Annotated in this window: 55 protein-coding genes, 1 tRNA gene and 5 pseudogenes (1 of these 61 only partly in view); 29 read left to right on the forward strand and 32 right to left on the reverse strand. The window is 71.6% G+C overall.

The window, feature by feature from the left end:
• Positions 1-112: 112 nt before the first annotated feature.
• From ABT154_RS31015 to ABT154_RS31030, 4 genes are all read right to left on the reverse strand, one after another.
• Complete coding sequence (locus tag ABT154_RS31015) at positions 113-478, reverse strand: integrase core domain-containing protein (protein ID WP_351861293.1); 366 nt, start codon at positions 476-478, stop codon at positions 113-115.
• A 45-nt stretch (positions 479-523) separates the two neighbouring features.
• Positions 524-790, reverse strand: coding sequence for a DDE-type integrase/transposase/recombinase (locus ABT154_RS31020; RefSeq protein WP_351861295.1), 267 nt, complete (start codon positions 788-790; stop codon positions 524-526).
• Between the two features lie 235 nt (positions 791-1,025).
• Positions 1,026-1,178, reverse strand: a complete 153-nt coding sequence (locus ABT154_RS31025; RefSeq protein ID WP_351861297.1) for a hypothetical protein — start codon at positions 1,176-1,178, stop codon at positions 1,026-1,028.
• Between the two features lie 171 nt (positions 1,179-1,349).
• Entirely contained in the window at positions 1,350-2,342 is a 993-nt protein-coding gene (locus ABT154_RS31030; protein ID WP_351861299.1) for a LysR family transcriptional regulator, read from the reverse strand.
• 260 nt (positions 2,343-2,602) lie between these two features.
• On the opposite strand from ABT154_RS31030, the gene ABT154_RS31035 reads away from it, so the two are divergent.
• Both ABT154_RS31035 and ABT154_RS31040 read left to right on the forward strand, forming a co-directional pair.
• On the forward strand, positions 2,603-3,103 hold the full coding sequence (locus tag ABT154_RS31035; RefSeq protein ID WP_351861301.1) for an ATP-binding protein: 501 nt from the start codon (positions 2,603-2,605) through the stop codon (positions 3,101-3,103).
• Between the two features lie 110 nt (positions 3,104-3,213).
• Positions 3,214-4,695, forward strand: a complete 1,482-nt coding sequence (locus tag ABT154_RS31040) for an ISL3 family transposase (RefSeq protein ID WP_351861401.1) — start codon at positions 3,214-3,216, stop codon at positions 4,693-4,695.
• A gap of 67 nt (positions 4,696-4,762) precedes the next feature.
• Here ABT154_RS31040 and ABT154_RS31045 read toward each other — a convergent pair.
• Positions 4,763-5,542: pseudogene (locus ABT154_RS31045) on the reverse strand (transposase family protein).
• Between the two features lie 455 nt (positions 5,543-5,997).
• On the opposite strand from ABT154_RS31045, the gene ABT154_RS31050 reads away from it, so the two are divergent.
• Together ABT154_RS31050 and ABT154_RS31055 are read left to right on the forward strand one after the other, a co-directional pair.
• Positions 5,998-6,822: a hypothetical protein gene (locus ABT154_RS31050; RefSeq protein WP_351861303.1), complete on the forward strand. Its 825-nt coding sequence runs from the start codon at positions 5,998-6,000 to the stop codon at positions 6,820-6,822.
• Positions 6,823-7,079: 257 nt separating this feature from the next.
• On the forward strand, positions 7,080-7,268 hold the full coding sequence (locus ABT154_RS31055) for a hypothetical protein (RefSeq protein WP_351861414.1): 189 nt from the start codon (positions 7,080-7,082) through the stop codon (positions 7,266-7,268).
• Positions 7,269-7,355: 87 nt separating this feature from the next.
• Here ABT154_RS31055 and ABT154_RS31060 read toward each other — a convergent pair whose 3' ends face one another.
• A complete protein-coding gene (locus tag ABT154_RS31060) occupies positions 7,356-8,618 on the reverse strand; it encodes an NF041680 family putative transposase (protein ID WP_351861305.1) in 1,263 nt (420 codons plus the stop codon).
• Between the two features lie 233 nt (positions 8,619-8,851).
• Positions 8,852-9,331, reverse strand: coding sequence for an Hsp20/alpha crystallin family protein (locus ABT154_RS31065; RefSeq protein WP_351861307.1), 480 nt, complete (start codon positions 9,329-9,331; stop codon positions 8,852-8,854).
• Between the two features lie 352 nt (positions 9,332-9,683).
• Between ABT154_RS31065 and ABT154_RS31070 the strand changes: the two genes are divergently transcribed.
• From ABT154_RS31070 to ABT154_RS31090, 5 genes and pseudogenes are all read left to right on the forward strand, one after another.
• Positions 9,684-10,502, forward strand: coding sequence for a sigma 54 modulation/S30EA ribosomal C-terminal domain-containing protein (locus ABT154_RS31070; protein ID WP_351861309.1), 819 nt, complete (start codon positions 9,684-9,686; stop codon positions 10,500-10,502).
• A 62-nt stretch (positions 10,503-10,564) separates the two neighbouring features.
• Positions 10,565-11,371: a CBS domain-containing protein gene (locus tag ABT154_RS31075; protein WP_351861311.1), complete on the forward strand. Its 807-nt coding sequence runs from the start codon at positions 10,565-10,567 to the stop codon at positions 11,369-11,371.
• Between the two features lie 386 nt (positions 11,372-11,757).
• Positions 11,758-13,740, forward strand: a complete 1,983-nt coding sequence (gene ftsH, locus ABT154_RS31080; protein ID WP_351861312.1) for an ATP-dependent zinc metalloprotease FtsH — start codon at positions 11,758-11,760, stop codon at positions 13,738-13,740.
• Positions 13,741-14,095: 355 nt separating this feature from the next.
• Positions 14,096-14,287 (forward strand): annotated as a pseudogene (locus tag ABT154_RS31085) (hypothetical protein); the annotation flags it as partial.
• Positions 14,288-14,351: 64 nt separating this feature from the next.
• Complete coding sequence (locus ABT154_RS31090; RefSeq protein ID WP_351861403.1) at positions 14,352-14,594, forward strand: RNA 3'-terminal phosphate cyclase; 243 nt, start codon at positions 14,352-14,354, stop codon at positions 14,592-14,594.
• On the opposite strand, the gene ABT154_RS31095 is transcribed toward ABT154_RS31090, so the two are convergent.
• The 3 genes from ABT154_RS31095 to ABT154_RS31105 form a co-directional block, all read right to left on the reverse strand.
• Positions 14,588-15,472 carry a universal stress protein gene (locus ABT154_RS31095; protein ID WP_351861314.1) on the reverse strand — a complete coding sequence of 295 codons (885 nt, stop codon included), beginning with the start codon at positions 15,470-15,472 and terminating at the stop codon, positions 14,588-14,590. The genes ABT154_RS31090 and ABT154_RS31095 overlap by 7 nt on opposite strands.
• A gap of 415 nt (positions 15,473-15,887) precedes the next feature.
• On the reverse strand, positions 15,888-16,028 hold the full coding sequence (locus tag ABT154_RS31100) for a hypothetical protein (RefSeq protein ID WP_351861315.1): 141 nt from the start codon (positions 16,026-16,028) through the stop codon (positions 15,888-15,890).
• Positions 16,025-16,519 (reverse strand): amino acid kinase family protein, encoded by a 495-nt coding sequence (locus ABT154_RS31105; RefSeq protein WP_351861405.1) that lies wholly within the window; start codon positions 16,517-16,519, stop codon positions 16,025-16,027. The genes ABT154_RS31100 and ABT154_RS31105 overlap by 4 nt, the downstream gene beginning before the upstream one ends.
• Positions 16,520-17,019: 500 nt before the next feature.
• Between ABT154_RS31105 and ABT154_RS31110 the strand changes: the two genes are divergently transcribed.
• The 3 genes from ABT154_RS31110 to ABT154_RS31120 all read left to right on the forward strand — a co-directional run bounded on the left by ABT154_RS31110 (position 17,020) and on the right by ABT154_RS31120 (position 18,673).
• Positions 17,020-17,454 (forward strand): DUF2267 domain-containing protein, encoded by a 435-nt coding sequence (locus ABT154_RS31110; RefSeq protein WP_351861317.1) that lies wholly within the window; start codon positions 17,020-17,022, stop codon positions 17,452-17,454.
• 182 nt (positions 17,455-17,636) lie between these two features.
• Entirely contained in the window at positions 17,637-18,212 is a 576-nt protein-coding gene (locus ABT154_RS31115) for a CBS domain-containing protein (protein WP_351861319.1), read from the forward strand.
• 32 nt (positions 18,213-18,244) lie between these two features.
• A complete protein-coding gene (locus tag ABT154_RS31120) occupies positions 18,245-18,673 on the forward strand; it encodes an archease (RefSeq protein ID WP_351861321.1) in 429 nt (142 codons plus the stop codon).
• A 29-nt stretch (positions 18,674-18,702) separates the two neighbouring features.
• Here the strand turns inward: ABT154_RS31120 and polX are convergent, their stop codons facing one another.
• Positions 18,703-20,430 (reverse strand): DNA polymerase/3'-5' exonuclease PolX, encoded by a 1,728-nt coding sequence (gene polX / locus ABT154_RS31125; RefSeq protein WP_351861323.1) that lies wholly within the window; start codon positions 20,428-20,430, stop codon positions 18,703-18,705.
• A 102-nt stretch (positions 20,431-20,532) separates the two neighbouring features.
• Here polX and ABT154_RS31130 point away from each other — a divergent pair, with 102 nt between their 5' ends.
• Positions 20,533-21,954, forward strand: coding sequence for an RtcB family protein (locus ABT154_RS31130; RefSeq protein WP_351861325.1), 1,422 nt, complete (start codon positions 20,533-20,535; stop codon positions 21,952-21,954).
• On the opposite strand, the gene ABT154_RS31135 is transcribed toward ABT154_RS31130, so the two are convergent.
• On the reverse strand, positions 21,944-22,432 hold the full coding sequence (locus tag ABT154_RS31135; protein ID WP_351861328.1) for a CBS domain-containing protein: 489 nt from the start codon (positions 22,430-22,432) through the stop codon (positions 21,944-21,946). The genes ABT154_RS31130 and ABT154_RS31135 overlap by 11 nt on opposite strands.
• A 10-nt stretch (positions 22,433-22,442) precedes the next feature.
• Positions 22,443-22,637, reverse strand: coding sequence for a hypothetical protein (locus tag ABT154_RS31140; protein WP_351861330.1), 195 nt, complete (start codon positions 22,635-22,637; stop codon positions 22,443-22,445).
• 72 nt (positions 22,638-22,709) lie between these two features.
• On the opposite strand from ABT154_RS31140, the gene ABT154_RS31145 reads away from it, so the two are divergent.
• Positions 22,710-22,786, forward strand: a tRNA-Met gene (locus ABT154_RS31145).
• Between the two features lie 98 nt (positions 22,787-22,884).
• Here ABT154_RS31145 and ABT154_RS31150 read toward each other — a convergent pair.
• The 7 genes and pseudogenes from ABT154_RS31150 to ABT154_RS31180 form a co-directional block, all read right to left on the reverse strand.
• Positions 22,885-23,712 carry a DUF8636 domain-containing protein gene (locus ABT154_RS31150; RefSeq protein WP_351861332.1) on the reverse strand — a complete coding sequence of 276 codons (828 nt, stop codon included), beginning with the start codon at positions 23,710-23,712 and terminating at the stop codon, positions 22,885-22,887.
• 456 nt (positions 23,713-24,168) lie between these two features.
• Positions 24,169-24,621, reverse strand: a pseudogene (locus ABT154_RS31155) (transposase); the annotation flags it as partial.
• A gap of 4 nt (positions 24,622-24,625) precedes the next feature.
• A pseudogene (locus ABT154_RS34025) lies at positions 24,626-24,700 on the reverse strand (hypothetical protein); the annotation flags it as partial.
• A gap of 255 nt (positions 24,701-24,955) precedes the next feature.
• A complete protein-coding gene (locus ABT154_RS31165) occupies positions 24,956-25,690 on the reverse strand; it encodes a 2'-5' RNA ligase family protein (RefSeq protein ID WP_351861338.1) in 735 nt (244 codons plus the stop codon).
• Between the two features lie 18 nt (positions 25,691-25,708).
• Complete coding sequence (locus tag ABT154_RS31170) at positions 25,709-26,104, reverse strand: hypothetical protein (RefSeq protein WP_351861340.1); 396 nt, start codon at positions 26,102-26,104, stop codon at positions 25,709-25,711.
• 29 nt (positions 26,105-26,133) lie between these two features.
• Positions 26,134-27,054 carry a hypothetical protein gene (locus tag ABT154_RS31175; RefSeq protein WP_351861342.1) on the reverse strand — a complete coding sequence of 307 codons (921 nt, stop codon included), beginning with the start codon at positions 27,052-27,054 and terminating at the stop codon, positions 26,134-26,136.
• 56 nt (positions 27,055-27,110) lie between these two features.
• Positions 27,111-27,407, reverse strand: a complete 297-nt coding sequence (locus ABT154_RS31180; RefSeq protein ID WP_351861344.1) for a PPC domain-containing DNA-binding protein — start codon at positions 27,405-27,407, stop codon at positions 27,111-27,113.
• 19 nt (positions 27,408-27,426) lie between these two features.
• On the opposite strand from ABT154_RS31180, the gene ABT154_RS31185 reads away from it, so the two are divergent.
• The 3 genes from ABT154_RS31185 (at position 27,427) to ABT154_RS31195 (ending at position 30,738) form a co-directional block, all read left to right on the forward strand.
• A complete protein-coding gene (locus ABT154_RS31185) occupies positions 27,427-28,254 on the forward strand; it encodes a hypothetical protein (protein ID WP_351861346.1) in 828 nt (275 codons plus the stop codon).
• A complete protein-coding gene (locus ABT154_RS31190; RefSeq protein WP_351861348.1) occupies positions 28,251-29,285 on the forward strand; it encodes an NUDIX hydrolase in 1,035 nt (344 codons plus the stop codon). The genes ABT154_RS31185 and ABT154_RS31190 overlap by 4 nt, the downstream gene beginning before the upstream one ends.
• Positions 29,286-29,487: 202 nt before the next feature.
• Positions 29,488-30,738 carry an MFS transporter gene (locus tag ABT154_RS31195; protein ID WP_351861350.1) on the forward strand — a complete coding sequence of 417 codons (1,251 nt, stop codon included), beginning with the start codon at positions 29,488-29,490 and terminating at the stop codon, positions 30,736-30,738.
• Positions 30,739-30,790: 52 nt separating this feature from the next.
• Here the strand turns inward: ABT154_RS31195 and ABT154_RS31200 are convergent, their stop codons facing one another.
• Positions 30,791-31,492, reverse strand: a complete 702-nt coding sequence (locus ABT154_RS31200) for an MBL fold metallo-hydrolase (RefSeq protein ID WP_502969629.1) — start codon at positions 31,490-31,492, stop codon at positions 30,791-30,793.
• A gap of 99 nt (positions 31,493-31,591) precedes the next feature.
• The gene (locus ABT154_RS31205; protein ID WP_351861352.1) at positions 31,592-32,956 is read right to left on the reverse strand and encodes a dipeptidase; all 1,365 of its coding nucleotides are present in this window, start codon (positions 32,954-32,956) and stop codon (positions 31,592-31,594) included.
• A 473-nt stretch (positions 32,957-33,429) separates the two neighbouring features.
• Here ABT154_RS31205 and ABT154_RS31210 point away from each other — a divergent pair, with 473 nt between their 5' ends.
• Positions 33,430-34,815, forward strand: a complete 1,386-nt coding sequence (locus tag ABT154_RS31210) for a geranylgeranyl reductase family protein (RefSeq protein WP_351861410.1) — start codon at positions 33,430-33,432, stop codon at positions 34,813-34,815.
• A gap of 52 nt (positions 34,816-34,867) precedes the next feature.
• Here the strand turns inward: ABT154_RS31210 and ABT154_RS31215 are convergent, their stop codons facing one another.
• Positions 34,868-35,377, reverse strand: a complete 510-nt coding sequence (locus ABT154_RS31215; protein ID WP_351861354.1) for a nitroreductase family deazaflavin-dependent oxidoreductase — start codon at positions 35,375-35,377, stop codon at positions 34,868-34,870.
• Between the two features lie 173 nt (positions 35,378-35,550).
• Here ABT154_RS31215 and ABT154_RS31220 point away from each other — a divergent pair, with 173 nt between their 5' ends.
• From ABT154_RS31220 to ABT154_RS31235, 4 genes and pseudogenes are all read left to right on the forward strand, one after another.
• Positions 35,551-36,246 carry a TetR/AcrR family transcriptional regulator gene (locus ABT154_RS31220; protein WP_351861356.1) on the forward strand — a complete coding sequence of 232 codons (696 nt, stop codon included), beginning with the start codon at positions 35,551-35,553 and terminating at the stop codon, positions 36,244-36,246.
• Between the two features lie 111 nt (positions 36,247-36,357).
• Positions 36,358-36,576: pseudogene (locus ABT154_RS31225) on the forward strand (aldo/keto reductase); the annotation flags it as partial.
• Between the two features lie 77 nt (positions 36,577-36,653).
• Positions 36,654-37,970, forward strand: a complete 1,317-nt coding sequence (locus tag ABT154_RS31230; protein WP_502969630.1) for a sensor histidine kinase — start codon at positions 36,654-36,656, stop codon at positions 37,968-37,970.
• Positions 37,967-38,632, forward strand: coding sequence for a response regulator (locus ABT154_RS31235; protein ID WP_351861360.1), 666 nt, complete (start codon positions 37,967-37,969; stop codon positions 38,630-38,632). Before ABT154_RS31230 ends, ABT154_RS31235 begins: the two co-directional genes overlap by 4 nt.
• A gap of 118 nt (positions 38,633-38,750) precedes the next feature.
• Here ABT154_RS31235 and ABT154_RS31240 read toward each other — a convergent pair whose 3' ends face one another.
• Positions 38,751-39,515 (reverse strand): maleylpyruvate isomerase family mycothiol-dependent enzyme, encoded by a 765-nt coding sequence (locus tag ABT154_RS31240; protein ID WP_351861412.1) that lies wholly within the window; start codon positions 39,513-39,515, stop codon positions 38,751-38,753.
• Positions 39,516-39,601: 86 nt separating this feature from the next.
• Positions 39,602-40,840, reverse strand: a complete 1,239-nt coding sequence (locus ABT154_RS31245) for an MFS transporter (protein ID WP_351861362.1) — start codon at positions 40,838-40,840, stop codon at positions 39,602-39,604.
• A 127-nt stretch (positions 40,841-40,967) separates the two neighbouring features.
• Here ABT154_RS31245 and ABT154_RS31250 point away from each other — a divergent pair, with 127 nt between their 5' ends.
• A complete protein-coding gene (locus tag ABT154_RS31250; protein ID WP_351861363.1) occupies positions 40,968-42,194 on the forward strand; it encodes an ROK family protein in 1,227 nt (408 codons plus the stop codon).
• Positions 42,195-42,271: 77 nt separating this feature from the next.
• On the opposite strand, the gene ABT154_RS31255 is transcribed toward ABT154_RS31250, so the two are convergent.
• Entirely contained in the window at positions 42,272-42,742 is a 471-nt protein-coding gene (locus tag ABT154_RS31255; protein ID WP_351861365.1) for an SRPBCC family protein, read from the reverse strand.
• Between the two features lie 101 nt (positions 42,743-42,843).
• Here ABT154_RS31255 and ABT154_RS31260 point away from each other — a divergent pair, with 101 nt between their 5' ends.
• The 4 genes from ABT154_RS31260 (at position 42,844) to ABT154_RS31275 (ending at position 47,639) form a co-directional block, all read left to right on the forward strand.
• Positions 42,844-43,608: an SAM-dependent methyltransferase gene (locus ABT154_RS31260; RefSeq protein ID WP_351861367.1), complete on the forward strand. Its 765-nt coding sequence runs from the start codon at positions 42,844-42,846 to the stop codon at positions 43,606-43,608.
• A gap of 286 nt (positions 43,609-43,894) precedes the next feature.
• Entirely contained in the window at positions 43,895-44,215 is a 321-nt protein-coding gene (locus tag ABT154_RS31265) for an SHOCT domain-containing protein (protein ID WP_351861368.1), read from the forward strand.
• Positions 44,212-45,084: an ABC transporter ATP-binding protein gene (locus ABT154_RS31270; RefSeq protein WP_351861370.1), complete on the forward strand. Its 873-nt coding sequence runs from the start codon at positions 44,212-44,214 to the stop codon at positions 45,082-45,084. The genes ABT154_RS31265 and ABT154_RS31270 overlap by 4 nt, the downstream gene beginning before the upstream one ends.
• Positions 45,081-47,639, forward strand: a complete 2,559-nt coding sequence (locus ABT154_RS31275) for an FtsX-like permease family protein (RefSeq protein WP_351861372.1) — start codon at positions 45,081-45,083, stop codon at positions 47,637-47,639. The genes ABT154_RS31270 and ABT154_RS31275 overlap by 4 nt, the downstream gene beginning before the upstream one ends.
• Before the next feature lie 53 nt (positions 47,640-47,692).
• Here ABT154_RS31275 and ABT154_RS31280 read toward each other — a convergent pair whose 3' ends face one another.
• Together ABT154_RS31280 and ABT154_RS31285 are read right to left on the reverse strand one after the other, a co-directional pair.
• A complete protein-coding gene (locus ABT154_RS31280; RefSeq protein ID WP_351861374.1) occupies positions 47,693-48,319 on the reverse strand; it encodes an ATP-binding protein in 627 nt (208 codons plus the stop codon).
• Positions 48,320-48,523: 204 nt separating this feature from the next.
• Positions 48,524-48,862: a hypothetical protein gene (locus ABT154_RS31285; RefSeq protein WP_351861376.1), complete on the reverse strand. Its 339-nt coding sequence runs from the start codon at positions 48,860-48,862 to the stop codon at positions 48,524-48,526.
• 175 nt (positions 48,863-49,037) lie between these two features.
• On the opposite strand from ABT154_RS31285, the gene cds1 reads away from it, so the two are divergent.
• Positions 49,038-50,180 (forward strand): L-cysteine desulfhydrase Cds1, encoded by a 1,143-nt coding sequence (gene cds1 / locus ABT154_RS31290; protein ID WP_351861378.1) that lies wholly within the window; start codon positions 49,038-49,040, stop codon positions 50,178-50,180.
• On the opposite strand, the gene ABT154_RS31295 is transcribed toward cds1, so the two are convergent.
• The 3 genes from ABT154_RS31295 to ABT154_RS31305 form a co-directional block, all read right to left on the reverse strand.
• Positions 50,140-50,640, reverse strand: a complete 501-nt coding sequence (locus ABT154_RS31295) for an SRPBCC family protein (RefSeq protein ID WP_351861380.1) — start codon at positions 50,638-50,640, stop codon at positions 50,140-50,142. The two genes, cds1 and ABT154_RS31295, sit on opposite strands and share 41 nt — an antisense overlap.
• A 180-nt stretch (positions 50,641-50,820) precedes the next feature.
• On the reverse strand, positions 50,821-51,261 hold the full coding sequence (locus ABT154_RS31300; RefSeq protein ID WP_351861382.1) for an SRPBCC family protein: 441 nt from the start codon (positions 51,259-51,261) through the stop codon (positions 50,821-50,823).
• The gene (locus ABT154_RS31305; RefSeq protein ID WP_351861384.1) at positions 51,258-52,085 is read right to left on the reverse strand and encodes a DeoR/GlpR family DNA-binding transcription regulator; all 828 of its coding nucleotides are present in this window, start codon (positions 52,083-52,085) and stop codon (positions 51,258-51,260) included. Before ABT154_RS31305 ends, ABT154_RS31300 begins: the two co-directional genes overlap by 4 nt.
• A 134-nt stretch (positions 52,086-52,219) precedes the next feature.
• Between ABT154_RS31305 and ABT154_RS31310 the strand changes: the two genes are divergently transcribed.
• The gene (locus tag ABT154_RS31310; protein WP_351861385.1) at positions 52,220-54,676 is read left to right on the forward strand and encodes a hypothetical protein; all 2,457 of its coding nucleotides are present in this window, start codon (positions 52,220-52,222) and stop codon (positions 54,674-54,676) included.
• On the opposite strand, the gene ABT154_RS31315 is transcribed toward ABT154_RS31310, so the two are convergent.
• Positions 54,646-55,998, reverse strand: partial view of a right-handed parallel beta-helix repeat-containing protein gene (locus ABT154_RS31315; RefSeq protein WP_351861387.1) — the 3' portion only. Its footprint extends 1,062 nt past the window's final position; 1,353 of the gene's 2,415 nt are visible here — the last part of the coding sequence; its start codon lies off the right edge, out of view — the gene reads right to left on this strand; it ends in the stop codon at positions 54,646-54,648. The two genes, ABT154_RS31310 and ABT154_RS31315, sit on opposite strands and share 31 nt — an antisense overlap.

Consider the following 55,998-nt stretch of genomic DNA (forward strand, 5'->3'; position numbering starts at 1 on the left):
GCCCCGGGCGACCCCTGCCAGGTCTGCGGCTCCACCGCCCACCCGGCTCCCGCCCGCACCACCGCCGACCATGTGGCCCAGACACCCGCCCCCTGAACGTCGGACCGAGGAGTCACGCTGCTGGCCAGCTGAGCGATCCTTGCACGGGAACGCGTGGATGGGTGGCCCAGGGCCGAGAAGCTTGGCATCCTGGGTCGCTCATCATGCAGAACGCCGACTTTCTAGCGGCCAGCTCCAAGACGGAGCTGGCCCGGTGGTCTTGCTCGTAGTCGATCGGACTCTGATATCCACACACGTTGTGCAGTCGGTGCGTGTTGTAGAAGCCGGTGATCCAGGTCGCGATCCGCAACCGGGCCTCGGTGCGGGTGGCGAACGTGTGCCGGTGGACGTACTCGACCTTGAGCACGCTGTTGAACGCCTCGCTGACGGCGTCGTCGAAACACGACCCGACGCGGCCTATGGACTGGGTTACGCCCAAGCGGTGGCAGGCCCGGCGGAAACGCCGGACCCGTACTCCTCAGGTTCAAGGATGCCGCGACCAACTCGGCGCGCAGCCGAGCAGCCGGCGCGAGAACAGGTCGATGACGGTGGCCAGGTAGAGCTTGCCCTCACCGGTGGTGATCTCGGTCATATCGCCGCACCACACCTGGTCCGGAGCGCCTGTGGTGGAGTCCCGCCGCACGGAGTCCGGAGCCGCCGGCTGTTTGCCGGGCCGAGTGAGCCCGCGCCGTCGGCAGACCTTCCGTCCGGCCAGCCCGAGTTCGGCCATCAGACGGGCGACGGTGTTCACCGAGACCCGCCAGCCCGCGCGGACCAGGGGCGCCAGACCTTCGGGGAACCGTAGGTACCGCCGAAACCCTCGATGATCTGCCGGACCGTGTCGGCCAGCTGTCCGCGCCGGACCTCACGCGCGGTGGTGGGCCTGTCGCGCCACTCGTAGGACCAGGACTCCGACACCCCCAGGACCTGGCAGGCCAGACGGTGCGGGACGCGCTGTTCGGCCCCCTGGTTACCGATGAACGCGGCTAGGGCGGCCGGATCCGTCCCCGGCACTTCACCCAGAGGACCATGCATCGCTTGAGGACATCACGCTCCATCTCCAGCTCGCGCTTCCGCTTGTTCTTCTCCGACGTCTCTCGTCGCAGCCGCTCCAGCTCGGCGCGCTCGGCCTCGCGCATCCGCCCGCCTGGCGCGCACGAAACTCAGGCGTGTACGTCCGTTGCTTGGACCCCATGAACCCCAACTTCCCCTGCAATCAAGGACTCCACGCGACGAGGGGAGGGACAAGAACGACTCGCCCCGGACGGCCGTGTGTATTACCGCAAGCCTCCGCGAAACGCTACTGCTCATCAAACCGGACCAGGAAGCGTCTTTCTGGTTCCCCCTGCAGGGCGAGGATGCGTGTACGTACGAGCTACCCACTTCTGAAAGTGCGGAGCCTGAGCCAGTAGCTGACAGTGAGTGCGAACGGCATGATGATGAACCGCCTCGACAACCGACGCGTCGACCAGATCTCGGCGCCACAAGAGCAAATGCCGCTGCCACAGAGGATCCCCCGCCAGGGGTTTGATCAGCACCCCGCCCGCGGGACACACAGTGGGCTGAACTGCAGCCACTCCGAGACCTTTGGCGATCATCGACTGCAATTGATCGAGCACATGAAACTCGTGCGTGACCGCAGGCATGAAGCCTGCAGCCTGGCAGGCGTCATAGAAGGCGCCAGGCCACCCCACCCCATCGTCAGAAGAAACAAACCAAGTGTCCTCGGAAAGCCCCTCCAAGGGAATTTCAAGGCGGTGCCCAAGCGGGTGGCTGGCAGGGGTGGCTACGAAGACCGGAACAGTTCTGATCGCACGGTGATCCAACTTCGGAGAGTGCTGAATCGGCAGCCCAGGGTAGTCGCATCCCAGGCCGGCATCCAATTCTCCGGCTTCCAGAAGGCCCAGGAGCTCCCCGGTGGCATACACACTGCTGACGGAGACGACGAGATCGGGGAAGGCATCGCGAAGAGAGTCCAGCAGCGCAGGCACCACGGGTGTATTGATAGCACCGAGGCGAAGTCGACGTGTCGTCGCGGGCGCGCGCAAGTGTCGAAGGCGAGTGAGATTGTCTGTGAGCGCCAGAATCTCACGGGCCTGGCCAACGACCTGTGCACCGTAGGGTGTGAGCTCCATGCCTGTGCTGCTGCGAATGAACACTCCCGTGCCCAGCATCCCCTCGATGCGGCGCAATTGCGTGCTCATGGCTGGCTGGGTGTATCCAAGGGCGGCAGCCGCCCGTCCGACCCCCCCCAAATCTGCTATCGCACACAACACGCGCAAGTGGCGCAACTCGAGCTCCATGAGGGCACCTCGCTCCGGGTGAACAGAGTTCCATTCTGCGCCAGCAAGAAGGGATGGGATCCCCATCACAGGCGTGCTCTGCGGGGCATCTCATCTCGAACGACGAGGGTTATGGGTAAGCCCAGTGATCCGATATGACCCAGCCTGTTGTTCAGCAGTGACCGTCATGCAAGTCTCGAATTCACGCATTGATCCGCAGATGCGACTGCGGGACCTGAAGCGCCCTGCCACCGAGGAGCAACATCATGCCTCACACTCGCATGAGCTTCACCGTTGAAGCAACCGAAGCGGCGGTCCACAGCGCCCGCCACCGTGTGTCCGCCGCAGTGAGGTGGTGGGGAGTTCCCGTCGATGAAGAGCTGTGCTTCAATCTGGAACTGGTGACCTCGGAACTACTCACCAACGGTCTGCTGCACACACGCGGACCCATGACCGCCGAGGTGGTACTGGCGTACGACCTCATCGTCATCTCGGTCCTCGACGGCAGTCCGAAGCTGCCTCAGCTCCGATCAGCGCAGACTGACGACGAGTGCGGACGCGGGCTAGCCCTGATCGAAGACCTCTGTCTGACTCAAGGGGCCGAAACAGCTCCAGGCGGCAAGCGCTGCTGGGCGGTTCTTCCCGTGAGGGCGGCAGGCGATCGTGCTGCCGAGGTGGCGCTGGATGAGGCCCAGGACAACGACTCCGCCGCGGATCAGGCACGCTGGTCACTGTCTTCGACAGGAAGAGAGCTGCTGTCGAGCATACTCCCGTCCTCGTAAGGTCTCCGCCACCGTTGGGGTCTGTCAATCGTTCGGCTCTGGCCCGTAGTCGGTGGTGACGTCGAGTAGCTGCCCTTGATCATGATCTCGTGATGGATGTCAACTTCCTTATGGGGAAGGTGGTTTCCGGGCTGTCCGTGCTGGTCGTCAAGGACGTGACGGACGGGGACGGCGGTGACGCGGTCGTGGTCACGGCTCGCACTCGGGATGTGGCGGTGCCGTGTCCGGTCTGCGGGATGCCGACGGCGAAGGTGCATGGCTATCACTGCCGGTCATTGGCCGACGTGCCGGTCGACGGCCGCCCGGTCGTCGACCGCCTGCGTGTAAGGCGGCTGGTCTGTCCGGTCCCGCCTCCGGCGGCAGACCTTCCGCGAGCAGATTCCAGGACTGCTGGAGCGTCATCAGCGCCGCACGGTGCGGCTTGCCCGGCAGATATTTCGATGGCACGGGAGTTTTGCGGCCGGGCGGCCGCACGCCTTGCCGGCCTGCTGGCTTTGCCCGTCTCACGCGGCACCACGCTGCGTCATCTGCGGCGCTTGCCGTTGCCGCGACAGGCGGTCCCGCAGGTGATCGGCGTGGACGACTTCGCCCTGCGCCGCCGCTACGCCACGATCATCACGGAAGCCGAAACCGGCCGACGCGTCGCGGTCCTGCCCGACCGCGATGCCGCCACGCCGGAGTCCTGGCTGCGCGAACATGCCGGGATCGAGGTCGTGTGCCGGGACGGCTCGGCCACCTACGCCGAAGCCGTCCGCCGGGCCCTGCCCGATGCGGTGCAGTTCAGCGACCTATGGCACCTCTGGCGGAACTTATGCGACAAGGTCCTGCTCGAGGTCCGCGCGCATGCCGGCTGCTGGGCCACCATCAACCCGCCCCGCCCCGGCGGAGTACGCGAGCAGACCACCCGCGAGCGCCGGAACAAGGTCTACAACCTCCTCGGCCAAGCCGTCGGCCTGCTCGATCGCTCCCGCCGCCTGGGCCTGGCCCTGAACACCGTCAAACGCTACGCCCGCATGCCCGAACCCCCGGCCCCCCGCATCACCCCCGCCTACCGGCCCACCCTCGTCGCCCCCTACCGCGACCACCTGCGCTGCCGTCGAGCCGAGGAACCGGCCGTCCCGGCCACCCACCTCCTCGAAGAGATCCGGGAGCTGGGCTACACCGGCAGCGCCAACCTCCTGGTCCGCCACCTCAACCAGGGCCGCGCCGAAGGCGACCGCCCCGTCACCACCCCGCACCACGCCGGCCGCCTCCTGCTCACCGACCCCGAAATCCTGGGCCCGAAGGAAACGGCCCTGCTGAAGAAGATCACCGCGGCCTGCTCGGACGCACTCGCCGATCTCGTACGCGGCTTCGCCGCCGTGCTGAAACCGGCCGAGGGCAACGACGCAATACTCACCGAGTGGATCAACACCGCCCGCTGCGCCGGCCTGCCGCACCTGCGCAGTCTCATCAACGGCCTCGAAAGCGACCGGGCCGCCGTCGACACCGGCCTCACCGAGGGCGTCAACACCCGCACCAGGAGGATCACGACGCAGATGCACGGGCGCGCTGGATTCGACCTCCTCCGCCACCGCATCCTCCTGCTCTGACGGCTACCCGACGTCACCACCGACTATGGGCCGGAGTCGAACGATTTACGGTGAGCCTTTTCCAACCTCACGCTGACGCATGATGAAGGACAAGGACGGCCTTCACGACGTCGGTGATTCGGTTGGTGCTGCAGCGGAGGTTCCGCAGGAGGCGCCAGCCCTTGAGGGTGGCCATGGCCTGCTCGCCGAGGCAGCGGATCTTCGCGTGGCTGCTGTTGTGGCGGCGCTTCCATCTCTTCAGGTAGCGGCCCCGAAACGGTACCCGTACGGGTCCGCCGGCTCCCTGATACGCCTTGTCCGCCCCGCATTTGAGTCCCGCCGCGGTGAGGGCTTCGATGATTCCATGCTGCCGGGCGGCCGGGCGGTCGTGAGGTCGTGGGTCGAGCCGGGCAGGGCGGGCGAGGCCCAGAGCAGCCGTCCGAACGGATCGGCGAGGACCTGGACGTTCATGCCGTGGCGCTTGTGCTTTCCCGAGTAGTACGGGGTGTCGGCTAGTACGGGGTGTCGGCGGCGATGCGGTCGATCGGCAGCAGGGTGCCGTCGAGGATGACGAACGCCTTCGTCCGGATCGTTCTCATCGCCTCGCTGAGGGTCGGGGCGAGGGCGGACAGGGCCTCGACGGCTTCGCGTTGTAGCGAAACACGGTCGCGCTCCAGACACCGAAACCTGCGGCGAGCTAGGCGTAGGTGTCGCCGCACCGCAGGTGGGCCAGGGCCAGGAGGGCTTGGCGGCCGACTGACAGTCGCCGCCACCGCGTCCCGATCTTCTTCCGCCTGGCTGTCAGTTGTCCGGTCAGGAACCGCAGGGTGCGGCTGGACAGATCGATCGAGGACGGGTAGACAAGCACGCGAAGCTCCTGGCGGACATAGGTGATCTTGGTCGAGAACCCGTCTACCAGGAGCTTCGTCGTTGTGCAGGACTGTCCAACTCGCGGTCAGCACAGCCAGCTTGGAAAGGGCTCACTGGTCCCTGGCTGCCACCCTGGAGGTCTTCGCGTGGAGCGAGAACGACGATGCCTTGTTGTGGAACAGCGCGTCACGCAACACAGACGGGGAGTTCCCCATCTGGGAGTCACGCGATTTCGACTCCCTGCATTACCTCGGCACAGACCTCCGCGAGGCGCTACCACTGGTGCGCGAGCGATCCGTCAGCATTTTCGGGTCCCGCCCGTTCGATGTGGAACCGCTTCCCGCCACCCGCCTCTGAACGGGCTTCTGCTGATGCCCGCGTCCGGGAACACAGGCAGGGCACCCGAGATCTTCTGTGACAAGCGACCTGGACACCCTGCTCACCGTATTGTCCGTGATCGTCCCGCTTGACTTGGTGCAGAGAAGGTTCCTGTGGGCCTTCGACGTGCCGTGGGACCGGGCCAGCCGGGCGGAGGCCCGAGACTTCGCACTGTCGCTGAAGGTGGTCAAAAAGCTGCCGCGGCCCCGGCGGCCGGACGCCCCGGCGCCCGGGTCGGTCAATCCGGTGACCGGCAAGCGGTACGTGGGCGAGAACTACGCGGCACGCACCCGGAGGCACGCGCGGGCAGTCGTCCGCAGCTTCTACGAGTACCACCGCGACATGCACGGACGGCCGCTGCTCAACCCGTTCCCGAAGACCAAGCGCGCCGAGGACGAGCACCTCAACGCCCACCACAACCCGATGCACGCCTTCAAAGGCCCTGCCCCCTACCAGCCGAAGGAACCCCGGCGAACCCCGCGCGGCATCCCCGACCAGGCATTCAACGAACTGTTCGCGGCCCTGCCCTCGCACCGCGACCGCGCGCTGGTCGCCTTCTACATCTCGGCCTTCCCGCGCGCCTCGGAACTCCTTGGGGTCAGCCGCGACCGGGTCAGCCCCGGTGACCAGACGATCGGCGTCATCCGCAAGGGCTCCCCGGCCCTGCAATGGGTCCCTGCCTCCAGCGACGCGTTCGTATGGCTGCGGCTCTACCAGAAACCGATCTCGGCCGGTTCACCGCGCGGCCTGACCGTGGCTGACGGCCGACCCCATCAGGCGTCTCGCACCTGCCCGGCAGTGGCCACCTCAGCGAGGCAGCCGGGCCTCGATGATCACAGCGATGACGACAACGGCTTGGTCCCGTGGATAACGAGCGAAGCCAGACACGAGCGACGATGAAGATCAAAAGGGAACCGATAGTCCGGCCTCGCGCAGCTGCGACAGTGCCGTGGACATGCATTGCTGCACAGTCCTCCCGTCAGCACGCATGCCATGCTCCAAGGGACCCCCACTGGCGGCGAACGTCCACGCTGGCGCGCTTTCAGCCACTCTCTCGGCGTCCACTCTGATCATGGCGTTCACGCCCTGCTCACCCAGCCATTCCAGGGTGAGGAGTGTCACGTCCTCGATGCCACCACCCTGGTCGATCTTTGGCCGTGACCGCCTCGATCACGGCCTCGTACGCGGCGGTCTCCTCGTTCGACCAGTCGTGCGGCACCAGCGAGTGCATGATGGAGATTCCGTCGGTGGCAGGTCGGTTCGACATGTCGGACCCCTCCTCGAAGGTGTTGATCATTCTCGTAGATGCGGTGCGCCAGGGGCGGCGGATACTGGATCGCCCGTGACCTCACCATATGGATGGCCGCCCGAGACTTCCCCGGACGGCCAAACAGGCAGGTCAGCGCGTTCTGCAACACCGTCTAGCTTGATCTTTAACCTGTGCGGCGAGGTCGTGGGGTCGTCGACTTCTTGTTCCGGGACGTGGCGGTGTCGGTTTTGCGGACTGTGTGGACGTCGTGTCGTGGGGCGGGTCGGGTGTTCTTGCGGCCTGGTGGCCTGCCGGGGCCGGGGCGGGAGGGTTTCGGTGCACCGGCCGGGCAGGTGGCTGTCGGGCGGATGTGCCGGAAGTCGCGGCGAACGCGGGCGGGCGTGAGGCGTTCGACAGGTACGGGTTTCTCCCACGGCCGGCGCCGATCGGCTGCCAGGGGCCGGGCGAGGCGGAGTTGGGTGTAGGCGGCGAGGATCAGCCAGGTCCATCGGTCGGCCGCCTCGGGGGTGCGGATCTTCGGGCAGGTCCAGCCCAGGGTCTGCTTGAACAGGCGGAAGGTGTGCTCGATGTCGAAGCGCCGCAGGTATGCCTGCCAGAGCCGGTCGGTGTCCCCTTCGGTGGCATCCGTGCCCGACCACCACAGCCAGACCGGGTTCGGGGCGGCTCCGCTGGGCAGATGGTCGATGTCCAGGCGGATCACAGTCCCCTCGATGATCGGCAGGGTGCCGTCGGCTGCGGCCCAGGACGAGCGGTGGGTGAGTTTGGGGTGGAGCCGGTCCCAGGACCGGGCGGTGGCGGTGCCGTAGAGGCGGGTGTCGGTGACGGTGTGGGTGTCCGGGGTGCCCCAGGTGTCGGGCTGCCCGAAGACGAACTCGCCGCCGTGCCGGGGCGGCCGACCCCTGGTGTGAGGCTCCCGCGAGGGTGCGAGCCTGCGCAGGACACGGTCCGACCGCATCCGGGCCAGTACCTGCACGGGCAGATCCTTCAGCAGAAAGACGAGGCGGGGTGCGTCGTATCCGGCGTCCGCGATGACCAGGACGTCCGGGCCCCCGGTCCGCCACTGACCTGCGGTGATCAGCCGCTCGATCAGGTCGCGCAACTGCCGGCCGGTGACGGTGGCGGTGTCGTCCCCGGGTGCCAGGCGCAACGCGTCCAGCGGGGCGGTCCACGAGCTGCGGCCGGGTTCCAGTGCGCAGACGATCGAGTAGGGCCAGCCGGGGACGGGGATGTGCTGGTCCTTGCCCCGGCCGTAGGTGTGACACAGGATCCGCTGCGGTGAGGTGTGGGCGTTGGGCCGCAGCCAGCAGGTGACATCGACGGCCAGCTGATCCGCGGCCGGCTGGCCGACGTGGCGGTCCGCGCGGCCGTGCTTTCGGGAGCGGACGTACGTGTCCTGAGTCCCGATGCAGACGGTGCCCCGGCCCACGGCATCGGGGCGCTGTGCCGCAGCGTGTGACAGCCGGACGGTGGGGAACGAAGGATCTCCTCAAGCACCCCGGACAAGCGGAGGACGACTACGGTCGCCCGGCCGCCCGCGCGTTGGTGTGAGCAGATGGTCCTCCGGTCAGCGGGAATGCGGGGCCGGACCTGGTGACACCGCACTCGTGAGGAGCGGACGGGGGGACACCCCGTCCGCTCCTCACGAGTGCAAGGTGTGATTCAGGCCTCCGTAATCTCGACATGCCGCGGCTTGGCGGCTTGGGTCTTGGGGACCGTCACGGTCAGCACGCCGTCGGCCAGGTTCGCCTTGACCTCCTCGGCCTTGACCTCGACGGGCAGCAACGCCCGATACTCGAAACGGCCCGTGCGGCGCGTACCCCGGCGCAGGACGCCTTCACGCTCGCGTTCCTTGAACTCACCCGTGACGTACAGTTCCCGGCCGCTGACCTCGACGTCGATGTCCTCTCGCTTGATGCCCGGCAGCTCCGCCTCGACCACGTAGGCGTCGTCCGTCTCGTGCATGTCGGCCAGCGGCGACCAGATGCCGGAGACGGTGGGTGCCATGCTGGCGGCCTCCAGGAAACGGCCCATCCGCTCGAAGAGGTCATCGATCTCGGATGCGGCGGGCTCTCCCCAGCTCAGCGTGGGGAACGTTCGTTCCAGAAGCCGAGTTGGCCGGTGATGTACGGGCAGGGTCATCGCGGTTCACCTCCGCGAAACGACGATTGTCAGGACTACTTCCATGCTGCGCGTCGTCGTCGCGCCGATCCAATCGGCGGACCTGTCAGCCCCCGGCAAGGGCCGTTCGGCCCCCTGCGAGTCTCGTGGATCGAAGGAAGACTGGATGACGAGTGAGAGCTGGTGGCCGGGCCCGAGCTCCCGGGACTGGGGGCGTCGATGGGACCCGCGTACGGCGGGTCGCCTGCCCCCGCACGTGGGATGAAGAGTCCCCGGTGGCCCGGTCGGCTCACGAGTTCCTGCTTGATCGGGAGATGCAGGAACGGGTCGGCCACGCGAACTCCTCCTCGTAGCGGAGGTCATCATGAAGCGAATGGCGCCACAACCCGTCGTGGACGTGCAGGTCGAGACCCGGGGCGATGTGTCCGCCGGGGACGCCGCATACGCCCGGGAGAAGGTGCGGGCCGTGTTCGGCCAGGCACCGGGGCCAGTGCTCTTCGCCCGGGTGAAGCTGACCCGGTACGCGAATCCGGCGATGGAGCGGCCCGTGACGGCCCAGGCGAACCTGGACGTCAACGGCGGGCTCGCTCGCGCGCACGTGGCGGGCGTCAACGCGACGGAAGCGGCCGACCTCCTGCGGGACCGGCTCGAGGCCGTGCTGGCGGGGATGGCGGAGCACTGGGAGGCCCGGCGCGGGCGGACGCATCCGCCAGGAAGTGTCCGCCCGTGGCGGCACGGTGACGAGCCTACTCACCGCCCCGGCTACTTCCCGCGCCCCGTCGAGGAACGGGAGGTCGTGCGGCACAAGGCGTTCGCCCTGGCCTTCGAATCGCCGGACGAGGCGGCCGACGACCTGGAGCGGCTGGACTACGGCTTCCAGCTGTTCACCGACGCCGGAACGGGCGAGGACAGCGTCCTGTACCGCACGGACCCGGAGGGATACCGGCTGGCGCAGGTGCATCCCCGGCCCGACCTGATCGGCCCGGTCGCCGTGCCGCTGACTCTCAGCCCGGCCGCCGCCCCGCGCATGAGCGTCACGGAGGCGAAGGAGCGCCTGGACGTCACCGGCTGGCCGTTCGTGTTCTTCGCCGACGCCGGCACCGGCCGCGGGAACGTCCTCTACCACCGCTACGACGGCCACTACGGCCTCATCACCCCCACGGCCCGCGAGCCGTCAACCACAGCACTCTGAACCGGACGGGCCACCGTGCCGTCCCGGGCGCGAACGACATGACCGCATCTGGAGACATCGCCATGACAGAACGTGAGAGGTTCGCAGCGGGTGCCGAGGCTCGCCGTGCCGTGCCGCGTCACGGCTGGCGGCCCGACGAGCAGCAGCGGCAGGACGCCTTGCTGCGTTACGTCGACGCGATCGCGAACGTGTCCGCGGCCAAGACATCTCGGCCCGCCGCCCAGGCGCCCCGTACCGCCCTACTCGTACGTGACCTGATGACCGCGCCCGCGCCGTCAGTCGCCGGGGACACCAACCTGCCCGACATCGTCCGGGCGCTGTCGGAGCACGGGACGGGGTCGCTGCCCGTCGCCGACACCGACGGCAGGGTCATGGGTGTGGTGTCCGAGGCCGATCTGCTTGCCGTGGTCGCGGCACGGACGCACCGGCCCACCGCGGCGAGCCAGGTACGGGAGACCAGGCCGACGGCCGAGCCGGGCGAGGAGACGGCCGAGACCCTCATGACCACCCCCGCCGTCACCGTCCAGCCTGACACGACGGTCTCCGAGGCCGCCTGGCTGGTGGCCCTCTCCCGCCTCAAGCGCGCTCCCGTGGCGGAGCCGGACGGCCGGCTCGTCGGCACCGTCCACCGGCACACCCTGCTGGACGCCCTGCTCGGGGTCGACGCGACCCTCGCTGAGGGCGTGCAGGGCCGCATCAGGCACATGTTCCCCGAGGCCGCCGACACGGTGGAGGTCACGGTCAAGGACGGAGTGGTCCGCCTCCGGGGCTCTGTGACGGGCGACGAAGGGGCGCGGCTGCTCGCCGAGGTGAAAGGGCTCGACCCGGTGAGCGACGTGATCGACGAGCTGACCGTACGGGACGGATGAGCGACGGTGGGTGCGGGGGACCGGCGCACGTGGGGTCACAGCGCGTGCTCTTCGACGAGGGGTGCACCGTGCGGTTTTCCCCACCCCGCTGTATTGCCTACGCGACGTGACCCGTGGGTTCGGGCATGTGGGTTTCCTCCCGTTCCGCGCGGCGAAGCCGCAGGTCCGTTCCGGCCGGAGTGCGGAGGACGTGTGCGCTGTGACGTCGAGACCCCTGTTGCCGGTGGGTTTCTCCGGTCGGGGGACGTGCGGTGGCCCGAGGAGGGAAGCGGCCCGCGGTGGTTCGCACATGCCGACAGCGGAGAGGGCGTTGATCCTTGAAGTGGGACGCCCACCCGCGATCCACCCTCCTCTGCGCATCCGGGAACCGCCAAGGGAGCCGTCCGTTGATCACATCAGTCCACTTCTCAGGCCGGCATCTGTCGCGCTCGGCGAAATCGGGCGCTCCGCCTGAGCCGCCCAAGCCGTCGGATCCCTCGCCGAAGCCCTCCTGGACGCGCTGGCTGCTGCCCCTCGCCACATTGGTCCTCCTGCTCGTAGTCCTGCTGCGAGTCCCCTCGTCCCCGCAAGGGGCGAAGCTGTCGTACAGCAACTTCCTCGGCAAGGTGAGCACCGGCCAGGTCAAGACGGTCGACATCAACGACAAGGGCGCGGTCAGCGGCACGCTCAAGGACGGCGGGAAGTTCACCACACGGATCCCCACCGCCCTGGACAACAGCCGCCTGGAGCAGCAGTTGCAGTCCGGGAAGGTGGAGATCACCGCGTCCAGGAGCGGCGGCAGCCCCTGGGCGACACTGCTGGTGCTGTTCCTGCCCGTGCTCGCGATCGTCGGCCTGTTCCTCTGGGCCGGCCGCAGGGCGGCCGGGACGCTGACCGGGGGCCTCGGCGCCATCGGGCGGGCCCGCGCCAAGATCATCGAGACCGAGCGCCCGACGACCCGCTTCGAGGACGTCGCCGGCTACGAGGGCGTCAAGCAGGAGATCGGCGAGATCGTCGACTTCCTGCGCAACCCCGAGCGCTACGCCGCCGCAGGCGCCAAAGGACCGCGCGGCGTGATCATGGTCGGCCCGCCGGGCACCGGCAAGACCCTCATCGCTCGCGCGGTGGCCGGCGAGGCGGAAGTCCCGTTCCTGTCGGTGACCGGTTCCGCGTTCGTGGAGATGTTCGTCGGCGTCGGCGCCTCCCGCGTGCGCGACCTGTTCACCGAAGCACGCAAACGAGCACCCTCGATCATCTTCATCGACGAGATCGACGCCGTCGGCAGCCGTCGTGGCGGGGCCACCCGGCTCGGAGGCAACGACGAGCGCGAGCAGACCCTGAACCAGCTCCTGGCCGAGATGGACGGCTTCGACCAGTCCGTGGGCATCGTGGTCCTGGCCGCCACCAACCGCCCCGAATCCCTGGACCCCGCCCTGCTGCGCCCCGGCCGCTTCGACCGGCATGTGACGGTGCCGCTGCCCAACCAGGCCGAGCGTGCGGCCATCCTGGCCGTCCACGCCCGTGGCAAGACCCTGGCACCCGACGTCGGCTGGGATCCGGTCGCCCGGGCCACTCCGGGCTTCTCCGGCGCCGATCTGGCCAACCTGGTCAACGAAGCGGCCATCAACGCCGTCCGGGACGGCCGTGCCGTCATCGAGGCCCGGGACCTCGACGACGCCCGCGATCGACTCCTGCTCGGGCGGCGGGAATCCACCAACGCGCTGCTCCCCGAGGAACGGCGCTCCGTCGCCGTCCACGAAGCCGGACACGCGCTCGTGGCGGCCCTGTGCGAGCACGCCGACCCCGTCGCCAAGGTCACCATCCTCCCCTCCGGGCCCGCGCTGGGCGCCACCGAGCAGCTCCCCGAAGCCGAACGGCACCTGTACAGCGAGGGCTACCTGACCGACCTGCTCACCGTCCGGCTCGGCGGACGCGCCGCCGAACTGGTCGTCTTCGGCGAGGGCTCGACCGGCGCCGCCGACGATCTGGCCGGCGCCACCCAGATCGCCGTCCGTATGGTCCGTGAGTTCGGCCTGTCCTCGGCCCTCGGCCCCGTCGGGTACGGCTCCGGTGCCCCGCGTTACCTCGGTGGCGACAGCACTGAGGACGCGCTGGTGCGGCCCTACTCCGAGCAGACGCAACGCGTCGTCGACGAGGAGACCGCCCGCCTGGTGCGCCAGGCCGAGGAGCGTGCCACGGCCCTGCTGCGTGACCACCGCCAGGCGCTCGACACCCTGGCCGACCTGCTCACGGCCCGCGAGACGGTCGACGGGGCCGTGGTCCTGGAGGTACTCCGCCGGCGGCGACCGGACGGCCGCCACCCCGCAGAGGGCGACCACGATGCGGCGGTCGGGGCGACCGACGATGAGCAGGACCGGCCTACCGCGTGAGGCCGACGTGATGGTCGCCCGTTCGGTATCGGCTACGGGCACGGGCCCGGCTGTGATTGCCGTGTCTGCCGTGGCGCCGGAACCGAGGGGCCGAGAGAGCCGATGACGCCACCGTGGGCGTCGTCGCCGATGCGGCGGCCACGGACGAGGCGGTTACGCGCCTGGCCGGAGTTGCGATACCCCACATGGAGTCGTGGTTCTTCAGCCGTGCGGCAGGGGAGCCTGCTGGCCACCGCGGAGGGGTTCGGGGATCCGGTTATCTACCGAGCGGCGGTGGTGTGCTGCGGCTCGAGGTGCGGCCCGACGGGCCGCTCGCGCCTCTGGAGGCCGAGCGGCCCGGGCCGGTGCGATCGGTGTGGGGATCGCCCTCGCCTCCCACCTGCGAGAACGTTCGGTGAGCCGGCGGATGGCGGACGGCGCCCGGGAGGTCTTCGCCCGGGCCGGATACGAAGCCCGTATCGAGGAACGTGATGACACAGGTGCCCTCCAGCCGGGCGCCGGGCTCGCCCTGTTCGCCGACCTGACGAGCGGGTGGCGGCTCGGAGCCGACGGGGGCCGGAGCCCGCGGACGCCGCGCAGAGACGATCGGGCACGCCACCGCCGAGCGCCTGCTGGAGGACCTGCGAACCTGTGCGGTACTCGACCGCTTCGCCTCCGACCAGATCATCCCGTTCGCCGCGCTGGCCCGAGGCCGCAGTCGGCTGCGGCTGGCCGGAGTCACCGACCACGTACGCACCGGGATCTGGCTGACCAACCTCTTCGGCGTGGCACAGGCGAGCCTCGACGGCTGCCTCCTCGTCGTCGAAGGCGGAAGCCCCAGGGCCCCGGCGACGCAGAGGCGTGGGCCCTACTGATGGCGCGCGTGCGGGACGACGATGACGGGGCAGTGTGCGTGGTGCAGTACGCCCTGAGTGACGGACCCCAGGAGCATGCCGGTGAAGCCGCCGTGCCCACGTGTGCCCACGACCAGGCCGAGGGCGTGTTCGGACGCCTTGGTGAGGACCTGCACCGGGTGGCCCCGCACGACCTCTTGGTGCAGTTCCACCTCGGGATGGGCGGCGGTACGGCCGGCGACCACCTCCGACAGCAGCCGGCGGCACTCCTGGACGGCCGCCTCCTCATCCACGACTCCGAACCGCGGCGGATGCCACACGTACAGCGCCCGCAGGCGTGCGCCGCGCACGGCGGCCTCCTCGAAGGCGGCGTCTATGGCGGCGGCGGACTGAGGGCTGCCGTCGACCCCGACCACGAAGTACGGCGGTTGCTGGGTGATGTGCTCCGGCTCCGGTACGACCATCACAGGGCAGGGAGCATGAGCGATGAGCGGCAGAGCGACGGCGGCGGAGCTGAACAGCTCCTGGACAGCGCTCAGATGCCAGGAGCTGAGCACGACCGCCGTAGCGTTCTGCGCCTGCTCACGCAGCACCCATGCCGGATGCCCCTCCGCCAACAGCCCGGACACCCGCACCCGCGGATGCCGGGACTCGACGAAAGTCACCGCCGCCTTCAGCACACGGTTCCCCGACTCATGCAGCGCCTCGTTCCACTCCTCCCAGGTCGGGACCCCGCCCAGCGGCCGGTACCCGGGGGTCGGCACGTTCTGCGCGAGAACCAGCAGCAGCGGCAGGTGGCGCCGGTCCGCCTCGTCGGCGGCCCAGGCGAGTGCCGTGCGTCTTCCCGGATCGGGGTCGAGGCCGACCACGATCGGGGGACCCCCTTCTTCGTGCGTCATGGCCGTCTCCTCCGGCACGAGGGTGTGTCTACGGGCCCTGGGAGAGCAGGATCAGTGGGCGAGTCGTGCGCCGTATGCCGCTCCCTTGGGCGGGACGTCCTCTGACGGGATGGTGTCGTACAGGCCGTGCAACATCGGTGTCGGACGGTGTGCGGGCTGCCGGCCCACAATGAAGGGCGCAGCAGAACCGAGTCGCAGGCGGGTCGGGCCCTGGCGGCACGTGCCCCGCCGGTCACCACTCATAGCCAGTTAACAACGGTTGGCCGGAGGCCGCAGCGAACTGGACTTCGGGGCGTATTGCCTGGCTTCCCGATGCGCAGGGCGGCGGTGACGTGATGCCTGGATCGGGAGTCGATCGGCGGAGCCTTGCCCGACGCAGCCCCGCACAACGATGCCGAACGAATGCTGCCGCACGTCAATCAGCGGTGACGCGGGTGCCGATATCGCGCCCTTCGCAGACCGCGGTCATGGCACCTGCCGTCGCGGCATCGAAGACATGCATCACCAGGCCCTGCTCCTCGGCCAGCACGAAGGCCGCGGTGTCCATCACCTTCACCCTCCGCTCCAGAGCCTCCCGGTAGGCGCGTACCGCTTCGCGTCCGGATGCGTCCTCGGATCGCTGTCGTAGACGCCGTCCACGCCGCGCTTGGCGACCGGCAGCACATCGGCCGACAGTTCCAGGGACCGCTGCACCGCTGCGTAGTCGGCCGTGACAAACGGCTGTCCGGTGCCTCCGGCCAGCAGCACGATCCGGCCGCGCCGCAGGTGCCGGTCCGCACGCAGCCGGATGAACGACTCGGCGAAGCTCTGCATCGGGACGGCCGTCATCACCCGCACGTCCGGTTCGCCGCACGCGGTCAGCGCACCTCGCAGCATCAGGGCGTTCATCGCCGTGCCGAGCATGCCGATGTCGTCCGCCTCGGCCCTCCCGATACCCCAGTTCCCGGCCAGCCGTCCCCGGAAGAGGTTTCCCCTCCGACGACCACCGCGGTCCGCACCCCGCAGTCGTGTACCGAGGCAACCTCGTCCGCCAAGTGCGCCAGGCAGGCAGGATCAGTCCCGGCACCGGCCGCCCCGGCGAACGCCTCGCCGCTGAGCTTGACCACGACACGCGCATAGCGGCCCACGGTTCTCCCTCCCCGCGCCTTGAGGTGACCCCGCCGCGTGCGGCACAGGTCACCGAGCACGGACCATCGGGTGGTCGCCCGGCCATGTGGACAGCCACAAAACCAGGCTCGGGCGGCGCCCCCAGCCGCGCACCTCGCCCATGAACCCCGGCGATCCACCCAGGCGCCTGTGACGCCGCGCGGTGCTGCGGCTGCCGACCGGTTCCGCCCGCCCTAGCATGGAGCCCATAGGGCAGGGAGTGAGAAGCCGCCGAGTTCCGCCGGCGCTGCGCGCGGCGCGGGCGACTCGTGGGCTGCCGCCTGCACCCCGTCACTCCTGAATGAGCGGACCGCTCCCCGTACCGGCCACGGCACCGCCGAGGCGTGCCCGTCGTCCCAGGTGGCGCAGGGGAGTCACGCACGAAAGGAAGGGGAAGACCCATGCCCGAGACGACCCACCACCCCGACTTCGAGCACGCCATCCACACCGCGAACATCTGGCTGAAAGCGGTGGCGGAAGCTCTGGAAACTGAGGACCGCCACGCTGCCCACAGGGTGCTGCGGGCCTGGCTGCACACGCTCCGCGACCGGCTCACCGTCGATGTGGCCGCCCACTTCGCGGCCCAGCTCCCCGACCTGTTGCGGGGCGCCTACTACGACGGATGGGATCCCAGCACCGTACCGGTCAAGTATGACCGTGAAGGCTACGTCGACCGCTTCGTCCAGGAGGCGAAGGTCACCGCCGAGGAAGTACACCGGATCGCTCCTGTCGTCACCGGCGTCGTACGCGAACATGTCTCGCCCGGACACCTGGAGGCGGCACTGGAGCAACTGCCGCACGACATCCGGGCGATCCTCCTTCAGCCGACCGGCTGATCGCTGCTGCGGGTTCGCACCCGTCGGCATGGCGTCAGCTGTCTCCGCTGGTCCCGCACCGCTCTCGCAGTCGACGCGCGGTCCGTCGGAGAATGCGCTCGTAGGTGTGTGAACGTGGGGTCGCGGGACCAAGTGCCTCCTCGCGCCGAGCGCGTCACAGCCCGCCAGAGGTTCGGCCATCGATGGCGAGGGAGCCGTCCGGTCGTGCAGGCGGGCAACCGAAACCCGGCCGTGTGTCTGAGGAAGCGATCGTGGAAGAGCAGCAGGAGGTCCTGGCGCGGACCGTCGGCGCGGTGATGCGCCCCGCAGTGGTCACGGTCGATGTCGGTGAAACGGTGCTCGTGGCGTGGGAGCTGCCGCAGCGGTCGGGTTCCCGTCACCTTCCGGTGGTGCGTCCGGACGGTCGCTGTGCCGGCCTGCTGGAGAGGGCCGATGTGGCCGTCGCATGTGGGGCCCCCGCCGTTTCGCTGTCCGCGCTGCGGGTGGACGAACTCCTTCGAGGGCACGGGACGGCGCTCGTACACGTGGAGCAGACCGTGCGCCACGCGGTCGACCTCATGACGTACACCGAATCCGACGCCCTTCCGGTGCTGGCTGAAGACGGGCGTCTCGCCGGGGTGCTGACGGCTGCCGACATCGTCTCGGCCCTCGTCGGCCACCCGGCACGGAAGGAGCCGGCGGACCGTCGGCCACAGGCCGGCACGGTGTTGCCCGGGCTGCCGCCACGGCGGGGCTACCGTGGTACGGCTGTTCCCTGACCGCCGGAGACGACGCACGAGGGAGGCGAGGCGTGGACAGTGTCACTGCACGCGCTGGGTATCGCGGTGTTCCGCACACGGCGGATCTGCGGGTGGAGGCGTGGGCCCCCACGCGTGAGGAGTGCATGGCGCAAGCCGTACGCGGGGTGTGCGCGTCGTTCCTGGACTTGACGGGGGCGACCGGCGGCCGGCGGCGGGACGTCGTGGTGCGGGCGGAGCGGGACGAGGACGTGCTCGTCGCGCTGTTGGACGAGGTTGTCTACCGGCTGGACACCGAGGGCGAGGTACCGGTCGATGTCGAACTGACCCCGGCCGACGGTGGGGTGAGGGGCGTCCTGTGGATGGCAGATGCCGGGTCGCTGCCCGTGACGGGTGCCGCTCCGAAGGCCGTCACGCTGCACGGGCTGGCCGTGACGCACGGGCCGGACAGCTGGACGTGCTCGGTGACACTCGACGTGTGACTCCCGCCGGGGACGGGAAGACGTCGTGCTCAGCCCGCTCGGTCTTTACGGAGGAACTGGCGCAGCCGCCGAAGGGGCCAGGTGTTGATGACGTCGTCGGGGCTGAGCCATCCGCGTTGTGCTGTGCCGACGCCGTAGCGGAGGTAGGCGAGCTGGGGGATGGAGTGGGCGTCGGTGTCGACGGCGAACGTCACCCCGTGCCTCCTGGCCCGGATGATGTCCTCGTCGCCCAGGTCGAGGCGGTCGGGCTGGGCGTTGATCTCCAGAGCCGTTCCGGTGCGGGCGCACGCCGCGAACACCTCGTCGAAGTCCGCGTCGATGCCCGGCCGTTTGCCGATGAGGCGGGTGGTGGGGTGGCCGATGATGTGGACGTGGGGGTTCTCGCAGGCGCGTACGAGCCGCCGGGTCATCGCCTCCCGGCCGAGGCCGAAGTGGGAGTGCACCGAGGCGACACAGAGGTCGAAGCCCTGGAGGAACGCGTCGGGCCAGTCCACGTCCCCGTCCGGGCCGATGTTGAGTTCGGTGCCGTGCAGGAGCCGCATCCTGTGGTGCCGGCCGTCCAGGGACCGTACGTGTTCGCGCTGGGCGAGGATCTTCTCGTCGGTCATGCGCTGCATGGACAGGTCGGGTGCGTGGTCGGTGACGGCGTAGTACGCGTAGCCCCGTGCGGCGGCGGCCTTCACCATCTCCTCCAGCGGGGCGAGGCCGTCGGTGAGGTCGGTGTGGGTGTGCAGGTCGCCCCTGATGTCGTCCTCCGTCACCACCTCGGGCAGCTCCCCGCGGAGGCCGGCTTCGATCTCGCCGCGGTCCTCGCGCAGCGTGGGCGGGATCCACGGCAGGCCGAGCCGGGCATAGACCTCTTCCTCGGTGCGGGAGGCGATCCGCTCGCCGCTCTCCGTCTCGAACAGGCCGTACTCGGAGAGCTTCAGCCCGGCGTGGACGGCGATCGTGCGGGTGTGGATGTTGTGCGCCTTGGAGCCGGTGAAGTACTGCAGGGCGGCGCCCCACGATTCCGGCCGCACCACGCGCAGGTCGACCTGGATGCCGTCGACGGTGCGGACGGAGGTCTTCTTGGGGCCCTGGACGAGGACTTCCGCGGTGGAGGGCAGCTCGGTGAGCGCGTCCATGAACGGCGCGGACCGGGCGGCGGCGACGAGGACGTCGATGTCGCCGATGGTCTCCTTCATGCGGCGCAGCGATCCCGCGTACGCGCATCTCTCACAGCCCGTGATCCCTGACAGCTCCGTGACGATGTCCTCGGCGGCCTCCATCGCGGCGCCGAGCAGGATGCGCCCGCCCGCCTGCCGCAAGAGTTCGATGCCGTGCAGGAGGTTCGCCTCGGTCTTCTCCCCGAAGCCCCGCAGATCACGGAGTCTCTCCGCCTTGATGGCGTCGGCCAGCTCGTCCACCGAGGAGACGTGCAGATCCTCGTAGAGCGCCATCGCCTTCCTGGGACCGAGGGTGGGGATGGTCATGAGCTCCCGCACGCCGGGCGGGATCCGGGCCCGCCGCTCCTCGACCACGGCGACCTTGCCGGTGCGGAAGTACTCGACGACCTTGTCGGCGATGGACTTGCCGACGCCCGGGATCTCCCGCAGACTCGCGACGTCGAGGTGGGACACGTCGGCGGGGTATCCGCCGATCGCGCGGGCCGCCTTCTCGTAGGCGCGCGCCTTGAACGCGCCGCCTCCGGTGATGGCGATGAGGTCCGCGTACTCCTGAAGGAGCGCTTCGACCTCTTCGTTGGGCCGGACCATGTCTTCCAGTCTAGGAACCGGGTGTGCGCCGCGCTCCTCCGCGCGCGAAGCGGCGACGCCGAGCGTCTACTGGAGTCACGGGCCCGGGAAGGGACGACGGGCATGGATATCACCCTGGTCGAGGAGACGCCGTTCCGCTTCCGCGTCGAGCGGCAGGCGCCGATGCGCGTGCCCGGGGTCGTCTTCGCGACGCGGGACCTGCTGCCGCAGGCTGCGGGGGACAAGGCGCTGGAACAGGTCGTGAACGTGGCGACGCTGCCGGGCATCGTCCGCGCGTCGTACGCCATGCCCGATGTGCACTGGGGGTACGGGTTCCCGATCGGCGGGGTGGCGGCCACGGATGTCGATGCCGGCGGGGTGATCTCGCCCGGCGGTGTCGGGTTCGACATCTCCTGCGGCGTCCGGCTGCTCGCCGCCGGCATCGACCGGGGCGCCCTGGCTCCTCGGATGCGGCGCCTGATGGACATCCTTGGCGACACCGTTCCGCGCGGCCTGGGACCGGGCGGGCTGTGGAAGCTGTCCGGGCGCTCCCTGGAGGGAATCATGGTCGGCGGAGCCGCGTACGCGGTCGAGCACGGCCGGGGCGTGCACCGCGACCTGGAGCGCTGCGAGGACCGCGGGACGCTGGCGGGAGCCGATCCGTCGCAGGTCGGCCAGCGGGCGGTGGACCGTGGGCTGCGGCAGGTGGGGAGCCTGGGGTCAGCCAATCACTTCCTGGAGGTGCAGGCCGTGGAGCGGGTGTACGACGATGCCGCGGCGACCGCGTTCGGTCTGCACACCGGTCAGGTGTGCGTCATGATCCACTGTGGTTCACGCGGCCTGGGGCACCAGGTGTGCAGCGACCACGTCCGTGTGATGGACCAGTCGTTGCGCTCCTTCGGCATCCACCTGCCGGACCGGCAGCTGGCCTGCGCGCCCGCCGTCTCGACCCCGGGCCGCGCCTATCTGGGGGCGATGGCGGCCGCCGCCAACTACGGGCGCGCGAACCGGCAGTTGCTCACCGCGGCCGCGCGCCACGCCTTCGCCGTCGTCGTGGGGGAGGGACTCGACCTGGTCTACGACGTCTCCCACAACATGGCGAAGATCGAGACCCACGAGGTGGACGGTGTCCGGCGTCGGCTGTGCGTCCACCGCAAGGGCGCGACCCGGGCCCTGCCGCCCGGCCATCCGGACCTGCCCGACGACCTGGCTGAGGCCGGGCAGCCGGTACTGGTTCCCGGCACCATGGGGACCGCCTCGTACGTCATGGCCGGCACCGCCGGCAACGAAGCCTTCTGGTCCTCCGCCCATGGTGCCGGACGCGTCTGGAGCCGCCATCAGGCGCTGCGCCGCGTCCGTGGCGAGGAGCTGCACGAGGAGCTGGAGGCGCACGGCATCGCAGTGCGGCCGAAGTCCTGGCGTGCGCTGGCCGAGGAGGCGCCCGACGCCTACAAGGACGTCGACGCCGTGGCCGCCGCCACGGAGGGCGCGGGGCTCGCCCGGCTGGTCGCCCGCCTGGTACCGCTCGGGGTCGTCAAGGGGTGACGGAGCGCCTGCCCGCGGTCACGTCCTCCGCGCACGAGTGTCCGCGGAGGACGGTCCGGGTGGTTCCTCCAGGACGCTCCAGGCGACCGGACCCAGCAGGTCGGCCCAGTCGCCGGAAGACGTCGATGAGCATGGCGTCCACGGTGAGGACGCCCACGACCCGCTGCCCGTCCACCACCGGCAGCCGGCGGACACCCGATCTGCGGAAGGTCCGGTAGGCCGTGTGGATGTCGTCGGCGACGCTCACCGTGATCACCGGCGAGGTCATCACCGCATCGACCGCCTCGGCCGAGTCCAGGCCCCTGGCCAGAGCACCCAGGGCGAGGTCGCGATCGGTGACGATGCCGCGGAGGGCCCCGCCCTCGGTGACCTCCACGGAACCGACCCCGTACTCGGCCATCTCCCGGGCGACCTGCCCCAACGGTGTCCTCGTGGGCACGGACACCGCCGGACGGCTCATCGCTTCGGATATTTTCATCGGCCGGTGCCTACAGTTTCTGGGACAGCAGCAGTTCGTGGGCCAGCCGGGCGCCGCGGGCCGCCTGCGCCTCCCTGTCGGGGTCCTGGGAGGGAATGTCCTCCAGCCCTTCGGCCAGTGCGCGGACGGCCTGGGCCAGGACCTGCACCCGGGTCTCCGGGATGCGCAGCCTCTCGTGCTCGTCCGCGGCGATGCTCTCGGACATCGCGTCTCCTTTCGCGGGGGGAACGGGGAGTGGGATCTCCCCGTCAGTGTGCCGTAGGGTGGTGTTCACCGACGCGGGGTGGAGCAGCTCGGTAGCTCGCTGGGCTCATAACCCAGAGGTCGCAGGTTCAAATCCTGTCCCCGCTACCAACGCAACAGCCCCCTCGACCACCAGGTCGAGGGGGCTGTTCGCATTCAACGCACGCATGTGCCGTCGAGACGGCCGGGTGCATGCGAATCGGGCGGTTCTACTCGCCGGGCCGCACCTTCACGATCTTGATGTCCGTGGCGCCCTCCGCTTCGAGATCTGCCTTGCGGTGTTCGGCGCTGGGCTGGTCGTAGCTCACCGTGGACACCATGGTCTTGCCGTCGCGCGCGCGTACCCACTTCACCCGGTAGTTGACCATCGGTACGCTCCCTCGTCCGCTCCGCACTCGTCGGCCCGGATCAGCAGGCCATGTCTTTGCATCCGGTACGGACATCCGCCCGCCCCAGGTCGACCGGATCTCATCCAACAACTTCGGGTAGTGCTCTCCGTGCGTGTTCAGTGCATGCCACACCGCATCCAGAGCTGCTTTGAGCGGGTCGGGTTCGGCAGCAGCGAGTACGGCGGGGAGAGCGAAATGCGGCTGTGAGATGGGCCCACGGACCTGCGGTGCGCTGGCAGGGAACACCAGCTCGGTGAACACCATCGGTGCCTGGCTGCCCGGTAGCCGGCCAAGCTCGTAGCTCGTCTCCCCGTCGCTCTCTTCTGCGGTCTTGACCCACATCAACCCTGCCGGCGCAGGGGGAAAGTACCGCCCCCGCTGGGGCGGTACTGCCCCGAGAACATCCGGGCCCGGTTCGAGAGGGGTGGACTCCAGAGCCTCCCGCATCCGGGCCGCGTCGTCGAAAGGGGGCGGTAGCGGATGCCCCTGCGTCAACGCGGCGAGCGCCCCAGCGACCCACGGCACATCGGTCAGGCCCGCCACCTCGCAGGCCCGCTGAGCGGCGAGCACCGCCACGGCCCGCTGGACGTCGGGATCCGCGGCGCCGAGGTCGTGGACCAGGTCACCGTCGAAGTCGAGCAGCCCCAAGACGTTGCTCTCGCGGACACGGCGCAGCGACTCACTCGGCAGTCTTCCGCCCCACCGCCACCTCTCGTAGTGCAGCTGCGGATCCTCCGTGCCCCCTACCCCATCTGAGACCAGCTTGTGCACAACGCCCCCCGTTCGGGACGGCCTCTGAAATCCCCATCGGATCTGCCGTCACGTCTCCCGCATCATGCCGCAGGCCACTGACACGCCCGGGACACGGGCCGGGGTGACGCGGCCGAGCGGTCGTTCATGTCCGGCCGCCGTGGCTCTCGCGTACGGTAACCGCCGCCCATCTACTGGCGCCGACTGGCTACGACGCCGTTCAGATCGGCTCGCCTTGACTAGTAGGGCTTGGTCAGGTCCGTAAGGATGCGGGTATGTCGCGGTGGCAGGTGGGGCAGGCGCCGGCCCAGGTGGCGAGGAGGAACTGAAGCTCGCGGACGACCTGGTAGAGGCTCAGGCCGATGCCGTTTCTTTTGGGGCGTGGGTCAGCCTCCGCAGGGTGCGGAAGGCGTGGGCGAGAGAGACGAGGGTGACGTGGTGGTGCCAGCCGTTGAAGGTGCGGCCCTCGAAGTGTGCAAGCCCCAGGGCCTGCTTCATCTCCCGGTAGTCGTGCTCGATGCGCCAGCGGAGCTTGGCCAGGCGGACCAGGGTGGTCAGCGGGGTGTCGGCGGGCAGTTCGGAGAGCCAGAACTGTCCCGGCTCGGCCTCCTTGGCGGGCCACTCGGCAAGCACCCAGCACTCGGCAAGTTCAACGCCCTCGGTGGCATCGCGGATCTCGCGGCCGGCGGGGCGGATCCGCAGGGCGACGAACCGCGAGTACATGCGCTTGAGCCCGGGCGGGCCGAGGCCGGGCCTGCCGGTTGCCGTCCTCGCCCAGCCGAGCCGCCATCGGCTCCACCGACTTGCGCCGCCCGTCCAGCAGCAGTCCGCGTACGTACGCCTGCCCCCAGCGGCGCTGATCCGCGCGCGTGAACGCCTCGAACATCTCCGCTGCAAACGCCTCCAGGTCCTCACGGACCTGACCCAACTCCCCAGGTGTCACACACCATCAACGCGCCCACCGGCACAAAGACACGCCACCCGCGAGCACACCTGACCAAGCCCTACTAGGGCAATCGATGCTGCGGCCGCCCACGGCGGAAGGTCGGGGGTGACGTGGCCGCGGTCGAGCGGTCCGCCGACCGCGCGTCCTGGACGTGGCGGTCAAGGCGAGAGCGCTGCGCCGCGGGCCAGCTGGTGATCATTCGGTCGGGGTGCTGGTCTGGGAGGGAACCAGAGGGGCCGAGTGTACGGTTCGCCATCGGTATGCCCCGTCCTGCCGGCGTAGTTCCACCAGTTCCACCGATGTGACGTCCAGTACGGCGGGTGGCAGTGAGCGGAGCGGCGCTACTGCATCAGCGACGGGCGCGGCCTGCCGTGTCCGGTTGTTGTAGGCGATCCCGAGATGCGGCCGGAAGGCGTTCGTGGGACTGCCGCCGGGAATGCGGACCTGATAGCCGACGGTGCTGAGAGCGGCGTGGAGCTGGATCATGGGGCGCCAGGGCGTGAGGCTGAACCGGACGGCGCCGCGTGAGCCCGTCAGCGGATGGGCAAGGAGATGAAACGCTCGAACGGGCAGGTTCTGCGTCAGGTCGATGAGCTGTTTGACCTGGTGCTCGGACACTTGGTCCGTAGGGCCGACTCGCAGCATCGTCACGTGCAGCCCGTCACTCGGGACGGGATCCATCCCGAGGTGGTTCAGGGCCTTCTGGCAGTGTTCTGTCAGGCCGAGGAGTTCGGTTGCTCCGGAGAAGGTGAGCATCCAGTAGTACGAGCGCTGCTGTTCGGACCATCCCGGACGGTCCCAGTGATCGCCCATCCGTTCAATCTCCTGGAAGGCGTGCCAGTCGTGTCCGACGATCGCGTCTGGATCGTCGAGATCGGCCGGTGGCTCGCAGGGGAAGGCGCTGGGGTCGTTCACCAGCTCGGGCGTCACAGGGCTCCTCGGTTCTTCTCAGGGGGCGATCCGGGCGTGCGGAACTTCGGCGAGCGGTCCTGCCTGGGGCTGCGCCCGCCAGCTCCGCAGCTCATCCGCATAGTCCCTTACAACGCGTTCGTCATGCCATCGCTCGGCGCCCACGTACAGCTCCGTCGCCCTCTCCCAGACCGACTTGATCGGCCGGCCGATGCCGGCTCTCAGTGCCTTACCGCCCAGGGCCATGGCATGTTCGACCTCGGGGGAGTCCTGCTTCAGCGGGGCTGATGCCACGTCCAGGCCGACCAGGGCGCGACTCCAGTCCGAGGGGGAAGGCTCGACCAGGTCCTCGATCTCCTCAGCGTGTGCGACGACCTCGGCCGTGTCGCCGAGCGAGAGGCGCGTCGTGATGGCGTTCGCGAGCGTCCGGGGCATCGAGTAGGGGTCGAAGCTGATGCACGAGGTCAGACCGTTGGGGAGCGATGGCTGTTGATCTGACAGATCAAGTGCCCGTCCGATGGCGGCCTCAGCTTCGCCGCGGTCGCCGGACGTGCGAGTGCGCGGGAACGGCCGTTGACGAGCCGGATGGCCTGCGGGGTGTCCGGATCCAGCGCGATCCCGGCGGAGGCCGCATCGTCGGCTTCCGCGTACCGCTTGTGGTAGTACAGGCCGAGCGAACGGGTGCCCGACGCCCACATCTGCATCGAGACCTCGCCGATCTCGCGGGCCAGCGACTCCGACTCCGCGCAGTAGGCGTTGACCACCTCGAACCGCGCGCCGGCGTCGACGGCCATGTACCCCAGAAGCCCAGCGGCCTGGGAGGCGAGTCGGAAGAGTTCCGCGCGCACGCGAGGGGGCTGCTGACCACCGAGGACTCCGTGGAGCATCTCGCGGATGAGGCGGGCCTCACCGGCCAGCTGGTGCGGTCCGAGCGCCTCGTACCGGCTCACGATGCTGGCGATTGACTGGGTCACCATCATGAGGACGGGGGCATCGGCGTTGGAGCTGGTAAGCCTGTGCGTCTGCGCGACAACTGCCAGCGGGTCATCGAACTCAGGGGCCAGAGCGGGAGGAGCTGTGGCCCCAGTGGTGAAGTCGATGGAGGGGCGGGGGACGGGTTCAACCTGCTCGAACAGTCGCTCGGGCGACATGTCGAACATGTATCGGAGGACGAGGTAGGCGTCGTGGCGAGGAGCACCCCTGAACGTCCCCGTGCGGCCCATCCACCGGTTGAAGGAACTGCGGGAGACATCAGCCCGCGCGAGTCGAGGGTCGTTCTCCCGTTCGGCCGCCCGTTTCTCCGCCTCGCTGAAGTGAATGCAGAACTTGTCGTATGAGTCCCAGTGCCTCTCCTGCACCAGGAGAGTGAAGCGTGTGGTGGCCATGCTTCCTCCTTCAAAGCTGGGTTCCGGATGAGCGGATTGCGCGCGGCGGCGAAGGACTACCTGGACGCCAGACGCGCGGGATCGGCCCTTCTGCCCGAAGGTGAGCAGGGCACGTCATAGAGGTCGGGATTGCGCGGGCGGGTCACCGTGGGAGAGGTCCATTCCTCGATCCCGAGTTCGGTGACGAACTGGACGGGCGCGTCCAGGAGGTGGCTCGTCCGTCCGCCAGCGGAGTCCGCCTTGACGCCGCCGGAGACATGGATGTGCGGCGCGACGCGGTCGTTCTCGGCATCCCCGGCGAGAGTTCCGCTGCCGAGGACCTCTAGGGAGGAGAAGCGGCGAGGCCTGTACAAGAAGAAGCAGGTGCGCCGAGTGAAGCGGCAGCTGTCCACCCGATCCGTGCACCAGGCAGCCCAGAACGCCTACTACGTATGGGGATTCGCTGGGTGGACCTACATCTGGACCATCGCCTTCACCGGACTGCGGCCGCCGGGCGAGATGTTCGGACTGCAGCGAGGCTACGCCTCGCCGTACTGGCCCGCCTCCGAGCCGGACGCCGAACTGCGCGTGGAGGCCCTCCAGCGGTACGAGTCCCTCCACGCTCTCCGGGTGCAGTACCAGACCTTTCGGGCCGACAAGAGAGCAGTGCTGGCTGCGCCGAAGTACGACAGCTGGAGGACGATCGTCATCCCGCCGTTCCTGCACGAGATGCACCAGGCCCTCCTGGCGTCGCACGACCAGCCGTGGGTGTTCCTGTCGATGCAGGGCAAGCCGCTGTTGAGCACGAACTTCGATAACACCTACTGGTTTCCGATCCGGGACGGCGCCGAGGAGCGCGCGTCCCGGCCTCGGTACGAGCGGTGGGCCCGGCCAGCACTGCCGTCCGCCGAGGAGATGGCTGGAGAGGACATCTATCGGCTGCGGCACTGGCGCAAGGCGAAGTTGGATGAGCCGGGCGACATCCCACGGGTGGCAGTCGAGGAGCGGATGGGCCATGAGCTGCCGGGAGTGGAGGGAACCTACAGTGAGGTAACACTCGCGATGGAGGAGCGGATAGTTGGGTACTTCCAGAGAGTGTGGGAGAAGGAAGTGGTGGGGGCCGGGCTGTGGACGCCGACCTTTCCCATGCCTCTCCCAGACAGTCCCGCGAATCCGGCTCCGTCGCTGTTCAGCGGCCTTCCCATCCTGGAGTACGAGTGATCGTCTGGATCAACGGTGCGTTCGGCGCGGGGAAGTCCGGAACCGCACGCGAACTGGTCGATCTGATCCCGAACAGCACGCTGTACGACCCCGAGGTCACCGGCGGGGGACTGCGCCGGCTCCTGCCGGCCAAACGGCTCGCGGAGGTCGAGGACTACCAGGACCTGCCGATCTGGCGGCGCCTGGTGGTGGACACCGCGGCGGCCCTGCTGGCGGAGGTCGGCGGAGTCCTGATCGTTCCGATGACACTGCTGCGCCAGGAGTACCGCGACGAGATCTTCGGCGGGCTCGCCGCCCGTCGCATCGAGGTGCGCCACGTTCTGCTCGCTCCGGAGGAAACGATCCTGCGACAGCGCATCGACGGACGGGCGGAGTACGGCGACCCCGAGACCGACGCCCGCGTCCGGGAGTGGAGCCACGCGCACATCGCGCCCTACCGCGCCGCGGCGGACTGGCTCACCCGCGACGCCTACGTCCTCGACACCTCGGCGCTCACCGCCACCGAGGCCGCCCGGTCCGTCGCCGACGCGGTCCGGTCCGGCCTCGCCACCCCCTGCGGCATCGTCCAGACCCCCGAGCCGACCGGCGAGACCCTCGCCGCCGGGGTCCTGCTCTTCGACGAGCAGGACCGATTCCTCCTGGTCGACCCCACCTACAAACCGGGCTGGGAGTTCCCCGGCGGCGTCGTCGAACCCGGCGAACCACCGGCCCGAGCGGGCATGCGCGAGGTGACCGAGGAGATCGGCCTCGAACTGGACGCCGTACCCCGCCTCCTGCTCGTGGACTGGGAACGCCCCCGGCCCCCGGGCTACGGAGGACTGCGCCTGCTCTTCGACGGCGGCAGGCTCGGCGCCGCCGACACCGCGCGTCTCCATCTGCCCGGCGCCGAACTCCGCGGCTGGCGCTTCGTCACCGAGGAGGAGGCCGCCGACCTCCTGCCGCCCGTCCGCTACCGCCGCCTCCGCTGGGCCCTGCGCGCCCGCGAACGCGGCACGGTCCTCAACCTGGAGGCGGGCGTCCCGGTCGGCTGACCCCGGCATCTCGAGGGTGACCGGCAGCTCCGGGGCCGGGACGGCCGGGCGGCGCCCGTCCTCGTTTCGCCTGTCGTCATTCGTTTGCTTGCCGACACCGGCCTTCAGGGGACGGAACACGCGTCGGGGCCTGCGTCGCCGTCAGGGCACACGATCTTCATACGCCTGCGGCCGGTTCTGCGGCGCTGTTAGCCTGCGGTCCATGATCAAGGGCAGTGTGGCAGGTCGAATAGGCCGGATGGCGGGGGACAGCGGGCCGGAGCGCGTGCTGGTCGCCGCCAGTTTCGTCAACCGGGTCGGCAACGGTCTGTTCAACGCGGCGTCGGCGCTCTATTTCACCTTGGTCGTGGGCCTGCCTGCGGTGCAGGTCGGCGCCGCGCTCACCATCGCCGGAGTGATCGGCTTGTCCGCGGGGGTACCCGGGGGACATCTCGCTGACCGGCGCGGCGCACGCGTGATCATGATAGTGGCCCTCGCGGTCCAGGCGGTATCGATGGCGGCCCTCGTCCTCGTCGAGAGCTGGGCCGCGCTCACGATCATCGCGACGGTCGACCAGATCGCCGCGGCGGTCGGAGGGGCGGCGTGGGGCGCTCTGGTGGCCCGGGTCGGGGGAGAGCGACCGGCCGTGTTCCGGGCGAAGCTGCGCACCTTCGTCAACCTCGGCGTCATCCTGGGAACGCTGGGTGCCGGGCTGGCGCTGGCCGCGGACACCCGCGGCGCCTATGTCACGCTGATTCTCGGCAACGCGGCGAGCTTCGCCCTGTGCGCGGTGCTTCTGCTTCTGCTGCCCCGCTATCCCGTGCTGGCGGCGCCGCCGCAGCAGCGGCGCTGGCTCGTCTTCGCGGACCGTCCGTTCCTGACGTTCACCGCCCTCTACGGGGCCATGGGACTGCAGTACCCGGTGGTCTCCCTGCTCCTGCCGATCTGGATCTCCGAGCACACCGAAGCGCCGCGCTGGACGGTGGCCGCGCTGTTCGCAGTCAATTCCGCCTTCTGCGTACTGATGCAGACCAGGATCGGATCCCGAATCGAGACCCCGTACGACGGCGGCAGGGCGTTGCGCACCGCGGGGCTGCTCTTCCTCGTCAGCTGTCCGATGATGGCGCTGGCGGCGTACGCCCCTGTCTGGGCGGCAGCGGGACTGGTCCTGGCGGCGATCTTCGTCCACAGCCTGGGAGAGGTCTGGGAGTCCTCGGCGTGCTTCGCCCTGGGCTTCGGTCTCGCCCCCCGCCATGCCCAGGGCCAGTACCAAGGTGTCCTCGGCCTCGGCTTCAACGCGGGCCAGGCTCTTGCCCCCGCGATCCTCACCACGGTGGTGCTGGGCCTCGGCATGACGGGCTGGCTGCTGCTGGCGTTGTTCTTCGCGATGCTGGGTGCTGCCGGCCCAGCTCTTGCCCGCTGGGGTATGCGGACCCGGCCGCAGCCGGGCATTGCTGCGGAAGCGACGAGTTGACCAGGGAGTAGGTGCCAGAAGCCCCTACGGCTGAACTCCTCAAGCCGAACCCCTACGCCCGGGCCGCTTCCGCCGCCGCCGCGAACCTCACCGCCGTGTTCGAGGTCACCGGCGCCCCGTGCCCGCAGCACAGCACCGACGGGGCCAGCTTCGCGAGGCGTCGCATCGAGTCCAGGGCGAGCGGGCGGTCGACGTGCAGCACGCCGAACATCACGTCCGGCGCCGAGGCCACCGTGTCCCCGGTGAACAGCACGCCGTGGCGCGGCAGATGGACGGCGATCGAGCCGGGGGTGTGGCCCGGACCGTGGACCGCCACGGCCCCGTCGCCGAAGCCGAGCTCCTCGCCGTCCTCGACCTCCCGGTCCACCCGGGTCGGCGGGGCTTCCGGCGAGGTCACACCGTGCTCGAAGATCGGGCGTTCCCAATCCAGGAGGTCCGGCTCCGGGACCGGGGCCTCGCCCCGGATCACCGGCGCGTCCAGCCGGTGCGCGAGGATCTCGGCCCCGTGCCGGTCCGCGAGCTCCTGGGCCGAGCCCACGTGGTCCCGGTGGCAGTGGGTCAGCACGATCCGGCGCAGCCGGTCCGGATCCAGTCCGGCCGCCCGGATCGCCGCCGCCGTCCCGTCCGCCGTGCCGGCCCAGCCTGCGTCGATCAGGGTCAGCTCCTCCTCGTCCTGCCAGACGTACGCCTGGCCGATGGAGTAGTCGAGGAGGTGCAACCGAGGGGTGATCCGGGTCAGTTCGATGGATGCCATACGGCGAACCTACGCATCCGCGCAGGTCCGCCGTATGCCTCTACGCTCTCGGCGAGCTTCGCCGAACGCTGAATCGGATCAGCCGTGGGCCGTGAGCCGTCAGGCCTGCTTCGAGCGGGCGTAGTTGACGAGGAAGAGCGCCTCGGCGACCGAGAGCCGCTCCAGCTCCTCGGGCGAGACCGACTCGTTCGGCGCGTGGATCTGCGCCTCCGGCTCGCTCAGGCCGATCAGCAGGATCTCCGACTCCGGGTACAGCGACGCCAGCGTGTTGCACAGCGGGATGGACCCGCCCATGCCCGCCGTCTGCATCTCCTGACCGGGGTACGCGACCCGCATCGCGTCCGCCATCGAGGCGTACGCCGGGCTCGACGTGTCCGCCTGGAACGCCTGCCCCTGGCCGACCTGCTCCAGCGACACGCGCGCGTTCCACGGCGTGTGCTTCTCGATGTGCGCGAAGAGCAGCTTCGTCGCCTCGGCCGCGTCCTGGCCGGGCGGCACCCGCAGGCTGATCTGGGCGCGCGCCGAGGAGGGGATCGACGGGGTCGCGCCGGCCACCGGGTGGCAGTCGATGCCGATCACGGTGACGGCCGGGCGGGCCCAGATCCGGTCCGCGACCGTGCCGGAGCCCGGCAGGTCGACACCCGCGAGCACCTTCGCGTCCTTGCGGAAGTCCTCCTCCGGGTACTGCAGGCCCTCCCAGGCCTTGTCGCCGGGCAGCCCGTCGATGACGGTGGATCCGTCCGGGCCGCGCAGCGAGTCCAGTACGCGGATTAGCGCGGCCAGCGCGTCCGGCGCGGCGCCGCCGAACTGACCGGAGTGCAGATTGCCCTCCAGGGTCTCGATGCCCACCCGGATCATCGTCATGCCGCGCAGGGTGGCGGTCACCGTCGGCAGGCCCACCCGGAAGTTGCCCGCGTCACCGATCACGATGGCGTCCGAGACGAGGAGTTCGGGGTGCTGCTCGGCGTACCGCTCAAGACCGCCGGTGCCCTGCTCCTCGGAACCCTCGACGATCACCTTGACCGTCACCGGGACGCCGCCGTTCGCCTTGAGGGCGCGCAGCGCCAGCAGGTGCATGACGACACCGCCCTTGCAGTCGGCGGCGCCGCGCCCGTACCAGCGTCCGTTGCGCTCGGTCAGCTCGAACGGCGGGGTGTGCCAGGCGGACTCGTCCAGCTTCGGCTGTACGTCGTAGTGCGCGTAGAGCAGGACCGTCGGCGCACCGGCCGGGCCGGGCAGGATGCCGTAGACCGACTGCGAACCGTCCGGGGTGTCGAGCAGCGCCACGTCCTGGAAGTCCTCGGCGCGCAGGGCGTCCGCGACCCAGTTCGCGGCGGCCTCGCACTCGCTGCGGGGCGCCACGGCCTCGTCCGCCACCGACTCGAAGGCCACCAGCTCGGTGAGCTCGGCCTTGGCCCGGGGCATCAGGGACCGGACGGTCTCGGCGATCGGATTCGAGGTCATGGGCACGCTCCTGATGGGTGCGACGTTACGACGTAAGGACGGCGATCGGCGTATGTCGTGGTACGGCGAACGCACCGCCGATCCTACGGCGCGGGCGCCTGGCTACCGCGCCGTAGGATGCGTCAGGAGCAGACCACCGGTCGGATCAGGAGCAGAAGCACATCGTGAGCAGCGAGCACGCAGAGAACGCCGGTCCGGAGAACACCGCGCCCGAAGGCGCGACTCCTGAGGGCATCGGTGTGGAGGCAGCGGCGACGGAACCGGCGAAGGACGGGGCGCCGGACGGGACCACGGAGAAGGCCGGGGCCGGGGTGGATGCCCCGGGTGACGATGCGTCGGACGGGGCGGACGAGGGGGACGGGGCGGACGAGGCGGCTGGGTCGGCTGTGGCGTCCGAGCCGTTCGACGCGGCTGAGGTCTCCGCGTCGGCCGAGTTCCCCGAGCCGGCGGAGTCGGCCGAGGTTTGGGACGTCGTGGTCGTCGGTGCCGGGCCGGGCGGCGCCTCCGCGGCCTACGCGGCGGCCGTGGCCGGGCGCCGGGTGCTGATCCTGGAGAAGTCGGAGCTTCCCCGCTACAAGACCTGCGGCGGCGGCATCATCGGCCCCTCCCGCGACTCCCTGCCGCCCGGCTTCGAACTGCCGCTCCAGGACCGGGTGCACGCCGTCACCTTCTCCCTGGACGGACGCTTCGCCCGCACCCGCCGCTCGCGCAAGATGCTCTTCGGGCTCATCAACCGGCCCGAGTTCGACGCGCAGCTCGTCGAGCACGCGCAGAAGGCCGGTGCCGAGCTGCGGACCGGCGCCACGGTGAGCCGGGTGGAACAGCACGGCCCGGCCGTGCCGGACCGGCGGACCGTCGCCGTCGTCCTCGCCGACGGCGAGACCGTGCTCGCGCGCGCGGTCGTCGGCGCCGACGGCAGTGCCAGCCGGATAGGCGCCCACGTGGGGGTGAAGCTCGGTCAGGTCGACCTGGGCCTCGAAGCGGAGATTCCCGTCCCGCCGTCCGTGGCGGAGGACTGGAAGGGCCGCGTCCTCATCGACTGGGGCCCGATGCCCGGCAGCTACGGATGGGTCTTCCCGAAGGGCGACACGCTCACCGTCGGCGTCATCTCGGCGCGCGGCGAAGGCGCCGCGACCAAGCGGTACATGGAGGACTTCGTCGCCCGGCTCGGCCTGTCCGGCTTCGAGCCCACCATCTCCTCCGGCCATCTGACGCGCTGCCGCACCGACGACTCGCCGCTCTCCCGCGGCCGGGTCCTCGTCTGCGGTGACGCGGCCGGTCTCCTGGAGCCGTGGACGCGTGAGGGCATCTCGTACGCGCTCCGCTCGGGCCGGCTCGCCGGTGAGTGGGCGGTACGGGTCGCCGAGGCCAACGACGCGGTCGACGCCCGGCGCCAGGCCCTGAACTACGCCTTCGCCATCAAGGCCGGGCTCGGCGTCGAGATGGCCGTCGGCCGGCGGATGCTCACGGTCTTCGAGCGGCGACCGGGACTGCTGCACGCGACGATAACGGGACTGCGGCCGGCCTGGAACGCCTTCGCGGACATCACCCGCGGCTCGGCGACCCTCGGCGGCATGGTCCGCTCGAACGGCATGGCCCGGCGCGCGCTGGAGCTCCTCGACAAGCGCATGGACACGACGACCGGAGTCGGCCCCGCGGGCCGGGGAGTCGCGCAGAGGGAGCGATCGGCGCCGGCGGACGAGGTTGAGGGCGAGGGTGCGGACGCGGGTGCCGGCGTTGGTGCGGGCACGGCCTCCGGCACGGCCTCCGGTACGGCCTCCGGTACGGCCTCCGGTACGGCCGAGGGCGCGGCCACGAAGGACGCCCAGGAGGCTCCGGGGGCTCCCGAGGCCGTCTGAGGTTCCCGGGATGTGATGCGTACGGCGGACGGGCTCCGTCACTCCGGTCGGCTCATGCCGCCGGAGTGGCGGGGCCCGTCGGCGTGATGCGGAAGACGGGGTGCTTGGGGGCGATGGCACGCAGCTCCGCGTCGGAGGAGTCGGCGCCGACGCCGCCGAAGAAGGCGCCGACCTCGGCCTTCCAGCGCTTGAGGTAGGCGCGGAGGAGCGCGGGCTTGTCGTCGTCGGAGACCTCGACGGCGGTGAACTCCTGCACGTGCTTGCCGAGGATCAGCTGCCCGCCGCCCGCGGCGCGCATGTTGTGGGTCCACTGGACGTGGCCGCGGGGCGCCACGAGGTAGCGGACGCCGTCGACCGTGAGGAGGTTGACGGGGGTGCGGCGCCACTCGCCGCTCTTGCGGCCCCGGACGGCGAGGACCCGGGAGCCCCAGACGCTGAACCCGCGCCGGGTCGCCCAGGCGACCGCGCGGTTGAACACGTTCACCGTGAACCAGCCGGGCTTCATGACGTGTGAGGCGGGGGTGGAGCCGGCGGGGGCGGAGTCGCTGTGGCTAGCGGACATGTCTTCCTCCTGTGGAAGCGATGGGGCGGCGGGGCGACGGGCGTCGGGACGGCGGCGGGAGCGAAGTGTGAGCACTGCTCTCGCTTGAGATCAGTGTGCACGCATCGCCGCTCACAATCAAGAGCAGCGCTCTCGTTTCGTATCGGCGCTCCGGAAATGGCACACTGCTCTCCATGACGACCGTTCGAGGAGCCCGCGCCCGCGCCCGTATCGAGATCACCGCAGCCATCAAGGACGAGGCCCGCACCCAGCTCGCCGCCGAAGGCGCCGCGAAGCTGTCCCTTCGCGCCGTCGCCCGTGAACTCGGCATGGTGTCCTCGGCGCTCTACCGCTACTTCCCGAGCCGCGACGACCTGCTCACCGCCCTGATCGTCGACGCCTACGACGCCGTCGGCGCCGGAGCCGAGCGGGCCGCCGCCGAGACCGCCGACCGGCGCCCCCTGGAACGCTGGACCGCCGTCTGCCGTGCGGTCCGCGCCTGGGCCGTCGCCCACCCGCACGAGTACGCCCTGATCTACGGCTCGCCGGTCCCCGGCTACACGGCCCCGCAGGACACCATCGCCCCCGCCGCCCGCGTCGGACTCGTCCTCATCGAGATCGCCCGCCGCGCCCACACCGGCGAGGGCGTCGCCCTCCCGCCGCTCCCGGAGGCCCTCCGCCCCGAGGCCGCCCGCCTCGCCGCCGACATCGCCCCGGACCTGCCCCCGGCGCTCGCCGTCGGCCTGGTGGCCGCCTGGTCGCAGCTCTTCGGCCTGATCTCCTTCGAGGTCTTCGGGCAGTTCCACCGGGTCGTCGAGGACCGCGACACCTTCTTCGCGACCGCCGCCCGCCGACTCGGCCAGGACGTGGGCCTGCTGCCACGCGGCTGACCCCGTACGAGGGGCCGGGTGCCGTGCCGCCACCCGTCAGCCGGTCACGGGTGGCGGCGCTGTGCGGTCCCGTACGGGCGGTGCGGTCTGGGGCGTCGTCATGTCGAGCAGGCCCAGGTCGTCCTGCGCTGGCTGACCCGGCGCGGTGTCGCCGCCATCCCCAAGTCCGTCCGCGCCGAGCGCATGGCCGAGAACTTCGACATCTTCGACTTCGTGCTCACCGACGAGCAGATGGCCGCCATCGCCACCCTCGACACCGGCAGCACCCTGTTCGTCGACCACCACGACCCCGCCGTGGTCGACTGGCTCGCCCAGCGCCGCGTCGGCTGAACCGCCCGTCTACTCCGGTGGAAGTACGCGTGACCACCCCGTCGGGCTGACGTCCTCGGAGCGCCCCCGCGACTAGCGTGGCGGGCATGGACCAGGAGCGGACCGGCGGGCGCGGGCACCGGCACGAGGACGGACCCCTCGCACACGGACGCGAACGCGCGAGCGGACGGCGGCGCGGGCCCGGGTGGCGCGAACACGGCATCGCGGCGTCCCGGCTCGACGGCCGGGAGCCCCACCACCCCCGCCGCTCCGGCAGCCGTGGCCTGCCCTGGCGCTCCACCGTCGTCATCACCCTGATCGTCATGGCCGGGACCGGCTTCGCCGCCCGCAACCAGCCCGACCGCGAGGCGGTCGACGCGCTCGGGCGCGCCCTGCTGCTTCTCGGAGCGGCGCCGCTGCTGTTCCGCTACCGGTGGCCCGTACCCGTGGTGTTCACCGTCGCGGCCGTCACCCTCGGCTACCTCGTGGCCGGATACCCGTACGGCCCGGTCTTCGTCCTGATCGCCGTCGCCTGCTTCGCGGCCGTCGTACGCGGTCACCGCACCGCGGCCGCGTGGGCCCTCGGCCTCCTCTGGACCGGCCACCTGCTGCTCTCGCACTGGCTCTACCAGTGGCTGCCCCCGGCGGGTGACGGACCGGCGCCCTGGGGGCAGGAGCTCCCGGCGGCGGCGTTCGCCTTCGCCGTACTGGCCGCCTCCGAGACCGTACGGGTGCGGCGCGAGCAGCGGGCGCAGCTGCGGGCCGAGCGGGCCGCCGCCGAGCGGCGCCGCGCCGACGAGGAGCGGCTCCGCATCGCCCGGGAGCTCCACGACGTGCTCGCCCACTCGATCTCCGTGATCAACGTGCAGGCGGGCGTCGGCCTGGCCCTCCTCGACTCCGACCCCGAGCAGGCCCGCACCGCGCTGACCACCATCAAGGCGGCCAGCAAGGAGGCGCTCGGCGAGGTGCGCCAGGTCCTCGACACCCTCCGCACGCCCGGCGACGCACCCCGCGCCCCGACCCCCGGGCTCGACCGGCTCCCCGAACTCGTCGAACAGGCCGCCGCCACCGGTCTCACCGTCGCCGTGGCGACGAGCGGACCGCGTACGGCCCTGCCGCCGGGCGCCGACCTCGCCGCCTTCCGGATCGTGCAGGAGGCCCTCACCAACGTGGTGCGCCACTCCGGTTCCCGTACGGCCCGGGTAGGGATCGAGTACGGCTCCGGCCGGGTGGATCTGACGGTCGACGACGAGGGCCCCGCCACCGGGACCGAGGCGGGCGGCAGCGGCAACGGGCTCGCCGGGATGCGGGAACGGGCCGCCGCCCTCGGCGGCACCATCGAGGCGGGCGCCCGCCCGGACGGCGGCTTCCGCGTCCACGCCGTACTCCCGATCCGCACCGAGGAGACCTCGTGATCCGTGTGCTGCTGGCCGACGACCAGTCGCTGGTACGGGCGGGGTTCCGCGCCCTGCTCGACGCCCAGCCGGACATCGAGGTGGCGGGCGAGGCGGCCGACGGCGCCGAGGCGGTGGAGGGGGTGCGGACCCTGCGCCCCGACGTCGTCCTCATGGACATCCGCATGCCCCGGCTCGACGGCCTCGAGGCCACCCGGCGCATCACGGACGACCCGGACCTCGGTGAGGTCCGGGTCGTCATGCTGACCACCTTCGAACTCGACGAGTACGTCTTCGAGGCGATCCGTGCAGGGGCCTCCGGATTCCTCGTCAAGGACACCGAGCCGGAGGAACTGCTCCGCGCCGTCCGTGCGGTCGTCCACGGTGACGCCCTGCTCTCGCCGGGCGTCACCCGCAGACTGATCGAGGAGTTCGCCGCCCGCTCCAAGGCGCCGGGGGCCACCGCCGCGCTCGGCGTGCTGACCGAGCGGGAGCGGGAGGTGATGGCCCTGGTGGGGATCGGACTGTCGAACGAGGAGATCGCCCGCCGCCTCGTCGTCAGCCCGCTCACCGCCAAGACCCACGTCAGCCGCGCCATGGTGAAGCTCGGCGCCCGCGACCGCGCCCAACTCGTCGTCCTCGCCTATGAGTCGGGGCTCGTGCGGCCGGGCTGGCTGGGCTGAGGCGGGGCCGCCCGGGGCCGGCGCGGGGTCGGCTCCGGGCCGGCTCGAAGGCGGTCGGGGCAAGTCGGGGTCGGCTCGGGGTCGGCTCGGGGTCCGATCCCGGAGCCGGATCCCGGCGTCAGATCCCGGAGGTCTCCCGCCACAGCCGGGCGAGTCCCTCGTCGCCGGTCAGCGTCACCGCCTCGACGGGCAGCCGGTTCCAGAGCGTCAGGTACAACCGGTCGGCGGGGCCGCTCAGTTCGGCGTCAGGCGTTTCCGCCGCCGCGCTCCCCGTCGCTGCCGCCGCGTCCTCGCGCTCCGTCCGGGGCGGTTCGTCCGCCGACAGGCGTACGGTCCAGGTGTCGCCGGTGTCCGTCGTCCGCATCCGCAGGGTCCGGGGCTGGGGCGTACGGACCCGGCTGCGGTCCTGGCCGTGGAAGCCCCGCAGCAGCTCGTCGATGCCGTCTGCGGCGACGGCCGGGTCCACCGGCCCGGGGCCGGCCGCGAGCGCCGACTCGGCGTCCGCGCGGTGGACGGTCGTCTCATGGGCCTGCCGCCGCGCCCAGAACGCCAGCGGCGACGAAGCGGGCATGAAGGTCCAGCACTCCAGCGTCTCCGGCGTCGTCCGGAGCGCCGCCACCAGGGCCGTATGGCCCTCGCGGTAGTACGCGAGCAGCGCGTCGCCGTCGAGCTCCGGTCCTCCGGCCGGCGGCAGGGGCGAGGTGCGCCGCTCGACCACCAGGTCCGTGGCCCAGCGGTGCACCTTCGCCGTGTGCCGGAGGAGGTCCCTGATCCGCCACTCGGGGCAGGTCGGCACCTCCGCGTCCGGCCCGGCCTTCTCCGCCGCGTCCGCGAGGGCCCGGCCGGCCTCTTCCAGGGCGTCGATGTGCTCCGCGATCTTCATGGTTCCCCCGGTGTTCTCGTCCATGGCGCCGATTCTCGCAGCCCGGAGGCCGGAACGCCGGAGTTCCCGACACCTGTGGCGAGGGCTCAACCCGCCCTGGACTCTCCGGCGTTCCGTGCCCAGTAGCCCATCGCCGCCGCTCCGGCGGCGAGCACCGCGACCGTGGTGAGCGCCACGGGCAGGGAGATCAGGTCGGCGAGGAAGCCGATGGACGGCGGGCCGAGCAGCATCCCTCCGTAGCCCAGCGTGGACGCCGTCGCCACCCCGCCGGGTCCGGCCACCGCGCCCGCGCGGGCCACGGCGACGGGGAAGATGTTGGCGAGGCCGAGACCGGTCACCGCGAAGCCGAGGAGCGTGGCCCAGACGGTGGGTGCGAGCGCGCCGAGCAGCATCCCGGCGGCGGCCGTCGCGCCGCCCGCGACCAGGGTGCGGGTCTGGCCGAGGCGTTCGAGCAGGGCGGTGCCGGAGAGACGCCCGGCGGTCATCGTCAGGGCGAAGGCGGAGTACCCGGCGGCGGCGACGCCGGGGTGCGCGCCGAGGTCCTGTTCGAGATGGAGCGCGCCCCAGTCCGCGAGCGCGCCTTCGCCGTACGCCGTGCAGAGCGCGATCACCCCGAAGACGAGCACGGTGCGCCGCGCCGCGCCGGACGGCCGTGCGCCACCGCCGGCCCCGGGGGCGGGCGTGGGCGCGAGGAATTCCGGCGTGGCTGGGGAGGGGTGCCGCAGGAGTACGGGCCCGGCGGCGGCGGTCAGGACCAGCCCGACGCCCGTGAGGCCCAGCAGATGAGCGGTGGGGGACAGGCCTCCGGCGAGCAGTCCGCCGAGCCCCGCGCCCAGCATGCCGCCGAGGCTGAACGCGGCGTGGAAGCTCGGCATCACCGGGCGCCGCAGCGCGGTCACGAGGTCGACGGCGGCGCTGTTCATGGCGACGTTGATGCCGCCGTACGCGGCGCCGAAGACGAGCAGGACGAGTCCGAGCGCGAGCGGGGAGCGGGTGAGCGCCGGCAGGGCGACGGAGAGCGACAGGAGGACGGCGGTCACCACGGTGACGGTGTGCGCGCCGTAGCGGCGGCACAGCCGGCCCGTCAGGGTCATGGTGATCACGGCGCCCGCCGACACCCCGAGGAGGGCGAGGCCGAGATCTCCGGCCGAGGCGCCGGTCTGCTGCTTGACGGCGGGGATCCGGACCACCCAGCCGGCGAACAGGAAGCCGTCGAGGGCGAAGAAGAGGGTCAGGGCGGCGCGGAGGCGGGGCAGGGGGTCGGTGGCGGTGTCTCCGCCGGAACCCCCCGATACGGCCGTCCGCACTTTGTTTAGTAGCGGCACAAACTAAGGATAGGGGGCGACGGCGGCCGGAATCAACCGTGCGGGCAGCGCGGGAACGCGGGCCGGGACCGTGCGCCCACCGGGGTACGGGACCGTCGTACCGCCCGATCGTGGGAGACTCGCCCCCATGAACGGCAAGGCGACGACGACCCGGACACGGCTGGACAGGGGGCGCAACGCGCTCGGCCCCGCGCTGGAACTGGTGCACACCGGAAGGGCGCCGACACGGGCCGTCCTCACCGCCGAACTCGGCGTCACCCGCGCCACCGCCGGCGCGGTCGCCGCCGAACTTGAGGCCCTCGGCCTCATCCGCGTCGACTCCAACCCCGGCGCCGCCGCCGGCTCCCAGGGCCGGCCCTCGCACCGCCTCGCCGTCGACGAGACGGGCCCCGTCGCCCTCGCCGCCCAGGTCCACGCCGACGGCTTCCGCGCCGCACTCGTCGGCCTCGGCGGCACCATCGTCGCCACCGCCCCAGGCTGTGTCACCGTCTCCGCCGACCCCGCGCAGGTCCTCGGCGCCGTCGTCGACGCCGGTGCCGCGCTGCTCCGCGAGAGCGGCCGACGCTGCGTGGGCGCCGGGCTCGCCGCCCCCTCCGCCGTCGCCGAGCCCGAGGGCACCGCGCTCAACCCGCTGCACCTCGCCTGGCCCGCCGGTGCGCAGGTCCGGCAGATCTTCGCCGAGCGGGTACGGGCCGCCGGCATCGAAGGCCCCGCATTCACCGGCAACGACGTGAACCTCGCCGCCCTCGCCGAGCACCGCCACGGCGCCGGGCGCGGCGCCCGCGACCTGCTGTGCGTGGCCACCGGCCACCGGGGCGTCGGCGGCGCGCTCGTCCTCGACGGGCGCCTGCACACGGGCAGCTCGGGCCTCGCCCTGGAGGTCGGCCACCTCACGGTGAACCCGGAGGGACGCCCCTGCCACTGCGGCAGCCGGGGCTGCCTGGACGTCGAGACCGACCCGCTGGCCTTCCTGACCGTCGCGGGCCGCACCCCCGGCCCCGAGGTCTCCCTGCTCCAGCAGTCCCGCGACCTGCTGCGCACCAGCCCCGACGACCCGGGCGTCCGGGTCGCCGTCGGGGAGCTGATCGACCGTCTGGGCCTCGGCCTCGCGGGCCTGGTGAACATCCTCAACCCGGACCGGATCATCCTCGGCGGCCTCCACCGGGAACTCCTCGACGCCGACCCCGAGCGCCTCCGCGCGGTCGTCGCCGACCGCAGCCTCTGGGGCCGCAGCGGCGGTGTGCCGATCCTCCCCTGCACCCTGGACCACAACAGCCTCGTGGGCGCCGCCGAGCTGGCCTGGCAGCCGGTCCTGGACGACCCGCTGGCCGCGTTGAGCCGCGAAGCGGTCTGAGTCGACCCGAGTCGTCCGAACCGGCCTGAGCGGGCGGAACGCCCGGTGCGCGCATCGTGCCCGTCAGGTGCCCGCGGCTACACCTCCGGCCGGCCCTCCGCCAGCGCGGCCAGGCGGTCGAGTGCCATGCGGGTGCCCGTCTCGTTGTCGGTGGCGGGGATCCCGTCGGGAACGCCCTCGTGGACGAGGACCACCTCGGTCCCGCCCTCCATCGGGATCAGCGTGGTCGTGAGGGTCATCGGGCCCCGCAGTCCGGGGTCGCCCGTCTCGAACTCGGTGACCTCGACCACCCGTTCGTCTGGTAGCAGCTCCACGAAGCGCCCGTGGTACGTGTCCGTGCGGGCCCCCGACTTGCCGGTTCCGCCCTCCTCCGCCCCGTACGTGAGGGAGATCCGGAAGACGCCCCCCTCGCGTGCGTCGAAGTCGTGCACCTCGCAGGTCATTCCGTACGGCACCCGCCAGCGCCCGACGGCCTCCGGATCGAGGAGGGCCCGGTACACGGCCGAGGGCGGGGCGTCGACATGGCGGGAGACGCGAGTGCTGTACACGCCTTCCAGGCTAGGACGAGTCTGCGCGCACCGCGCTTCTTCGGCCCCTCCGGCCGAAAACCGCTGGGGGAGCGGGCCCGGACGACGTACCGTTCCGCTCCGTGACCACCCAAAATGATCTTCCTCCGCGCCTCGGCAGTCTCACTTTCCACGGCCCGCTCTCCGAGGCCAGGGCCGCTCGCCTCATCGAGCGCCTCGCCGCCACCGGGCCCGCCGACGTGCTCGACATCGGCTGTGGCTGGGGCGAGTTGCTCCTGCGCGTCCTGGACGCCGCGCCCACCGCCAAGGGCATCGGGATCGACATCAACGCCGAGGACCTGGCCCGTGGCCGCAAGCTCGCCGAGGCGCGCGGACTCGCCGACCGGGTCGAGTTCGTCGAGGAGTCGGCGCTCGGCACCGAGCGGGGCCCCGTCGACGCGATCCTCTGCCTCGGCTCCAGCCAGGCGCTCTGCGACCCCGAGGTGCACGACCCCGCCGCCGCTTTGCGTGAACTGCGCCGTCTCGTCCGCCTCGGGGGCCGGGTCGTGCTCGGCGAGGGCTTCTGGGAACACGCCCCCACCGAGGCCGAACTGGCCGGCATGTGGCCCGGCGCGCACAGCGGCGACCACCTGAGCCTGGGCGCCCTCGTCGACCTCGCGATCGAGGCGGGCTTCCGCCCCGCGTGGATCGAGACGGCGAGCCAGGACGAGTGGGAGGAGTTCGAGTCGGGCTACCGCTACGACACCGAGGTCTGGCTCGCCGCCCACCCCGACCACCCGCTCGCCGCCGAGACGCGCGAGCGCGTCGACCGGCAGCGCTCCACCTGGGTCAACGGCTACCGGGGCGTCCTCGGCATCGCGTACCTCACGCTGGTCGCCGTGGCCTGACCCCAGCGGGGAACGCGGGCCCGCGCCCGCGTCCCCGGGCTCAGATCGATCGCGGTCACCGAGGAAGGCCCTCCCTCGGTGACCGCGTACCCCCACCGCGTACCCCCACCGCGTACCCCCACCGCGTACCCCCACCGCGTACCCCCACCTCGCACTCCCCTCGTACTCCCCTCGTACTCCCTCCGTCGTACGCGCGAAGCCGCTGCCCGTACGACGCCCCGAACCCCCTCCCGGCGAGAGGCTCGAAGCAGGACATCACCACAGCGCACCGAGGAGCTGAACCCTCATGAACACACTCGCCTACGCGGGCCCCGGCCCGTGGGCCCTGCTCTTCCCCCTCGTCTGGGCCGTCGCGATCGTCGGGATCGTCACCGTCGCCCGGCGCGCCGGATGGCGGCGCGGCCGATACGGTCACGGCCCCTACGGCGGCTTCGACCGCGAGGGATCCCTCGGCCGTGACGGTGGTCCGGACGAGAACTCGCCGATCGCCCTGCTCGGCCACCGGTTCGCGGCCGGCGAGATCGACGAGGACGAGTACTGGCGCCGGCTGACCGTCCTCGAGGAGCAGTTCGGCCGCACCACGGACCCCAAGGGGCGTCGGGCATGACCACGCCCCGCACACCGTCCCCGTACCCGCCCGCCCCGCAGCCCCCGGCCGGGGCCGCCTCTCGGGCGACTCCCGCCGGGCCCGTGTCCGTGCGCGTCGTCGACGCCGTCAAGGTCTACGGGCGCGGCGACACCGAGGTCCGGGCCCTCGACGGGGTGAGCGTCGACTTCCCCGACGGCCGATTCACCGCCGTCATGGGCCCCTCGGGCTCCGGCAAGTCCACCCTCATGCACTGCGCCGCCGGGCTCGACACCCTCACCTCCGGCGCCGTCCTCCTCGGCGACACCGACCTCTCCGCACTCGACGACCGCCGCCTCACCCTGCTGCGGCGGGACCGGATCGGCTTCGTCTTCCAGGCGTTCAACCTGCTGCCGACGCTCACCGTCGCCGAGAACATCACCCTCCCGCTCGACCTCGCGGGGCACACCGTGGACCGTGAGCGGTTCGACCGGCTCGTCGACACCGTGGGGCTGCGCGACCGGCTCCACCACCGGCCGAGCGAGCTGTCGGGCGGGCAGCAGCAGCGGGTGGCCGTCGCCCGCGCCTTCGCCGGCGACCCCGACGTCGTCTTCGCCGACGAGCCCACCGGCAACCTCGACTCGCGCTCCGGCGAGGAGGTGCTGCGGCTGCTCGGCCGTACAGCACGGGAGACCGGCCGTACGGTCGTCATGGTGACCCACGACCCGGTCGCCGCCGCCCACGCCGACGAGGTGATCTTCCTCGCGGACGGCCGGCTCGTCGACCGCATGACGGCCCCGACGGCCGACCGCGTACTCGACCGTATGAAGGCCTTCGAGGGCGGGCCGACACCCGCGACCGGCCACCGGCCCGCGACCGCGCCCCTCGCGACCGGGGGAGTGGCGCCATGAGAACCCCCGCCGCCCTCCGCCTCGCCCGTTCCTCCCTCAGCGCTCACCGGCGCCGTTTTTTCGGCACCTTCGCCGCCGTGCTCCTCGGGGTCGCCTTCCTCACCGGCACCCTCGTCATGGGCGACACCCTGCGCGCGAGCTTCGACTCGCTGTTCACCGGCGCGACCCGTGGCACCGACGCCGTCGTCCGCAGCGCCGTCACCGTGACCGCCCCGGGCGAGGCGCAGGGCACCCGGGGCCCCGTCGACGCGGCGCTCGCCGAGCGCCTCGCGCGCGTGCCCGGGGTCGTGGCCGCCGCGCCCCGGATCGAGGGCGCGGGCCAGCTCCTGGCCGCCGACGGCACCCCCGTCGGCGGCAAGGGCCCGCCCACCCTCGCCGGGAACTGGATCGACGACCCGGCCCTCAACCCGTACAAGCTCGCCGAAGGCCGTGCCCCGCGCGCGACCGGCGAGATCGTCGTCAACCGGGGCGCCGCCAAGACGGCCGGTCTCGGACTGGGCGACACGACGGTGCTGCGCACCCCCGACCCGGTGAAGGTCACCGTCGTCGGTCTGGCCACCTTCGGCGGCGAGGACGGCATGGGCCAGGTCACCTGGGCCGGCCTCACCCGCGCCGACGCGGAGAAGCACCTGACCGCGCGCCCCGGCGAGGCGACGAGCATCGCCGTACGCGCCGGGCCCGGCGTCTCCCAGGAGGAACTGGTCACCGCCCTCGCGCCCGCCCTGCCCGGCGGGGTCGAGGCGATCACCGGGCAGCGGGCCGCCGAGGAGAACACGGAGATGGTCTCCGGCCGCTTCCTCAGCCTCTTCACCACCTTCCTGCTGGTGTTCAGCGGGGTCGCGGTGCTCGTCTCGGTCTTCACCATCCACAACACCTTCGCCGTCCTCGTCGCCCAGCGGACCCGCGAGAACGCCCTGCTGCGCACGCTCGGCGCGGCCCGCCGCCAGGTCGTCACCGGCACCCTCGTCGAGGCGCTCGCCATCGGTCTGCTCGCCTCGCTCGGCGGGCTGCTCGCCGGGGTCGGCGTCGCCGCCGGACTCCAGGCGCTCTTCCCGGCCGTCGGATTCCCCTTCCCCGAGGGCGACCTCGTCGTGTCCGGCACCTCGCTGGTGCTCCCGCTCGCCGTCGGACTCGCGGTCTGCGCCGGCTCGGCGCTGCTCCCCGCCGTACGGGCCGGTCGTACGGCCCCGCTCGCCGCGCTCCGCGAGACGCGGGTCGACACCTCGGGCACCTCACGCGCGCGCGTGCTGACCGGCGGCGCCCTGCTCGGCGTGGCGGTCGGCACCGTCCTCACCGGAGTGCTCGCCGCGCCCTCGCTCTGGCTCGCCGCCACCGGCGCCGCGCTCGCCGTCGCCGCCTTCGTGGTCCTCGGACCGGTCGCCGCCTCGGTCGCACTCCGGGTCCTCGGCCGCCCGCTGCGCGGGGCCAACCGGGGCCTCGCCCGCCGCAACGCGCTGCGCAGCCCCGGGCGTACGGCCGCCACGGCCACCGCCCTGATGATCGGCGTCGCCGTGGTCACCCTCTTCACCGTCTTCGGCGCCTCCCTCAAGGCGACGATGGACGACACGGTCGACCGTTCCTTCGCGGGCGACGTGGCCATCAGCGGGGCCTCGTTCGGTGCGGGCGGCGCCGGGCTCAGCCCGGGTCTCGCGCCCGCCGTCGCCGCCCTGCCCGAGGTGGACACCGCCGTCGGCCTGGGGCGGGGAGTGGCCGACGTCGACGGCCGGGGCCGGGCCCTGACCGTCACCGACCCGGCCGCGCTCGCCCGCACCCTCGATCTGGGGGCGGTACGGGGCTCCCTCACCGGCCTGGGCACGGACGGTCTGGCCGTCGCCGCCGACGAGGCCGCCTCGTCCGGTCTGAGCCCCGGCCGGACGGCCGTGCTGACGTTCACGGACGGCACCCGCCGCACCTTCACCGTCCGGGCGGTCTACGAACGCTCCGACCTGGCGGGCGACTACCTGGTCACCCGGGAGGCGTGGGCGCCGCACCGCACCCAGGACGCCGACCGGCTGGTCGCCGTCTCCTTCGCGGAAGGTGTCACCGCCCAACGGGGCAAGGCGGCGGTGACGGAGGTCGCCGACCGGTACGGCAGGCCCGATGTGCAGACCAGGGAGGAGTACGCGGAGTCCTCCGCGGGCGGCATCGACATGATGCTCACCCTCGTCTACGCGCTCCTCGCCCTCGCCGTCCTGATCGCCCTGCTCGGCATCGCGAACACGCTGACCCTGTCCGTCCACGAACGCACCCGGGAACTGGGCCTGTTGCGGGCCGTCGGACAGACCCGGGCGCAGCTGCGGGCCATGGTCCGGTGGGAGTCGGTCCTGGTGGCCGCGTTCGGCACGCTCGGCGGGCTGACGCTCGGCGGCTTCCTGGGATGGGTGCTCGTCCGCGCCTCGGAGGGCTCGGGCGACAGCGCGTTCGTCTTCGCCCTGCCCGTGGTGCGGCTGGCGGCCGTGGCGCTGGTCGGGCTGCTAGCCGGGGCCGTGGCGGCAGGGCGTCCGGCCCGCGGGGCGGCCCGGCTGGAGATCCTCCGGGCGATCGCCACGGAGTGAGCACGGCGGGGGCCGGGCCCGTGGGCCGACGGACGTTCCTTCCGGAGCGCCGGTCAGCCCGCGTGGCCCACCGGCACCCGGCGGGCCCTGGCGACAGCGGGCGCCGGCGCGAGGGTGGGACCGGGGGCCGCGGCCGGATCGGCCGGGACGCCGACGGGGACGCCCGGGAAGGGCGCGTACCCCAGGAAGGGGCCCTCGGTGGTGGAGCCGTACACGGCGCAGGAACCCGTCACGACCGGGACGGCGGGCGGTGGCGCCGAGAGGGTGAACCACACCACCTTCCCGTCGGCCCCGCAGGGGCGGACGCCCCAACTCTCGCTGACCGCGCCGACGATGGCGAGGCCGCGGCCGGAGGTGGCCAGCCCGTCCGCACCGCCGGAGAGGTCGAAGGCGTCGAGCGGGTCCGCGGAGCCGGCCTGCGGCATCCGGGGGTCGTGGTCCCGGACGGAGACCGTGAGACGGTCGAGCAGCAGCTCGATCTCGACGGTGCACCGCTTGTCCGGCCGCGCGTGCCGGTGGACATTGGTCAGAAGCTCGGTGACGCCCAGGACGGCGGGATCGACCAGGGCGTCGAGACGCCAGTGGCGCAGATGCGCGGAGACAATCCTGCGGATCTGACCGATCCGCGACGGCAGGGCCTGGAGCTCCACCGCGTAATACCTGCTCGGCTCGCTGATCACGGCTGCGACTCCCCGAAGTAGTCCGGAAGAAGACGAAGATTCGGATCTCACATGCGGTACAGCAGGGTGGCGACCTGAACGTGATGTCACCACCGGTCAACCCTCGGTGAGGTGGCTCCAGCCTGAACCAGTGGTGACCGTCCCGCAACTCACGGCGACGGGGTCGGCGCGGCCCGCCGTCCGTTTCGGGGCCGCCGAAGGGGTTCAGCGGCGGCCCGCCGCCCGCTTCAGGGCCGCGAGGAAGCGCCCCGACTCCTCCGCGCCCTCGTGACGGGCCTCCTCGGCGTCCCCGCTCCCGCCCTGGTCCTTGTGCAGCGTCAGCCGGTAGCGGGTGCCGTTGACGGTCGCCACCGCCTCGTCGGGCTTCGCGAACCACGGGCGGCCCGCCCGGACCGCGTCCACCGGGGCGCTGTCGATCTCGCTGCCGTAACTCGTGAGCAGCGCGAGACGGCCGCCCTCGATGCGGACCTCGCCCGCGCGCGTCAGTGACCTGGGCCAGCGGGCGATCCCCACGCCCCTGGCAGTGAACTCGGGTTCCGACATGTCGATCCGCCCCTCTCACCCGGTTGTCGTTCCCAGTGTGCCGGGCCTTCGGCGCCCGCACCAGTGGCCCTTCCGCAAGCCATCCCTATGGAGAGTCAAAGGAAACGTTTGCCCAGGTGAGAGGGGTATTGTCGGCATCGGGACAAGCGGGGGAAGCGACCGAGGAGAGGCACGGATGAGCACCACGGAGAACAGCGCGGTGAGCGGCGTCGCCGCCGCGGCGGTGACCGTCGACGTCGACCGCAGCGATCCGGCGTACCGGAGCTGGCTCAAGGAGGCCGTCCGCAAGGTCCAGGCGGACGCCAACCGTTCCGCCGACACCCACCTGCTGCGCTTCCCGCTCCCCGAGAAGTGGGGCATCGACCTCTACCTCAAGGACGAGTCGACCCACCCCACCGGCAGCCTCAAGCACCGGCTCGCCCGCTCCCTCTTCCTGTACGGCCTCTGCAACGGCTGGGTCCGGCCGGGCAAGCCCGTCATCGAGGCCTCCAGCGGCTCGACCGCCGTCTCCGAGGCGTACTTCGCGAAGCTCATCGGCGTGCCGTTCATCGCCGTGATGCCGCGTACGACCAGTCCCGAGAAGTGCCGGCTCATCGAGTTCCACGGCGGGCGGTGCCACTTCGTCGACGACTCGCGCACGATGTACGAGGAGGCCGTCGCGCTCGCCGAGCGGACCGGCGGCCACTACATGGACCAGTTCACCTACGCGGAGCGGGCCACCGACTGGCGGGGCAACAACAACATCGCCGAATCGATGTACCAGCAGCTGAAGCTGGAGCGCTACCCGGAGCCCGCCTGGATCGTGGCCACCGCGGGCACCGGCGGCACCTCGGCCACCATCGCCCGCTACGTCCACTACATGCAGCACGACACCCGGATCTGTGTCGCCGACCCGGAGAACTCCTGTTTCTTCGACGGCTGGACGCACCACGACCCGAACGCCACCGCCGACTGCGGCTCGCGCATCGAGGGCATCGGGCGCCCCCGGATGGAGCCCAGCTTCGTGCCCGGGGCCGTCGACCGGATGATGAAGGTGCCCGACGCGGCGAGCGTCGCCGCCGTCCGTGCGCTGGAGACCGCGATCGGCCGCAAGGCGGGCGGCTCCACCGGCACCGGGCTGTGGAGCGCCTTCAAGATCGTGGCCGAGATGGTCGCCCACGACCGGACCGGCAGCGTCGTCACACTGATCTGCGACCCCGGCGAGCGCTACCTCGACAAGTACTACTCCGACGAGTGGCTCGCCGCGCAGGGGCTCGACATCGCCCCGTACACGGCCGTCATCGAGCGCTTCCTGGCGACGGGGGCCTGGCCGGAGTGAGCCGCCGGTCGAGCCGTCGGGCGGCGTCCCTGAAGGACATCCCCACACCCGGCCCGGCGAGCCGCAGCGCGAGCCGGAACGGGGTCGCGCCGGCGGCGGCCATCGTCCACCGCAGCCGGGTGCCCCGGCCGTCGGGGGAGAGGACCCACTCCTCCGCCATGGCCGTCACGCCGGGGGCGTTGGTGGAGTCCACCCGGTAGGCGTACCGCAGGTCGGGCTCGGCGGCCAGGATCGTCTCCTCGAAGACGATCCCGCCCCGGAGCCGGACGGTGCGGCCGGCCCCGTCGCCGGTCGGGACGGCGGAGGTCACCGCGGTGAACCAGGCGGGCGTGCTCCCCACCTCGACGGCGAGCGACCGGTAGACGACCGGGGGCGGTGCGGCGAGCGCCGCCGTGAACACCAGGCGGACGGGCGCGGATGCGGTGAAGTCGAGCTCCACCGGCGTCAGTCGGCGTGCCATGGACCGAACCTCCCAGGACGAAGCGGAAGAGCACCCTAGCTGACGCGCTGTCAACAACACAGGGGGAGGGTGTGCGGAAAGGCCTGTCGAGCGGTTCCCCGCCCGCCGCCTTCGGCGCCGCCGACCCGGCCGGCCTCGCCCGCCGCACTCAAGGCGCCGGCTCACCCCCGCCGCCCCCGCTCAGCCGTTCCGCAGCAGCCCGTCCACCGCGCGGCCGAACAGGAACCGTCCCGCCCGCCCCAGCACCGGATCGAAGATCCGCGGCAGCCCGCGCACGGACAGCTCCTCCGTCCACACCACCCGGCTGCCGCCACCGGGCACTCCCGTGACCTCGACCAGCGCCCAACCCCGTACCACCCGGCCCGACTTCTCCAGCCGGCACACCCCGGAGCCGCCCGCCGCCGGAGGTTCCCAGCGCACGACCTCCATCGGGTCGTCGAAGGACAGCCTGCCGATTCCGGTACGGGCGGTGAACCGGGTCCCGGTCCCGTTCGGGCCAGGGGTCAGCACCCGCGTCCGGGTCAGTGGCACCTGCCGGCCGTGCGCCGGCCAGTCCGTGAGCCGCCGCCACACCTCCTCCGGTGCCGTCGGCGCCGTCCGCTCCACCCGGAAGAGGGTCACTCCTGCTCCTCGCCCGCCACCACCAGCCCCGGCAGGTGCTCGGTGACCTCCGCGCGTACTCCCTCGGACAGCCCCCGGTCCGTCACCCAGGTGTCCACCTCGGTCAGGTCGGCGAAGGAACTCAGCCCCACCGTCCCCCACTTGGTGTGGTCCGCGACCACCACCACCTGGCGCGCGGACCGCATCAGGCACCGGTTCGTCTCCGCCTCCGCCAGATTCGGCGTGGAGAGACCGGCCTCCACCGACACGCCGTGCACGCCCAGGAACAGCAGGTCGAAGTGGAGCGAGCGGACCGCCCGGTCCGCCACCGGTCCCACCAGGGCGTCGGACGGGGTGCGCATGCCGCCGGTCAGCACCACCGTCGCCGCGCCGCGCCGCGACTCGCTTCCGCCGGAGGTGAGTTGGGCCTCGTGGAACACGTCCGCCACCCGTACCGAATTGGTCACCACCGTCAGGTCCGGCACGTCCAGGAGGTGCCGGGCGAGGGCGTAGGTGGTCGTGCCGCCGGACAGGGCGATCGCCGTACCCGGTGACACCAGGGCCGCCGCCGCGCGCGCGATGTCGTCCTTGGCGCTCGGTTCGAGCACCGACTTGGCCTCGAAACCCGGCTCGTGGGTACTCGCCTCGACCACCGGAACGGCCCCGCCGTGCACCTTCGCGAGCATGCCCTGCCGGGCCAGCGCGTCGAGGTCGCGGCGGATCGTCATGTCCGAGACGCTCAGACGACGAGTCAGCTCGTTGACCCGGACGCCGCCGCGCCGCCGGACCTCGTCGAGGATCAGGGCGCGCCGCTGCTCCGCGAGGAGGTTCTGGTTGTCAGTCACCGCCGGGGCCGGTCCTTCCGCAGAAGACAAGGGGATGGGTGTCGGATTCGGTGAGGGACGGTGCGCAGGGGCACGCCCGTCCGCGATCCTGGTGCCGACGTCGCATCTTCCCACTCCGAGAGGAAGTCGCCTCAGTGTCCCCTGCCACACCCGCCCCGGAGAGCGGGGGCGCGGCGCTCGAACTCCTCGTCCACGGAGTCGGCGGAGCCACCCCCCAGGACATGCTCGACGACCCCAGGACCGTACGGGTCACCGGCGACCGGACCGCCGCCGTGTACCGCCGCGCCGAGGACCTCGACGCCGAGGAGCACCCCGAGCGGTACGCCGCCCGGCCGGTCCCGGAGGCGTACTGCTGGTCGAACCTCACCTCCGGCGACGGCGCCCGCGCCCTCTGGCTGCTCCTCCTGCCCTTCATGGTCGTCAACCTGGCGCACTGGATGCGCCCGCCGGCCCGGCGTCGCCCGGGACTCGTCCGGCTGTACGGGGTGCTCGTGAGGCTCGTCGCCCTCACCCTCACCGTGCTGCTCACCGCCGCGGCCTGCGAGGTCGCGCTCGATCTGACGGCCTGGCAGTGCGCGGCCACGGCGGGCTGCGCCGACGCGCACTCCTGGCTGGGCTTCCTCTCCGCCGGCCGTGGCGGCTGGTGGTCCCTGCCGGGCCGCCGCCTCGCGCTCGCCGCGCTGGTGCCGACGGCGCTGGTCGGCCTGCTCTGGTACCTCTCGAACCGCACGTGGAGCGCGTACGAGGCCCAGCGCCCGCCCGCCGGGTACGACGCCCCGCTGCCGGACCCCCGAACCGACCCGGAACCCGCCGGTGCGGAACGGGCCGATGGGGAGGCACACGGCACCACGTCCGGCGGCATCACGTCTTCCGGCACCACTCCACCTGACACCGACCCCGCCGAACCCCGCCCCGCCCTCGGCCGCCCCGGATTCTGGTACGGCCGCCGCCTCGTCGCTCGCCTGCGGGCCGCGCACACCGCCGCCGGGTTCCTCACCGTCGCCGCCGCCCTCGTCACCGCCACCGTCCGACACGACGCCGTGAACCCGGGTCCCGGTGCCGTCCCGGGCCGGCTGCTCCAGGCCGGCGTGGCGGTCCTCGCCCTGGTCGTCCTCTGGGTCGTGTGCCGTCGAGGCCGCAGCGAGCGCCGCCTCGACCTGCGCGTCGAACGGGCCCTGGTCTCCTGGCTGCCCGGTGCCTCCCTCGCCCTCCTCGTGCTCACCGCCCTGTACGCCTGCTGGTCCCGCCCCGGCTGGGCCTCCACCGGCACCCTCCCCGGCGACGCCGTGTTCGGCGCCCTCACCCTCGCCCAGGGCGGCCTCGTCGTCGCCCTCGGCGTGGTCGCCCTGCTCCTCCAGCGGCCCCGCCGGGACCCGCGTACCGCCCTGCGCGGACTCGGCGGCCCCGCCGTCGCGATGCTCGCCTGCGCCCTCGGCGGGGTCATGTCCGGGGGAGTGGCCCAGCGGGTCGCCGACTGGCTCGACGGCCCCGCCACCCCCGGCATGGGCGACGCCGGCCCCCGGATCGCCCCGCCCGTGCTGCTCAGCTGGCAGGCGTCCGTGATCCCGGTGCTGCTCCTGCTGCTGCTCGCGCCCGCCGCCGTCCTCGCCGTACGGACCGTGCTGGCCGGCCGGCGGCTGCGGGCCGCCGTCGAGGCCGACTACCCGGGCGACGAGCGGGACCCCGTCCGCACCGGGCAGATCGCGGACGGCCGGGCGAGGGCATCGCTCACCGACTCCGCGCCCGTTCTCGTCGGCGTGGTCTCCGGCGCCACCCTGCTCCTCGGGGCCGGCTCCGTCGCGGGCGCCTGGACCAGCGGCAACGTCCCGGGGCGGGCCTTCGACGGCGCCCACCCCGCCCTCGCCTCGCTCGCCTCGGCGACCCAGGCCCTCGGCTCCTGGATGATCGGCTTCGGCTTCCTGCTCTTCGTCACCTGGGGCCGCCGCGCCTACAAGGACGCCTCCGCCCGCCGCACCATCGGCATCCTCTGGGACGTCGGCACCTTCTGGCCGCGCGCCGCCCACCCCTTCGCCCCGCCCTGCTACGCCGAACGGGCGGTCCCCGACCTCACCTGGCGGATGAGTTCCTGGACCCGCAGCACCGGCGGCAGGCTCGTCATCTCCGGCCATTCCCAGGGGAGCGTGCTGGCCGCGGCGGCCGTCTGGCAGCTGCGCCCCGACACCCGGCGCCGCGTCGCGCTCCTCACCTACGGCTCACCCCTGGAGCGGCTCTACGGGCGCTGGTTCCCGGCCTACTTCGGCCCCGAGGCGCTGCGCGGCCTGAACCGCACGGTCCACTGCTGGAGCAACCTCCACCGGGCCACCGACCCCATCGGCGGACCCGTCCGGGTGCCCGCCGAGGACGGCAGGCCGATGGTCGACGCCGAGGTCCTGCTCGACCCGGTCGCCTACGGCCGCACCCGCGAACACCCGCTGCCCGAACCGATACTGGGCCACTCCGACTACCAGGCCGACCCGGTCTTCGCCGACCGGCGCTCCGCCCTCCTCGACCGTCTGCCGCCCGCCCTCCCACGGCAGCGGGGCGGCAACGAACCCTCGGATCAGGGGAGTTCGGGAAGATCGTCCGGGTAGAGCAGCGTCAGGTCGTCCGTGCTCGTCTCGGCGAGCGCGGAGACCCGGCCCGCGTGCCGCTCCACCATCGACTCGAAGGTCTGCCGGGCGGTGCGCCCGTTGCCGAACGCCGGGCCCTTCGGCAGCTTCGCGAAGTACACGAGCAGTGCCTCGTCGGTGCCCGCGGCGAGCCGGTACTCGTGCTCGTCCGCCTGCTGGCCCACGATCCGGAGCAGCTCGTCCGGATCGTAGTCCCCGAACGTGATGGTCCGTGAGAAACGGGAGGCCACACCGGGGTTGACGGTGAGGAAGCGCTCCATCTCCGCCGTGTAGCCCGCGACGATGACCACCACCGCGTCCCGGTGGTCCTCCATCAGCTTCACCAGCGTGTCGATCGCCTCACGGCCGAAGTCCCGGCCCGAGTCCTCCGGCGACAGGGCGTACGCCTCGTCGACGAACAGCACCCCGCCGCGCGCCCGGTCGAAGGCCTCCTGGGTCCGGATGGCCGTCGAGCCGATGTGCTCGCCGACCAGGTCCACCCGGGAGACCTCCACCAGATGACCGCGCTCCAGGACCCCGAGCGAGGCGAGGATCTCGCCGTACAGCCGGGCCACCGTGGTCTTTCCGGTGCCGGGGTTGCCGGTGAAGACCAGATGGCGGCGGACCGAGGCCGCCTTGAGCCCCGCCTCCTGGCGCCTGCGCCCCACCTCGATCATGTTGGTGAGGCTGCGCACCTCCAGCTTCACGCTCTCCAGACCCACCAGGGCGTCCAGTTCCCCGAGCACGTCCTGCGAGGAGCGGGCCGACGGCGCGGGCTCCGGGGCGACCGGCACCGGAACCGCCGGTGCCGGGGTGCGGGGCACGGGCACCGTCCCGAGCAGCCCCGGCGACTGCGTGGCCGTCAGGACCGTCCCGCCGTCCGGTACGGAGGAGCGGACCGCGCTCTCGTCGCTCGTGCAGTCCTCGGCGCTCGCCCCCTCCTCCGGGAACTCGTAGCCGCCGCGCGCGCAGCGCTCCGTACGGCACTTGCGCAGGCTCGTCCGGCAGCCGTCCGTGACGTGGAACCCGTAGCCGCCGCTGCCCGTGACCCGGCAGCCGGTGAACGTGCCGCGGCCCTCCGCGGAGACGTAGAAACCGGCCTCGGCGGGCGAGGTGACGGTGCACCGGTCGATCGTCGGGTCGGCGCCCTTGGTGACGATGACGCCGGTCTGCACGGAGTCGATCGTGCAGCCGCCGAGGGTGCCGCCGCTGCCGTGGTCCCGGAACCAGGCACCCGTGGACGCCTCCCGGATCCGGCAGTCGTCGAGCTGGGCCGTGGCCCCGTCGCTCACCGACACCGCCGT

Source organism: Streptomyces sp. NPDC001728, from assembly GCF_040297565.1.
Taxonomy (GTDB): Bacteria; Actinomycetota; Actinomycetes; order Streptomycetales; family Streptomycetaceae; genus Streptomyces.

Excerpts from the sequence above, each read along its gene's own strand:
- cds1 (WP_351861378.1), top strand. The coding sequence starts at position 49,038 with ATGAGCACCACGGAGAACAGCGCGGTGAGCGGCGTCGCCGCCGCGGCG.
- ABT154_RS31095 (WP_351861314.1), bottom strand. The coding sequence starts at position 15,472 with ATGACGCACGAAGAAGGGGGTCCCCCGATCGTGGTCGGCCTCGACCCC.
- ABT154_RS31170 (WP_351861340.1), bottom strand. The coding sequence starts at position 26,104 with ATGCCCCGGACGCTCGCGAACGCCATCACGACGCGCCTCTCGCTCGGC.
- ABT154_RS31275 (WP_351861372.1), top strand. The coding sequence starts at position 45,081 with ATGAGAACCCCCGCCGCCCTCCGCCTCGCCCGTTCCTCCCTCAGCGCT.
- ABT154_RS31075 (WP_351861311.1), top strand. The coding sequence starts at position 10,565 with ATGACAGAACGTGAGAGGTTCGCAGCGGGTGCCGAGGCTCGCCGTGCC.
- ABT154_RS31285 (WP_351861376.1), bottom strand. The coding sequence starts at position 48,862 with ATGTCGGAACCCGAGTTCACTGCCAGGGGCGTGGGGATCGCCCGCTGG.
- ABT154_RS31115 (WP_351861319.1), top strand. The coding sequence starts at position 17,637 with ATGGCGAGGGAGCCGTCCGGTCGTGCAGGCGGGCAACCGAAACCCGGC.
- ABT154_RS31265 (WP_351861368.1), top strand. The coding sequence starts at position 43,895 with ATGAACACACTCGCCTACGCGGGCCCCGGCCCGTGGGCCCTGCTCTTC.
- ABT154_RS31040 (WP_351861401.1), top strand. The coding sequence starts at position 3,214 with ATGGGGAAGGTGGTTTCCGGGCTGTCCGTGCTGGTCGTCAAGGACGTG.
- ABT154_RS31240 (WP_351861412.1), bottom strand. The coding sequence starts at position 39,515 with ATGAAGATCGCGGAGCACATCGACGCCCTGGAAGAGGCCGGCCGGGCC.
- ABT154_RS31270 (WP_351861370.1), top strand. The coding sequence starts at position 44,212 with ATGACCACGCCCCGCACACCGTCCCCGTACCCGCCCGCCCCGCAGCCC.
- ABT154_RS31220 (WP_351861356.1), top strand. The coding sequence starts at position 35,551 with ATGACGACCGTTCGAGGAGCCCGCGCCCGCGCCCGTATCGAGATCACC.
- ABT154_RS31030 (WP_351861299.1), bottom strand. The coding sequence starts at position 2,342 with ATGGAGCTCGAGTTGCGCCACTTGCGCGTGTTGTGTGCGATAGCAGAT.
- ABT154_RS31140 (WP_351861330.1), bottom strand. The coding sequence starts at position 22,637 with ATGTCCGAGAGCATCGCCGCGGACGAGCACGAGAGGCTGCGCATCCCG.
- ABT154_RS31215 (WP_351861354.1), bottom strand. The coding sequence starts at position 35,377 with ATGTCCGCTAGCCACAGCGACTCCGCCCCCGCCGGCTCCACCCCCGCC.
- ABT154_RS31205 (WP_351861352.1), bottom strand. The coding sequence starts at position 32,956 with ATGACCTCGAATCCGATCGCCGAGACCGTCCGGTCCCTGATGCCCCGG.
- ABT154_RS31195 (WP_351861350.1), top strand. The coding sequence starts at position 29,488 with ATGATCAAGGGCAGTGTGGCAGGTCGAATAGGCCGGATGGCGGGGGAC.
- ABT154_RS31065 (WP_351861307.1), bottom strand. The coding sequence starts at position 9,331 with ATGACCCTGCCCGTACATCACCGGCCAACTCGGCTTCTGGAACGAACG.
- ABT154_RS31035 (WP_351861301.1), top strand. The coding sequence starts at position 2,603 with ATGAGCTTCACCGTTGAAGCAACCGAAGCGGCGGTCCACAGCGCCCGC.
- ABT154_RS31130 (WP_351861325.1), top strand. The coding sequence starts at position 20,533 with ATGGATATCACCCTGGTCGAGGAGACGCCGTTCCGCTTCCGCGTCGAG.
- ABT154_RS31295 (WP_351861380.1), bottom strand. The coding sequence starts at position 50,640 with ATGGCACGCCGACTGACGCCGGTGGAGCTCGACTTCACCGCATCCGCG.
- ABT154_RS31135 (WP_351861328.1), bottom strand. The coding sequence starts at position 22,432 with ATGAAAATATCCGAAGCGATGAGCCGTCCGGCGGTGTCCGTGCCCACG.
- ABT154_RS31070 (WP_351861309.1), top strand. The coding sequence starts at position 9,684 with ATGGCGCCACAACCCGTCGTGGACGTGCAGGTCGAGACCCGGGGCGAT.
- ABT154_RS31110 (WP_351861317.1), top strand. The coding sequence starts at position 17,020 with ATGCCCGAGACGACCCACCACCCCGACTTCGAGCACGCCATCCACACC.
- polX (WP_351861323.1), bottom strand. The coding sequence starts at position 20,430 with ATGGTCCGGCCCAACGAAGAGGTCGAAGCGCTCCTTCAGGAGTACGCG.
- ABT154_RS31025 (WP_351861297.1), bottom strand. The coding sequence starts at position 1,178 with ATGCGCGAGGCCGAGCGCGCCGAGCTGGAGCGGCTGCGACGAGAGACG.
- ABT154_RS31175 (WP_351861342.1), bottom strand. The coding sequence starts at position 27,054 with ATGGCCACCACACGCTTCACTCTCCTGGTGCAGGAGAGGCACTGGGAC.
- ABT154_RS31250 (WP_351861363.1), top strand. The coding sequence starts at position 40,968 with ATGAACGGCAAGGCGACGACGACCCGGACACGGCTGGACAGGGGGCGC.
- ABT154_RS31200 (WP_502969629.1), bottom strand. The coding sequence starts at position 31,492 with ATGGCATCCATCGAACTGACCCGGATCACCCCTCGGTTGCACCTCCTC.